General features: G+C 70.8%; 55 protein-coding genes, 1 other RNA gene and 1 riboswitch (2 of these 57 running past the window's edge). Of the genes, 47 read left to right on the top strand and 9 right to left on the bottom strand.

All coding sequences use genetic code 11. The annotated features are described in order from the left end of the window. Window positions 1–709, bottom strand: partial view of a methyl-accepting chemotaxis protein gene (locus tag EV684_RS16560; RefSeq protein ID WP_132648387.1) — the beginning only. Its footprint begins 1046 nt before the window's first position; only the first 709 of its 1755 coding nucleotides appear in the window; its start codon is at window positions 707–709; the stop codon falls past the left edge of the window. Between the two features lie 302 nt (window positions 710–1011). Between EV684_RS16560 and EV684_RS16555 the strand changes: the two genes are divergently transcribed. Beyond that, window positions 1012–1602 carry a CBS domain-containing protein gene (locus EV684_RS16555; RefSeq protein WP_132648386.1) on the top strand — a complete coding sequence of 197 codons (591 nt, stop codon included), beginning with the start codon at window positions 1012–1014 and terminating at the stop codon, window positions 1600–1602. Between the two features lie 20 nt (window positions 1603–1622). Here EV684_RS16555 and EV684_RS16550 read toward each other — a convergent pair whose 3' ends face one another. Both EV684_RS16550 and EV684_RS16545 read right to left on the bottom strand, forming a co-directional pair. Next, window positions 1623–2090, bottom strand: a complete 468-nt coding sequence (locus EV684_RS16550; protein ID WP_132648385.1) for an outer membrane lipoprotein — start codon at window positions 2088–2090, stop codon at window positions 1623–1625. A gap of 135 nt (window positions 2091–2225) precedes the next feature. Beyond that, complete coding sequence (locus tag EV684_RS16545; RefSeq protein WP_132648384.1) at window positions 2226–2783, bottom strand: HNH endonuclease; 558 nt, start codon at window positions 2781–2783, stop codon at window positions 2226–2228. A gap of 171 nt (window positions 2784–2954) precedes the next feature. Between EV684_RS16545 and EV684_RS16540 the strand changes: the two genes are divergently transcribed. The 9 genes from EV684_RS16540 to EV684_RS16500 all read left to right on the top strand — a co-directional run bounded on the left by EV684_RS16540 (window position 2955) and on the right by EV684_RS16500 (window position 12641). Then, entirely contained in the window at window positions 2955–3611 is a 657-nt protein-coding gene (locus tag EV684_RS16540) for a TetR/AcrR family transcriptional regulator (RefSeq protein ID WP_132648383.1), read from the top strand. 37 nt (window positions 3612–3648) lie between these two features. Continuing rightward, window positions 3649–5436, top strand: a complete 1788-nt coding sequence (locus EV684_RS16535) for an acyl-CoA dehydrogenase C-terminal domain-containing protein (protein ID WP_132648382.1) — start codon at window positions 3649–3651, stop codon at window positions 5434–5436. Between the two features lie 45 nt (window positions 5437–5481). Beyond that, a complete protein-coding gene (locus EV684_RS16530) occupies window positions 5482–5916 on the top strand; it encodes a DUF2147 domain-containing protein (RefSeq protein ID WP_132648381.1) in 435 nt (144 codons plus the stop codon). 20 nt (window positions 5917–5936) lie between these two features. Then, window positions 5937–8333 carry a 3-hydroxyacyl-CoA dehydrogenase/enoyl-CoA hydratase family protein gene (locus tag EV684_RS16525; RefSeq protein ID WP_132648380.1) on the top strand — a complete coding sequence of 799 codons (2397 nt, stop codon included), beginning with the start codon at window positions 5937–5939 and terminating at the stop codon, window positions 8331–8333. 13 nt (window positions 8334–8346) lie between these two features. Continuing rightward, window positions 8347–8859, top strand: coding sequence for an endonuclease domain-containing protein (locus EV684_RS16520; protein WP_207184604.1), 513 nt, complete (start codon window positions 8347–8349; stop codon window positions 8857–8859). Then, complete coding sequence (locus tag EV684_RS16515; RefSeq protein WP_132648379.1) at window positions 8856–10055, top strand: acetyl-CoA C-acyltransferase; 1200 nt, start codon at window positions 8856–8858, stop codon at window positions 10053–10055. The genes EV684_RS16520 and EV684_RS16515 overlap by 4 nt, the downstream gene beginning before the upstream one ends. A 55-nt stretch (window positions 10056–10110) precedes the next feature. Beyond that, window positions 10111–10884, top strand: coding sequence for an enoyl-CoA hydratase (locus tag EV684_RS16510; protein WP_132648378.1), 774 nt, complete (start codon window positions 10111–10113; stop codon window positions 10882–10884). A 177-nt stretch (window positions 10885–11061) separates the two neighbouring features. Continuing rightward, the gene (locus tag EV684_RS16505; protein WP_132648377.1) at window positions 11062–11802 is read left to right on the top strand and encodes an SGNH/GDSL hydrolase family protein; all 741 of its coding nucleotides are present in this window, start codon (window positions 11062–11064) and stop codon (window positions 11800–11802) included. Continuing rightward, window positions 11799–12641: an SDR family oxidoreductase gene (locus EV684_RS16500; protein ID WP_132648376.1), complete on the top strand. Its 843-nt coding sequence runs from the start codon at window positions 11799–11801 to the stop codon at window positions 12639–12641. The genes EV684_RS16505 and EV684_RS16500 overlap by 4 nt, the downstream gene beginning before the upstream one ends. 125 nt (window positions 12642–12766) lie before the next feature. Here the strand turns inward: EV684_RS16500 and EV684_RS16495 are convergent, their stop codons facing one another. Then, on the bottom strand, window positions 12767–13336 hold the full coding sequence (locus EV684_RS16495; protein WP_132648375.1) for a TMEM165/GDT1 family protein: 570 nt from the start codon (window positions 13334–13336) through the stop codon (window positions 12767–12769). A gap of 52 nt (window positions 13337–13388) precedes the next feature. Continuing rightward, a riboswitch (yybP-ykoY riboswitch) is annotated at window positions 13389–13523 on the bottom strand. Between the two features lie 77 nt (window positions 13524–13600). Here EV684_RS16495 and EV684_RS16490 point away from each other — a divergent pair. The 5 genes from EV684_RS16490 to EV684_RS16470 are packed head-to-tail and all read left to right on the top strand — an operon-like array spanning window position 13601 to window position 17449. Next, entirely contained in the window at window positions 13601–14032 is a 432-nt protein-coding gene (locus EV684_RS16490) for a DUF1924 domain-containing protein (protein WP_132648374.1), read from the top strand. 7 nt (window positions 14033–14039) lie between these two features. Next, window positions 14040–14582, top strand: coding sequence for a diheme cytochrome c (locus EV684_RS16485; RefSeq protein ID WP_132648373.1), 543 nt, complete (start codon window positions 14040–14042; stop codon window positions 14580–14582). Further along, entirely contained in the window at window positions 14579–15277 is a 699-nt protein-coding gene (locus EV684_RS16480) for a cytochrome b/b6 domain-containing protein (RefSeq protein ID WP_132648372.1), read from the top strand. The genes EV684_RS16485 and EV684_RS16480 overlap by 4 nt, the downstream gene beginning before the upstream one ends. Before the next feature lie 10 nt (window positions 15278–15287). Beyond that, entirely contained in the window at window positions 15288–15944 is a 657-nt protein-coding gene (locus EV684_RS16475) for a winged helix-turn-helix domain-containing protein (protein ID WP_132648371.1), read from the top strand. Further along, complete coding sequence (locus tag EV684_RS16470; RefSeq protein ID WP_132648370.1) at window positions 15944–17449, top strand: ATP-binding protein; 1506 nt, start codon at window positions 15944–15946, stop codon at window positions 17447–17449. The genes EV684_RS16475 and EV684_RS16470 overlap by 1 nt, the downstream gene beginning before the upstream one ends. Before the next feature lie 41 nt (window positions 17450–17490). On the opposite strand, the gene EV684_RS16465 is transcribed toward EV684_RS16470, so the two are convergent. Beyond that, the gene (locus tag EV684_RS16465) at window positions 17491–17913 is read right to left on the bottom strand and encodes an acyl-CoA thioesterase (protein WP_132648369.1); all 423 of its coding nucleotides are present in this window, start codon (window positions 17911–17913) and stop codon (window positions 17491–17493) included. 93 nt (window positions 17914–18006) lie between these two features. Between EV684_RS16465 and EV684_RS16460 the strand changes: the two genes are divergently transcribed. The 12 genes from EV684_RS16460 (at window position 18007) to EV684_RS24050 (ending at window position 30271) form a co-directional block, all read left to right on the top strand. After that, window positions 18007–19848 (top strand): ABCB family ABC transporter ATP-binding protein/permease, encoded by a 1842-nt coding sequence (locus tag EV684_RS16460; RefSeq protein WP_132648368.1) that lies wholly within the window; start codon window positions 18007–18009, stop codon window positions 19846–19848. Between the two features lie 24 nt (window positions 19849–19872). Further along, on the top strand, window positions 19873–20781 hold the full coding sequence (locus EV684_RS16455) for a LysR family transcriptional regulator (protein ID WP_132648367.1): 909 nt from the start codon (window positions 19873–19875) through the stop codon (window positions 20779–20781). Between the two features lie 129 nt (window positions 20782–20910). Then, entirely contained in the window at window positions 20911–21798 is an 888-nt protein-coding gene (locus EV684_RS16450) for a transporter substrate-binding domain-containing protein (RefSeq protein WP_132648366.1), read from the top strand. Between the two features lie 66 nt (window positions 21799–21864). Continuing rightward, on the top strand, window positions 21865–22602 hold the full coding sequence (locus tag EV684_RS16445) for an amino acid ABC transporter permease (RefSeq protein WP_132648365.1): 738 nt from the start codon (window positions 21865–21867) through the stop codon (window positions 22600–22602). A 4-nt stretch (window positions 22603–22606) separates the two neighbouring features. Beyond that, window positions 22607–23272, top strand: a complete 666-nt coding sequence (locus EV684_RS16440) for an amino acid ABC transporter permease (protein ID WP_132648364.1) — start codon at window positions 22607–22609, stop codon at window positions 23270–23272. A gap of 11 nt (window positions 23273–23283) precedes the next feature. Continuing rightward, window positions 23284–24018 (top strand): amino acid ABC transporter ATP-binding protein, encoded by a 735-nt coding sequence (locus EV684_RS16435; RefSeq protein WP_132648363.1) that lies wholly within the window; start codon window positions 23284–23286, stop codon window positions 24016–24018. A 228-nt stretch (window positions 24019–24246) separates the two neighbouring features. Continuing rightward, window positions 24247–25413 (top strand): GGDEF domain-containing protein, encoded by a 1167-nt coding sequence (locus EV684_RS16430; protein ID WP_132648362.1) that lies wholly within the window; start codon window positions 24247–24249, stop codon window positions 25411–25413. 193 nt (window positions 25414–25606) lie between these two features. Then, window positions 25607–26779, top strand: coding sequence for a GGDEF domain-containing protein (locus EV684_RS16425; protein WP_132648361.1), 1173 nt, complete (start codon window positions 25607–25609; stop codon window positions 26777–26779). Beyond that, window positions 26776–27816, top strand: coding sequence for a dihydroorotase (gene pyrC / locus EV684_RS16420; RefSeq protein ID WP_132648360.1), 1041 nt, complete (start codon window positions 26776–26778; stop codon window positions 27814–27816). The genes EV684_RS16425 and pyrC overlap by 4 nt, the downstream gene beginning before the upstream one ends. Further along, window positions 27813–29063, top strand: a complete 1251-nt coding sequence (locus EV684_RS16415; protein WP_243651188.1) for an NYN domain-containing protein — start codon at window positions 27813–27815, stop codon at window positions 29061–29063. Before pyrC ends, EV684_RS16415 begins: the two co-directional genes overlap by 4 nt. A 110-nt stretch (window positions 29064–29173) precedes the next feature. After that, on the top strand, window positions 29174–30052 hold the full coding sequence (htpX, locus tag EV684_RS16410; protein ID WP_132648359.1) for a protease HtpX: 879 nt from the start codon (window positions 29174–29176) through the stop codon (window positions 30050–30052). Window positions 30053–30094: 42 nt separating this feature from the next. Continuing rightward, the gene (locus EV684_RS24050) at window positions 30095–30271 is read left to right on the top strand and encodes a hypothetical protein (RefSeq protein WP_165908510.1); all 177 of its coding nucleotides are present in this window, start codon (window positions 30095–30097) and stop codon (window positions 30269–30271) included. A gap of 51 nt (window positions 30272–30322) precedes the next feature. On the opposite strand, the gene cysK is transcribed toward EV684_RS24050, so the two are convergent. Then, window positions 30323–31240, bottom strand: coding sequence for a cysteine synthase A (cysK, locus tag EV684_RS16405; RefSeq protein ID WP_132648358.1), 918 nt, complete (start codon window positions 31238–31240; stop codon window positions 30323–30325). Between the two features lie 28 nt (window positions 31241–31268). Here cysK and rnpB point away from each other — a divergent pair. The 3 genes from rnpB to EV684_RS16390 all read left to right on the top strand — a co-directional run bounded on the left by rnpB (window position 31269) and on the right by EV684_RS16390 (window position 33988). After that, window positions 31269–31604: RNase P RNA component class A (gene rnpB, locus EV684_RS16400), an RNA gene on the top strand. Window positions 31605–31700: 96 nt separating this feature from the next. Then, window positions 31701–32906, top strand: a complete 1206-nt coding sequence (locus tag EV684_RS16395) for a multidrug effflux MFS transporter (protein ID WP_132648357.1) — start codon at window positions 31701–31703, stop codon at window positions 32904–32906. A 47-nt stretch (window positions 32907–32953) separates the two neighbouring features. Further along, window positions 32954–33988, top strand: coding sequence for a carbonic anhydrase (locus tag EV684_RS16390; protein WP_242478682.1), 1035 nt, complete (start codon window positions 32954–32956; stop codon window positions 33986–33988). Here the strand turns inward: EV684_RS16390 and EV684_RS16385 are convergent. Next, window positions 33972–34301, bottom strand: coding sequence for a hypothetical protein (locus tag EV684_RS16385; RefSeq protein ID WP_132648356.1), 330 nt, complete (start codon window positions 34299–34301; stop codon window positions 33972–33974). The genes EV684_RS16390 and EV684_RS16385 overlap by 17 nt on opposite strands. Window positions 34302–34677: 376 nt before the next feature. On the opposite strand from EV684_RS16385, the gene mraZ reads away from it, so the two are divergent. The 15 genes from mraZ to ftsZ all read left to right on the top strand — a co-directional run bounded on the left by mraZ (window position 34678) and on the right by ftsZ (window position 51679). Then, complete coding sequence (gene mraZ, locus EV684_RS16380) at window positions 34678–35121, top strand: division/cell wall cluster transcriptional repressor MraZ (protein ID WP_014427158.1); 444 nt, start codon at window positions 34678–34680, stop codon at window positions 35119–35121. After that, the gene (rsmH, locus tag EV684_RS16375) at window positions 35118–36059 is read left to right on the top strand and encodes a 16S rRNA (cytosine(1402)-N(4))-methyltransferase RsmH (protein WP_132648355.1); all 942 of its coding nucleotides are present in this window, start codon (window positions 35118–35120) and stop codon (window positions 36057–36059) included. Before mraZ ends, rsmH begins: the two co-directional genes overlap by 4 nt. Continuing rightward, a complete protein-coding gene (gene ftsL, locus EV684_RS16370) occupies window positions 36056–36352 on the top strand; it encodes a cell division protein FtsL (RefSeq protein ID WP_132648354.1) in 297 nt (98 codons plus the stop codon). Before rsmH ends, ftsL begins: the two co-directional genes overlap by 4 nt. Then, a complete protein-coding gene (locus tag EV684_RS16365; protein ID WP_132648353.1) occupies window positions 36349–38115 on the top strand; it encodes a peptidoglycan D,D-transpeptidase FtsI family protein in 1767 nt (588 codons plus the stop codon). The genes ftsL and EV684_RS16365 overlap by 4 nt, the downstream gene beginning before the upstream one ends. A gap of 43 nt (window positions 38116–38158) precedes the next feature. Continuing rightward, window positions 38159–39634, top strand: coding sequence for a UDP-N-acetylmuramoyl-L-alanyl-D-glutamate--2,6-diaminopimelate ligase (locus tag EV684_RS16360; protein ID WP_132648352.1), 1476 nt, complete (start codon window positions 38159–38161; stop codon window positions 39632–39634). Next, complete coding sequence (locus EV684_RS16355; RefSeq protein WP_132648351.1) at window positions 39631–40977, top strand: UDP-N-acetylmuramoyl-tripeptide--D-alanyl-D-alanine ligase; 1347 nt, start codon at window positions 39631–39633, stop codon at window positions 40975–40977. Before EV684_RS16360 ends, EV684_RS16355 begins: the two co-directional genes overlap by 4 nt. Next, window positions 40977–42158, top strand: a complete 1182-nt coding sequence (gene mraY / locus EV684_RS16350; protein ID WP_132648350.1) for a phospho-N-acetylmuramoyl-pentapeptide-transferase — start codon at window positions 40977–40979, stop codon at window positions 42156–42158. Before EV684_RS16355 ends, mraY begins: the two co-directional genes overlap by 1 nt. 5 nt (window positions 42159–42163) lie before the next feature. Further along, window positions 42164–43666, top strand: coding sequence for a UDP-N-acetylmuramoyl-L-alanine--D-glutamate ligase (murD, locus tag EV684_RS16345; protein WP_132648349.1), 1503 nt, complete (start codon window positions 42164–42166; stop codon window positions 43664–43666). Continuing rightward, complete coding sequence (ftsW, locus tag EV684_RS16340; RefSeq protein ID WP_132648348.1) at window positions 43663–44901, top strand: putative lipid II flippase FtsW; 1239 nt, start codon at window positions 43663–43665, stop codon at window positions 44899–44901. The genes murD and ftsW overlap by 4 nt, the downstream gene beginning before the upstream one ends. Then, a complete protein-coding gene (gene murG, locus EV684_RS16335; protein WP_132648347.1) occupies window positions 44898–45977 on the top strand; it encodes an undecaprenyldiphospho-muramoylpentapeptide beta-N-acetylglucosaminyltransferase in 1080 nt (359 codons plus the stop codon). Before ftsW ends, murG begins: the two co-directional genes overlap by 4 nt. Continuing rightward, the gene (murC, locus tag EV684_RS16330; RefSeq protein ID WP_132648346.1) at window positions 45974–47398 is read left to right on the top strand and encodes a UDP-N-acetylmuramate--L-alanine ligase; all 1425 of its coding nucleotides are present in this window, start codon (window positions 45974–45976) and stop codon (window positions 47396–47398) included. The genes murG and murC overlap by 4 nt, the downstream gene beginning before the upstream one ends. Continuing rightward, window positions 47395–48345: a D-alanine--D-alanine ligase gene (locus tag EV684_RS16325; protein ID WP_132648345.1), complete on the top strand. Its 951-nt coding sequence runs from the start codon at window positions 47395–47397 to the stop codon at window positions 48343–48345. The genes murC and EV684_RS16325 overlap by 4 nt, the downstream gene beginning before the upstream one ends. A gap of 1 nt (window position 48346) precedes the next feature. Then, window positions 48347–49129, top strand: a complete 783-nt coding sequence (locus EV684_RS16320) for a cell division protein FtsQ/DivIB (protein WP_132648344.1) — start codon at window positions 48347–48349, stop codon at window positions 49127–49129. Window positions 49130–49137: 8 nt separating this feature from the next. Next, on the top strand, window positions 49138–50370 hold the full coding sequence (gene ftsA, locus EV684_RS16315; protein WP_132648343.1) for a cell division protein FtsA: 1233 nt from the start codon (window positions 49138–49140) through the stop codon (window positions 50368–50370). Window positions 50371–50446: 76 nt separating this feature from the next. Continuing rightward, on the top strand, window positions 50447–51679 hold the full coding sequence (gene ftsZ / locus EV684_RS16310; RefSeq protein WP_132648342.1) for a cell division protein FtsZ: 1233 nt from the start codon (window positions 50447–50449) through the stop codon (window positions 51677–51679). A 91-nt stretch (window positions 51680–51770) separates the two neighbouring features. On the opposite strand, the gene EV684_RS16305 is transcribed toward ftsZ, so the two are convergent. After that, window positions 51771–52661 carry an alpha/beta fold hydrolase gene (locus EV684_RS16305; protein WP_132648341.1) on the bottom strand — a complete coding sequence of 297 codons (891 nt, stop codon included), beginning with the start codon at window positions 52659–52661 and terminating at the stop codon, window positions 51771–51773. A gap of 104 nt (window positions 52662–52765) precedes the next feature. Between EV684_RS16305 and EV684_RS16300 the strand changes: the two genes are divergently transcribed. Next, window positions 52766–53659: a LysR family transcriptional regulator gene (locus EV684_RS16300; RefSeq protein WP_132648340.1), complete on the top strand. Its 894-nt coding sequence runs from the start codon at window positions 52766–52768 to the stop codon at window positions 53657–53659. A gap of 75 nt (window positions 53660–53734) precedes the next feature. On the opposite strand, the gene EV684_RS16295 is transcribed toward EV684_RS16300, so the two are convergent. Then, window positions 53735–54532, bottom strand: coding sequence for a M48 family metalloprotease (locus tag EV684_RS16295; RefSeq protein ID WP_132648339.1), 798 nt, complete (start codon window positions 54530–54532; stop codon window positions 53735–53737). A 351-nt stretch (window positions 54533–54883) separates the two neighbouring features. On the opposite strand from EV684_RS16295, the gene EV684_RS16290 reads away from it, so the two are divergent. Continuing rightward, window positions 54884–55628, top strand: partial view of a ferredoxin reductase family protein gene (locus tag EV684_RS16290; RefSeq protein WP_132648338.1) — the 5' portion only. The gene runs 590 nt beyond the window's last position; only the first 745 of its 1335 coding nucleotides appear in the window; the start codon lies at window positions 54884–54886; its stop codon lies off the right edge, out of view.

Genomic DNA, 55628 nt, shown 5'->3' with positions numbered 1-55628 from the left:
CCTGCGCCACGATCGTGCCCGAGAGGTCGCCGGCGCCGATGGCCTCGGCGGCGCGGACCGCGTCGTCGATCGGCCGCGTGATCGAACGCGTCGCGAAGACCGCGAAGCCCGCGCCCAGCAGCGTGGCCGCCAGCGCGCCGACCGCGGTCAGCCATTGCCCGCGTGTCGTCGCGTCGGCCAGTGCTGCCTGGCTGGAGTCGAGCACCTGCTGCGAGTGCGCGGCCACCGCGTCCAGCGCCTTCTGGTAGTCGTCGGCCACGGGCAGCAGCAGCGCGTCGACGTCGCTGTAGACCGATTCGCCCCGTTGCTGGCGTTCGGAGAGCTGGCGGCGCACGTCGGTGTAGCGCACCCGCACGTCGCCGACCTTGGCGATCAAGGCCTTGCCCTCGGCGTCGTCCACCAGGGCCAGCAGCGCCTTGTGCACTGCCGCGGTGTCCGTGGAGATCTGCTCGACGTCCTGGTGCATCTGTGCCTGCAGCGCCGGATCGTTGCTCTTGAGCGAGGCGGAGACCTTGGTCCAGCTGATGCGCAGGTTGGTCGCCCACTGGCTCGCGAGCTTGCTGCGCTGCTGCTCCTTCTGGACGATGGAGTCGCTCGCCGTCTTCAGGCCGCCGAGCTGCCAGATGGCCGAGGCCGCGATGGCCAGCGTGATCGCCAGCACCAGCGCGAATGCCAGACCGAGGCGTGTGCCGATGCGTAATTGATTCATGGTGTTTCCGACGGCTTGTTTGGAGTGGACGGGAGTCACCGGCGTGCGTCGGGCTCCGTAGGATCGGTATCGGCCGCGCCGAGGGCCACTTCATGCGCCGGACACCAAGATGCGGGCGAACGTGAACGACGCCACGCCCCTAATTCACGCCTCCTTCGTATTTGAAGAAAACGCAATGCCGACGGTCCGCTGGCCCGGGAGAGTGGCTTGAGCAACATCAGGTTCGGCGAGCGGGATTCCATGATGTCGCCTGCAGCGCCGACGGCGTAACTTGCGCGGGTCCGAATCTGCGGAGGTCAGCGATGAGCCTGGAGACCGCCTTGTCCACCCGCAGCCTGGAGGCCGGCGCCGTGCTGGCGCAGGCCCAGCCCTGGCAGACCTTCCCGGTCACGCTCGACTCGGCCGCGGTGTCGGTGATGACCGACCTGACGCAGGTGAAGGCGGCCACCGTGCTGCCGGCCGCGACCTTGCGCCGCGCCGAGCAGGCGATGATCTATCTGGGGGTGCGCATGCTGTTCGTCGTGGGCGAGTGGCCGGCGATCGAAGGCCTGATCACCACCACCGACCTGCGCGGCGAACGCGCGCTGCGCCTGGTGCAGGAGCGTGGCCTGCGCTGGGACGAGATCACGGTCGAGGACGTGATGACACCGCGTTCGCGGCTGGATGCGATCGACCATGCTCGCTTGCAGGGCGCCCGCGTCGGCAATCTGGTCGCCACGCTCAAGCGCCTGGGGCGCAACCACCTGCTGGTGGTCGACGGTGGCGGCCCGGGTGTGCCGCCGCGGCTGCGGGGAATCGTCTCGCGCTCGCAGATCGAGCGCCAGCTGGGCCGCCCGGTCGACATCGTGCCGGTGGCCAACAGCTTCGCCGACCTGCCGCAGATGCTGGCCTGAGCCGGCTGCGGCAGCGAGCGTCAGCGCGCCGTGCTGACTTGCGGCGCCTTGCTCACGCGGACCTTGCCGCCGGTCGTGACGATGATCACCGGGTCGCCGGGCTGCAGGTTCTCGTTGCCCTTGGCCTGCACGATCGCGCGGCGTTCGCCGCTCTTGAGCTGGACCAGGATCTCCACCGCGTCCTCGCGAGTGCCCATGCGCTCGACGGCGTTGCCGACCACCGCGCCGGCCACGGCGCCGATCACGCCGACCGCAACGCTCTCGCGCCGCCCGCCGACGCTCGAGCCGGCGATGCCGCCGATGACGCCGCCGCTGACGCCGCCGATGCCGCTCTGCGAGCCTTCGACGACGACGGGACGGGTCGACAGCACGGTGGCGTCGATCACGGTGCTCATGCGCTGCGCGTCACCGGGACTGATGACGTCGGGGCTGGTGGTGGAACAGGCCGCCAGTGCCAGCACGGCGGCGGCGGCGATCAGGCGCTTCATCGGGGAACCCTCCTCATGACAGTGCAACGCGGCCGGTCGGGCCGCGTTGACACGCCGATGGTGCCGGAAAGCCGGGCCCGGGATGGCGCCCGGCACGGCCGGTGGCGGTAAAGATTCGTTGCGCCCGCTGGCGCGTCAGCCGTGCAGCCGGCTGCTGCGCGGCACCGACGCGAGCAGGAAGTCCATCTGGTCGACGACGATGCGCCGGCCGCGCAGGATCATGTCCTCGTGCAGGCTGGGCACGTAGGGCAGGTACAGCAGCGTCATGTGCGCTTCCTCGGGCAGGCGGTCGGCCTTGTGGCCGTTGCAGCCGCGGCAGGCGGTGATGCAGTTCATCCAGCTGTCCACCCCACCGCGCGAGACCGGCACGATGTGCTCGCGTGTCAGGTCGTCGAAGTCGAAGTGGCCGCCGCAGTAGGCGCAGATGCCGCGGTCGCGCACGAAGAGCTTGTGGTTGGTGATCGCCGGCGTGTGGCGCCAGGCGCGGCTGGGGATCGCGCCGCGCACCGCGATGATGGGGTGCACCTCGATGCGCGACTGCAGCCCGGTGGCGCGCTGGATGCCACCGCGCAGCACCTGGAAGGTCTTGCCCAGCGTCCAGGCGACGCCGTCGCTGGCATAGAGGATCGCGGCCTCGCGAGGCGTGATCCACGCCTGTGGCCGACCCGATACATCGAGTTGCAGCACATCCATGAACAGGCAGCGTAAACAAGATCCGTGCCTGCCGCAACCACGCTTTGATGACAGGCAGCGTGGAGGCCCGTTGCTCTAGGGACTTTCCCGAGGCAATGGCCCCAACAGCTGGCCGGCTCAAGCTCGAGTCGGCAAAATAGAACGATCGTTCGATTTTTTGCCTGCAAAAACTTGGCTTCCTCCACCACCTCCCGTCCGGCGTCCGTGAAGTCGCTGCAAAAGGGCCAGCAGACCCGCGCGGCGATCCTCGATGCGGCGCTGGGCCTGGCCTCGCACATGGGGCTGGAGGGGCTGTCGATCGGCACGCTGGCCGAGATGATGCAGATGAGCAAGTCGGGCGTCTTCGCCCACTTCGGCTCGCGCGAGGAGCTGCAGATCTCGGTCATCCGCGAGTACCACACGCGTTTCGAGGAAGAGGTCTTCTTCCCCTCGATGGCCGAGGCGCGCGGCCTGCCGCGGCTGCGGGCGCTGTTCGAGCGCTGGATCCGCCGCGTCTCGGTCGAGCTGGACTCGGGCTGCATCTACATCAGTGGCGCGGTCGAGTTCGACGACCGGCCCGGCCCGGTGCGCGACGCGCTCGTCTCGATGGTGCGCGCCTGGCACCTGGCGCTGCAGCGTGCGATCGCGATGGCCGTCGAGGAAGGCCATCTGCGCCCCGAAACCGACCCGTCGCAGCTGCTGTTCGAGATGCACGGGCTGATCCTCGCGCTGCACCACGATGCCCGGCTGTTGCGCAACACCGGGGTGCTGGACCGCGCACGGCGCGGCTTCGAGCGCCTCGTCGCCGACTGGCAGCCGCCGGCCGCAGCCCCCGATTCGCGGACCTGAACTCCGTCTCGTCCCTTTCCTCTCCAGGAGCGTTCCCATGTCCTACACCCCGCCGCTTCGCGACCTGCAGTTCGTCATGCACGAAGTGCTCGACGTCGCGTCCACCCTCAAGCAGCTGCCGCGGCACGCCGAGATCGACGCCGACACGATCAACGCCGTCATCGAGGAAGCCGGCAAGTTCGCCGCCGGGGTGGCCGCGCCGATCAACGCCAGCGGCGACGCCGAAGGCTGCACGCTGGACCCGGCCAGCCACGCGGTGCGCACGCCCAAGGGCTTCAAGCAGGCCTACGAGCAGTACGTCGAAGGCGGCTGGCCCAGCCTGAGCTGCGACCCGGCCTTCGGCGGCCAGGGCCTGCCGGTGCTGCTGAACCAGTGCCTGTACGAGATGCTGAACTCGGCCAACCAGGCCTGGACCATGTATCCCGGCCTGTCGCACGGCGCCTACGAGTGCCTCAGCGCGCACGGCACCGAGTGGCAGAAGAACACCTACCTGCCCAAGCTGACCAGCGGCGAGTGGACCGGCACGATGTGCCTGACCGAGCCGCACTGCGGCACCGACCTCGGCATGCTGCGCACCAAGGCCGAGCCGCTGCCCGACGGCACCTACAGCATCACCGGCCAGAAGATCTTCATCTCCGCCGGCGAGCACGACATCACGCCGAACATCGTGCACCTGGTGCTGGCGCGCCTGCCGGACGCGCCGGCCGGCAGCAAGGGCATCTCGCTGTTCGTCGTGCCCAAGTACAAGGTCGCGGCCGACGGCTCGATCGGCGAGCGCAACGGCATCTTCTGCACCGCCGTCGAGCACAAGATGGGCATCCACGGCAACGCCACCTGCCAGCTGTCGCTGGAAGGCGCCGTCGGCACGCTGGTCGGCGAGCCCCACCGCGGCCTGCAGGCGATGTTCGTGATGATGAACGCCGCCCGCCTGGGCGTCGGCTGCCAGGCCCTGGGCCTGACCGAGACCGCCTACCAGATGGCCGTGGCCTACGCCAAGGACCGCATCCAGATGAGGAGCCTCACCGGCCCGAAGGCGCCGGACAAGCCGGCCGACCCGATCATCGTGCACCCCGACGTGCGCAAGATGCTGCTGACGGCGCGCGCCTACGCCGAGGGCGGCCGCGCGCTGGCGCTGTACACCGCGCTGCTGCTGGACCGCGAGATCGCCTCCGACGACGAGGACGAACGCGCCGAGTGCGCCGACCTCGTGGCGCTGCTGACGCCGATCGTCAAGGCCTTCATGACCGACAACGCCTGGGTCGCCACCTCGCACTGCATGCAGGTCTTCGGCGGCAGCGGCTACATCCGCGGCACCGGCATCGAGCAGTTCGTGCGTGACGCGCGCATCAACATGATCTACGAAGGCACGAACACCGTGCAATCGCTGGACCTGCTGGGCCGCAAGGTGCTGGGCGACAACGGCAAGAAGCTGAAGAAGTTCGGCCGGATCGTCGCCGAGTTCATCGAGGAGGAAGGCGTCAACGAATCGATGCAGGAGTTCGTCAACCCGCTGGCCGACCTCGGCGACAAGGTCACCAAGCTGACGACCGAGCTCGGCATGAAGGCGATGCGCAACACCGATGAGGTGGGTGCCGCCGCGGTCGACTACCTGCGCGTCTGCGGCGACCTCGTGTTCGCCTACTTCTGGGCGCGCATGGCCAAGGTGGCGCTGGAGAAGCAGGGTTCCGGCGACCCGTTCTACACCGCCAAGCTGCACACCGCGCGTTTCTACTTCGCCAAGCTGCTGCCCGAGACCGCCGGCCTGATCCGCACGGCGCGTTCCGGTTCCGATGCGCTGATGGCGATGGACGAGTCGCTGTTCTGATCCCCGACGGGCCCGAACGGGCCCGCGACAACGAAGGAGACAAGCATGCACAAGCGCAACTGGATCGCCCTCGTCCTGGCCGCCGCCTCTTCGGTGGCGATGGCCCAGGCCACGCCGCAAGGCCTGTGGCGCACGATCGACGACGAGACCGGCAAGGAGAAGTCGCTGGTGCGCATCGTCGACGAGGCCGGCGTGCTCGGCGGGCGCATCGAGAAGCTGCTCGATCCGTCCAAGCAGGACGCCAGGTGCGACAAGTGCAGCGACGCCCGCAAGGGCCAGCCGGTGCTGGGCATGACCATCCTCGAGAACGTGCGCAAGAACGCCGACGAGCCCTATTGGGACGGCGGCACGATCCTCGACCCGAACAACGGCAAGAGCTACCGCGTGCGCCTGACGCCCAAGGACGGCGGCAAGACGCTCGAAGTGCGCGGCTTCATCGGCCCCTTCTATCGCAACCAGACCTGGCAGCGGGTCGAATGAATACCAACCAGGAGCATTCCGTGAATCGATTCCACGTCCGCAAGGTCGCCGTGCTCGGCGCCGGCGTGATGGGCGCGCAGATCGCCGCCCATCTGGTGAACGTCAACGTTCCCGTCGTCCTGTTCGATCTTCCCGCCAAGGAAGGCCCGAAGAACGGCGTCGTCACCAAGGCCGTCGACAGCCTGAAGAAGTTGAAGCCCGCGCCGCTGGGCGTGCCCGAGGACGGCGCGCGCATCGTGCAGGCCAACTACGAGGAACACCTGCACCTGCTCGCCGAGTGCGACCTCGTCATCGAGGCCATCGCCGAGCGCATGGACTGGAAGCTGGCGCTGTACGAGAAGATCGCCGGCTCGCTGGCGCCGCACGCCATCGTCGCCAGCAACACCTCGGGCCTGTCGATCACCAAGCTGGCCGAGGCGCTGCCGGAATCGATCCGCCCGCGCTTCTGCGGCATCCATTTCTTCAACCCGCCGCGCTACATGTATCTCGTCGAGCTGATCGCCACCCCGGCGACGCAGCCCGAGGTGCTGGACCAGCTCGAAGCCTTCGTCACCACCGCGGTCGGCAAGGGCGTCGTGCGCGCCAAGGACACGCCGAACTTCATCGCCAACCGCGTCGGCATCGCCGGCATGCTGGCGACGATCCACGAAGCGGAGAAGTTCGGGCTTTCGGTCGAGGTCGTCGACGACCTGACCGGCAAGAAGCTCGGCCGCGCCAGCTCGGGCACCTTCCGCACCGCGGACGTGGTCGGCCTGGACACGATGGCGCACGTCATCAAGACGCTGCAGGACAACCTCGCCGACGACCCTTTCTACCCCAGCTACGCGACGCCGCCGGTCCTCAAGGCGCTGATCGACAAGGGCGCGCTGGGGCAGAAGTCGGGCGCCGGCTTCTACCGCAAGGACGGCAAGACCATCCTGCGGCTGGACTTCGCCAGCGGCGAGTACGTGCCGTCCACCGGCAAGGCCGACGAGATCGTCGCGCGCATGCTGAAGAAGGCGCCGGCCGACCGGCTGAAGCTGCTGCGCGAGAGCAGCAACGCGCAGGCGCAGTTCCTGTGGGCCATCCTGCGCGACGCCTTCCACTACGCCGCGGTGCACCTGGAAGCGATCGCCGACAACGCGCGCGACGTCGACTTCGCGATGCGCTGGGGCTTTGGCATGCAGCAGGGCCCGTTCGAGCTCTGGCAGGCCGCCGGCTGGAAGCAGGTCGCCGAATGGGTCAAGGCCGACATCGAAGCCGGCAAGGCGCTGTCGGCCGCGCCGCTGCCGGCCTGGGCCTTCGAGGGCCCGGTCGCCGAGGCCGGCGGCGTGCACACCGCCGCCGGGTCGTGGAGCCCGTCGCGTCAGGCCTTCGTGCCGCGCAGCGCGCTGGCGGTCTATGGCCGTCAGCACTTCCCGGAGAACGTGCTCGGCTCGGGCGCCAAGGCCGCGCTCGAATCCGGCACCGAGGTCTTCCGCAATGAGGACGTGCGCGTCTGGACGCTCGACGGCGAGGTGCTGATCCTCAGCATCACCTGCAAGCTGCACCTGATCAGCCAGGCGGTGACCGAAGGCCTGGTGAAGGCCATCGAACTCGCCGAAGCCGGCTACAAGGCGCTGGTGATCTGGTCGCCCGACGACGTGTTCTCGGCCGGCGCCAACCTGGAGTCGATGCTGCCGGTGTTCATGAAGTCCGGCTCCAAGGGCATCGCGCCCGAGGTCAAGAAGCTGCAGGACGCGGTGCTGCGCATGCGCTACGCGCAGGTGCCGGTGGTCGCGGCGATGCGCGGCCTGGCGCTGGGCGGCGGCTGCGAGCTGTCGGTTTACGCCTCGCGCCGCGTCGCGGCGATGGAAACCTACGTCGGCCTGGTCGAGGTCGGCGTCGGCCTGCTGCCCGCGGGCGGCGGCCTGACCTACATCGCGCGCCGCGCCGCGCAGATGGCCGCGGCCGGCAACGCCAACGCCGACATCCTGAAGTTCCTGACCGACGGCTTCACCAACGCCGCGATGGCCAAGGTCGGCACCAGCGCCATCGAGTCGCGCAAGCTCGGCTACCTGATCGACGGCGACGTCATCGTGCCGAACAAGGACGAGCTGCTGTACGTCGCCACGGCCCAGGCCAAGGCGATGGCCGACAGCGGCTGGCGCGCGCCGGCCAAGGTGGCGTTCCCGGCGGCCGGCCGCAACGCGCTGGCGACGATCAAGGGCCAGCTCGCCAACATGCGCGACGGCGGCTTCATCAGCGCGCACGACTTCCACATCGCGACGCTGATCGCCGAGGTCTGCTGCGGCGGCGACGTCGACGCCGGCTCGATGGTCACCGAGGAGTACCTGATGACGATGGAGCGCGAGCGCTTCTGCTCGCTGCTGGACAACCCCAAGACCCAGGAACGGATCATGGGCATGCTGCAGACCGGCAAGCCCGTCAGGAACTGAAGGGTCCGCGGTGATGCCGGTGCGCGCCTCCTCTTCCTCCCTCTCCCGCTCGCGGGAGAGGGCCGGGGTGAGGGCGCGTGCGCTGCGGCAGAACTCGACCGACGCCGAGTGCCGGATCTGGTCGCAACTGCGTGACCGCCGCCTCGGCGGGTTCAAGTTCCTCCGCCAGCATCCGGTCGGTCCGTTCTACGCCGACTTCGCCTGCCTGGACGCCAGGCTCGTCGTCGAGATCGACGGTGGCCAGCACTTCGAGCCGGACGCCGTGGCGGCTGACGCCCGACGGACCGCGGCGCTGCAGCGAGCCGGCTTCGAGGTGCTGCGTTTCGACAACCGTCAGGTTTTGACGGAGACGGACGCGGTGCTGTCCGTGATCCTCGAGCGGCTGCACGCGAGGAGCCCTCACCCCAACCCTCTCCCGCAAGCGGGAGAGGGAGCAAATCAAGGCCCTCTGCCGCAAGCGGCAGAGGGGGCCCCACAAGATATGCCCGCGTCGGCGGGACAACGCAACACAAGGAGCTCGTCATGAGCAAGCAAGTGCAAGACGCCTACATCGTCGCCGCCACGCGCACCCCGATCGGCAAGTCCGGCCGTGGCTACTTCAAGAACACGCGGCCCGACGACCTGCTGGTCGCTGCGGTGCGCCACGCGCTGTCGCAGGTGCCGTCGTTGGACCCGAAGGCCATCGAGGACGCGGTCATCGGCTGCAGCTTCCCCGAAGGCGAGCAGGGCATGAACATGGCGCGTGCCGCGATGGTGCTCGCCGGGCTGCCGCACTCGGTGGGCGGCGTCACCGTCAACCGCTTCTGCGCCAGCGGCATCACCGCGCTGCAGATGGCCGCCGACCGCATCCGCGTCGGCGAGGCCGACGTGATGATTGCCGGCGGTGCCGAGAGCATGAGCCTGGTGCCGATGGGCGGCAACAAGCCCAGCTTCAACCCCGAGGTCTTCGCCAAGGACGAGAACATCGGCATCGCCTACGGCATGGGCCTGACGGCGGAGAAGGTCGCCCAGCAGTGGAAGGTCGGCCGCGAGGCCCAGGACGCGTTCGCGCTCGAGTCGCACCAGCGTGCGATCCGCGCGATGGACGCCGGCGAGTTCGCCGACGAGATGACCCCGGTCACGGTCTACGACCGCCAGCCCGATCTCGCCACCGGCCAGGTGATCACGAAGACGCGCACCGTCGCTTTGGACGAAGGCGCGCGCCGCGACACCTCGCTCGAAGGCCTGGCCAAGCTGAAGCCGGTGTTCGCCGCCAAGGGCAGCGTCACCGCCGGCAACAGCTCGCAGACCAGCGACGGCGCTGGCGCGCTGATCGTCTGCAGCGAGAAGGCGCTGAAGACCTTCGACCTGAAGCCGCTGGCGCGTTTCGTCAGCTTCGCGGTGCGCGGCGTGCCGCCGGAGATCATGGGCATCGGCCCGATCGAGGCCATCCCGGCGGCGCTGCGCGCGGCCGGCATCAGCCAGGACGAGCTGGACTGGATCGAGCTGAACGAAGCCTTCGCCGCCCAGTCGCTGGCGGTGATCGACTCGCTCAAGCTCGACCGCACCAAGGTCAACCCGATGGGCGGCGCGATCGCGCTCGGCCACCCGCTGGGCGCCACCGGCGCGATCCGCGCCGCCACCGTCGTGCACGCGCTGCGCCGCAAGCAGCTCAAGTACGGCATGGTGACGATGTGCATCGGCATGGGGCAGGGCGCCGCCGGTATCCTCGAACGTTGCTGATCGCCCCGGGTCGCGCCGCGGGCGGTGCGGCGCGACCACCAGACAGGAGACACGCATGAGAATCAAGACCGCCACGCTCGCGGGCGTCGCGACGATCGAGATCGCGCGCCCCGAGAAGAAGAACGCGCTGACGATCGCGATGTACGAGACGATGGCCGCGGCACTCGAAGCCGCGGTCGCGGACCCGGCCGTGCGCGCGGTGCTGATCACCGGCCAGCCCGGGATCTTCACCTCGGGCAACGACATCGAGGACTTCATGGCGCGGCCGCCGGCCGAAGGCCCCGAGGCGATGGACTCGCCGGTCTTCCGCTTCATGCGCGCGCTGCTGAACTGCGACAAGCCGGTTGTCGCCGCCGTCACCGGCGCGGCCATCGGCATCGGCACGACGATGCTGCTGCACTGCGACTTCGTCTACGTCAGCGACGAAGCCCGGTTGGCGATGCCGTTCACCAGCCTGGGGCTGGTGCCCGAGTTCGCGTCCAGCCTGCTGGTGCCGCAGCTGATGGGCCATGCGCGTGCGGCCGAGAAGCTGCTGCTGGGCGAAGCCTTCACGCCCGAGCAGGCGGTGGAGTGCGGCATCGCCAACGCCGTGCTGCCGGCTGGCGAAGTGGTCGCCCACGCGCGCCGGGTCGCCGAACGTTTCAACGCGCTGCCGCCGGGCGCCGTGCGCGAGAGCAAACAGCTGCTGCGCGGCCCGACGCGTGCCGCGGTGCTCGAGGCGATGCGCACCGAAGGCGAACGGTTCACGCGCCGGCTGCGCAGCCCCGAGGCGATGGAGGCTTTCCAGGCCTTCTTCCAGAAGCGCAAGCCCGACTTCAGCAAGTTCTGAACGTCTGAACGGGGGGCGGCGCCACGGCGCCCCCCTCGAACCGATTCCCGGTCTGGCACGCGCTTCGCATTGTGTGACCCGACCGAACCGGCGCCCGCGTGGCGCCCTGCCAGGAGTTTTAGCCCGCCGCGAATCCCCGCGTTGACCCCGTCCACCGTCCTTCGGAAGGAGCCGACCATGTCCCGTGCCGTGACGCTGATGCTGACCCCGCTGCTGCTGGCCCAGGCCGTGCACACCCGCCAGCGAATGCCCAAGCTGCCCGAGGCCGACGGGGAACGACACGGGAGCTGCGGCGAGGGGCCGCGTTTGCGGCTGCTGATCGCCGGCGATTCGTCGGCGGCCGGCGTCGGCGTGCTGCACCAGCGTGCGGCGCTGGCGCACCCGATGGCCGAAATGATCGCCGAGCGTGCCCAGGCGCGTGTCGACTGGCGTCTGGTCGCACGTTCGGGCCTGACGACGGCGCAGACGCTGCACCTGCTGCAGCGCGAAGACCTGCCGAGCTTCGACATCGCCGTCGTCGTCTCCGGCGTCAACGACATCGTCGACCGCGTGCCGATGCACCACGCGATCACCGCGCGTGAACGCCTCGCCGACTGGCTGCGTGGCGCGCTGCATGTGCGCCACGTCGCGTTCGCCGCGCTGCCGCCGGTGCACCAGTTCCCCGGCCTGCCGCAGCCGCTGCGCTGGTGCGCCGGCAGCGAGGCCGTGCGCCACGACCGTGCGCTGGACCGCTGGGCCGCGGCCTACCCGGGTGTGTCGCGGGTCGACATGGGCCTGCAGCTCGAGCCCCAGGTCATGGCCTCCGACGGTTTCCACCCCGGCGAAGCGGCGTACCGCTATTGCGCGGCCGCCATCGCCGAACACGTCGCCGGCCAGGTCTGGCCGGCCATCAGAAAGAAAGAGGAGACGACCGCATGAACCCAACCCGCAGCCTGCAGGGCCGCACGCTGTTCATCACCGGCGCCAGCCGGGGCATCGGCCTGGCGATCGCGCTGCGTGCGGCGCGAGACGGCGCCAACGTCGTGCTCGTCGCCAAGACGAGCGACCCGAACCCCAAGCTGCCCGGCACCGTGCACGAGGCCGCCGAGCAGGTGCGCGCCGCCGGCGGCCAGGCGCTGGCCGTGCCGACCGACATCCGCGACGACGCGGCCGTCGCCGCCGCGGTGGCCGCGGCCGTCGAGCGTTTCGGCGGCATCGACATCCTGGTCAACAACGCCAGCGCGATCAGCCTGACGCCGACCGCGGCGACGCCCATGAAGCGCTTCGACCTGATGTTCGGCGTCAACGTGCGCGGCACCTACGCCTGCACCCAGGCCTGTCTGCCGGCGCTGACCGCCAGCGCACGCGCCGGGCGCAACCCGCACGTGCTGAACATGAGCCCGCCGCTGTCGATGCGCGAGCACTGGTTCAAGGGCCACGTCGCCTACACGATGGCCAAGTACGGCATGAGCGAGTGCACGCTGGGCCACGCCGGCGAGTTCCGCCCGCTGGGCATCGCCGTCAACAGCCTGTGGCCGCGCACCGCGATCGCCACCGCGGCGCTGCAGATGATCCCGGGCGTCGACGTCAGGCTCTGCCGCAAGCCGGAGATCCTGGCCGACGCCGCCTGGTTCATCCTGACCAGCGATGCCAAGGCGACGACCGGCAACTTCTTCATCGACGACGAGCTGCTGGCCGCGAACGGCGTGACCGATCTCGACCCTTACGCCGTCGCCCCGGGGACAAAACAGTTCATCCCCGACTTCTTCATTGATTGAGCCCCCAAGCTCGCATTCGCTCGCTACCCCCCGAGGGGGCCGTCCGCCGACGCCCCGGCAAAGCCGGTCCGTGGCGGGAAGCTTGATGGCCGGCGACTTGGTGCCTGCTCTGGCTCGTTGACCGCTCAAAAGAACCGGCCGACGTTCAGCAGCGTCAGTACGCCCAGCAGCGCGAAGATCGCCGCGCTGATCGCGTGCACGACGCGCATCGGCACCAGGCGGCTGACGCGGTCGCCGAAGAAGACCGCCGGCACGTTGGCCAGCATCATGCCGAAGGTGGTGCCGGCGACCACCGCCCACAGATCGCTGAAACGGGCCGCCAGCGCGACGGTCGCGATCTGCGTCTTGTCGCCCATCTCGGCGAGGAAGAACGCGATCACCGTCGTGCCGAAGACGCCGAAGCGAGCCGTGCCGCCTTCGACCTCGTCGGCTTCGTCGGGGATCAGCATCCACACCGCCATCGCGAGGAAGCTGCCGCCGATCACCCAGCGCAGCAGGTCCGGCCCCATCCAGCGTGCGACGGTGTCGCCGACCACGCCGGCCAGGGCGTGGTTGACCAGCGTGGCGACGAGCACACCGAGGATGATGGGCACCGGGCGCTTGAAACGTGCGGCCAGCAGCATCGCCAGCAGCTGCGTCTTGTCGCCCATTTCGCCGAGCGCGACGAGGCCGGTGGAGATCAGGAAGGCTTCCAAGGGACGAATCCGAAACGGGCCGCAGACCAGGGCGTGACCACGCCGCGACCCGGCCCGATCCGGAGGCGGCGCAGTCAGCGGTCTTGCCAGGCTGGGAGCTGTCCGGACCATGGCCCCGAAGGACCAAGCGTGTTGGCGCGGACCCCTTGCCGCGAGGGCAGGGCGGCTACTCCCCGATGACGATGCGGGCGCGATTCTAGGCGCCCGGAGCTTAAGAGGACCCTAAGACGGCCTGGGCAGCATCCCGTTCCAAGGAGAGCTGCCATGAACCACCCGTCCCGATCCCGCCGATTCCGCCTGCCCTCGCGCGCCGTCGTCGCCACCACCACGGTCGCCGTCGTCGCCGTGCTGTCGGCCTGCCCGGCGCTGGCCGCGCCGCAGGACCTGCTGGCGCGCTACGCCGCCGAAGCCGGCCGCGCGCCCGACGCCGCGCGCGGCCAGCAGTGGTACGCGGCGCGCCACGCCAACGACTGGAGCTGCGCTTCCTGCCACGGCGAGCGCCCCACCGCCGAAGGCCGTCACGCCAGCACCCACCGCACGATCGCGCCGCTGGCGCCGGCGGCCAACGCCAAGCGCTTCAGCGACGAGGCCAAGGTCGAGAAGTGGTTCCGCCGCAACTGCAAGGACGTGCTCGAACGCGCCTGCACCCCGGCCGAGAAGGCCGACGTGCTGGCCTGGCTGCTGACGCTGAAGTGAGGCCTGCATGAAGCGACTCCTCTCCACCCGGGGCATCGCGCTGGCCACCGCCGCGCTGCTCGTCGCCGGCCTGGCCGGCGGTGCGGCGGCGTGGGCGCACCGCCACGGCGACGAAGAACACGAACGCCACGAGCGCCGAGAACACGGCGACCGCGACGGCCGCCGCGCCGCCGTTGCCGCGCTGCCGGCCTACGAGCAGGAATGCGGCGGCTCATGCCACGTCGCCTATCCGCCCGGCATGCTGCCGGCCGAGTCCTGGAAACGCGTGATGGCCGGCCTGGACCAGCACTACGGCAGCGACGCCTCGCTCGACGCCGCGACGCAGAAGACGATCGCCGCCTGGCTGGACACCCACGCCAGCCGCCGCACGCGCAGCACCCCGCCCGAGGACCGCATCACGCGCAGCGCCTGGTTCGAGCGCAAGCACGACGAGCTGCGGGCCTCGGTCTGGCAGCGCAAGGCCGTCGGCAGCCCCGCCAACTGCGCCGCCTGCCACCCGCGCGCCGAACAGGGCGACTTCGAGGAACACGACGTGAAGATCCCGAAATGAACGCTTCCAACGACCGCCAGCGCCGCCTGGTCTGGGACCTGCCGGTGCGCCTGTTCCACGGGCTCATCGTCGTCTGCTTCGCCGGTGCCTGGCTGACGTCCGAAAGCGAGCGCCAGGCGCTGCTGCATGAGACGCTGGGCTACACGCTCGCCGGGCTGATCGTCTGGCGCCTGGTCTGGGGCCTGGTCGGCACGCGCCACGCGCGTTTCGGCGACTTCGTCACCGGGCCGGGCGCGGTGCTGCGCTACCTGAAGAACGTCGCCCGGCGCACGCCCGAGCACCACGTCGGCCACAACCCGGCCAGCGCGCTGGCGATCGTCGTGCTGCTGGTGCTGGGCCTGGTGCTCGGCGCCAGCGGCTGGGCGCTGCAGCAGGACCTCGGCGGCGAATGGGTCGAGGAGCTGCACGAGCTGGCGGCCAACGTCTTCCTGCTGACCGCCATCGCCCACGTCGTCGGCGTGCTGCTGGCCAGCCGCATGACCGGCGAGAACCTGCCGCGCAGCATGGTCGACGGCCTGAAGATCGCGCCGCCGGAGCAGGCCATCCGCTCGTCGTGGCGCAGCGTCGCGGCGCTGATCCTGGCCGCGGTGCTGGGCTTCTGGGTGCTGCAGTGGCGCGACGCCGCCGCCCCAGGCGCCGACGCCGCGCCGGCAAGCGCCGGCCCGATCGCTCGCGGCGACGACGACGAGGACTAGCATCCACACCATGCGCATCCTGCTCGTCGAAGACGATCCGCTGCTCGGCGACGGCCTGCGCGCCGGGCTCACGCAAGCCGGCTTCCAGGTCGACTGGGTGCGCGACGGCGAGGCCGCGTCGCGCGAGCTGCGCTCGGCGGTGCACGCCGCCGCGGTGCTCGACCTGGGCCTGCCGCGCAAGGACGGCCTGGAGGTGCTGGCCGAGACCCGCCGTGCCGGCGTGCGCCTGCCGGTGCTGGTGCTGACCGCGCGCGACGCGGTCAGCGACCGCGTGCTCGGCCTGGACGGCGGCGCCGACGACTACGTCGTCAAGCCGGTGGACCTGGACGAACTCGCCGCCCGGCTGCGCGCGCTGATCCGCCGCGCCCACGGCCAGACGCAGGACCTGCTGGCCGCCGGCGAGGTCGTGCTCGACCCGGCGGCGCGCACCGTCACGCGTGCCGGCGAGCCGGTGGTGCTGTCGCAGCGCGAGTTCGACCTGCTGCACGCGCTGATGCTCAATGCCGGGCGCGTGCTGACGCGCGAGCAGCTCGAGCAGCACCTGTACCGCTGGGGCCGCGAGGTCGAGAGCAACGCCGTCGAGGTGCACGTGCACCACCTGCGGCGCAAGCTCGGCGCCGAGCTCGTGCAGACCGTGCGCGGCGTCGGCTACCTGCTGCCCGGCTGATGAAGCGCCTCGTGCCGCGTTCGCTGCAGGGCCGGCTGCTGCTGCTGGTGCTGGGCCTGGTGATCGTGCTCTGGCTGGCGACGCTGGCCATCAGCTTCCGCGACACGCGCCGCGAGCTGAGCGAGCTGCTTGACGCCCACCTCGCGCAGGCCGCGACGCTGCTCGTCGCCCAGCAGGTGCGCACGATCGAGGACGCGGACGACGACGATGACGACGACGACGACCGCGAGCGCGCCCGCGAGGAGCGCCGGCGCGAGGCGCGTGATGCCGAACACGCGGCGCGCCACGCCGCCAAGCGCGAGGCCCGGCGCCAGCGCCACGACCACGACGACGACGACCGCTTCGCCATCGCCGCGCTGCGCCACTACTCGCCGCGCGTGGCCTTCCAGGTCTGGCACGAAGGTCGGCTGGTGCAGCGCTCGGCCAATGCACCCGAGACCCGGCTCGACGGCCTGGGCCCGGGCGGGCGGCCGCTGCGCGACGAGCGCGACGGCTTCGGCCTGGTGCGCATCGACGGCCAGCTGTGGCGGCTGTTCAGCGCCCGCGGCGCCGAGCGCGACGTGCAGGTCTTCGTCGTCGAGCACCTGGACTCGCGCCGCTCGATCCTCGGCGCGCTGCTGTGGGGCACGCTGTGGCCGCTGGCGCTGGGCCTGCCGCTGCTCGGGCTGGGCGTCTGGTGGGCGGTGCGCGCCGGCACCGCGCCGCTGCGCCGGCTGGGCGCGACGCTGGCCGATCGCGAGCCCCAGGCGCTGGAGCCGGTCGAGGTGGCCGACGCGCCGAGCGAGATGCGGCCGATGATCGACGAGCTCAACGGCCTGTTCGAGCGCATCGCACGCATGCTCGAGACCGAGCGCCGCTTCACCGCCGACGCCGCGCACGAGCTGCGCACGCCGATCGCGGCGATCCGCACCCAGGCCCAGGTGGCGCTGGGCGAAGCCGACGGCGAACGCCGCCGCCACGCGCTGCAGGCCACGATCGAAGGCTGCGACCGCGCCGTGCGCCTGGTCGAGCAGCTGCTGACGCTGGCGCGGCTGGACGCCGGGGCCCAGGCGCCGGCCACCGCGCCGGTGGCGCTGGCCGTGGTCGCGCGCCGCGTCGCGGCGGCGCTGGCGCCGCAGGCGCTGGCGCGCCGCCAGCAGCTCGAGCTGGAGGCCGACGACGAGCTGCGTGTCGACGGCGTCGAGGCGCTCTTGTCGGTGCTGATCCGCAACCTGGTCGAGAACGCGCTGCGCTACAGCCCGGCCGGCGCGACGGTGCGCGCCACGCTCGCGCGCCACGGCAGCACCGTCGTGCTGACCGTCGAGGACAGCGGCCCGGGCATGGCCGAGGCCGACATCGTGCGCCTGGGCGAACGGTTCTTCCGCGTGCTCGGCCAGGACGCCAGCGGCAGCGGCCTGGGCTGGTCCATCGTGCGGCGCATCGTCGCGCTGCACCACGCGCAGTGCGAGGTCACGCGCTCGGCGGCGCTCGGCGGGCTGGCGGTGAGGGTGGTGCTGCCGGCGTGATGGCGTCCCCGGCGGCCGCCAGGCGGCCGGGGGCTCCCGTGTCAGCGGGGGATCTGGCGAGGTTTGCCGTCGTCGGTGATCGCGACGTAGGTCAGGTTGGCCTCGGTCACCTTGACGATCTGCGGGTCGGCCGGGTTGCGTTCGGCCCAGACCTGCACGTGCACGGTGACCGAGGTGTTGCCGATGCGTTCGACGTGGGCGTAGAAGCTCAGCAGGTCGCCGATCGACACCGGCTGCTTGAAGACGAACTGGTTCACGGCCACCGTCGCGATGCGGCCGCGTGCCACGCGCGCCGGCAGCACGGCGCCGGCGAGATCCACCTGCGCCATGATCCAGCCGCCGAAGACGTCGCCGTTGGCGTTGGCGTCGGCGGGCATCGGCATCACGCGCAGCACCAGTTCGGCACCGTCGGGCAGCGTGGCCGGGGGCATGTGCGGGACGGCCGGGGCTGCAGGGGCGTTCATACGGGACGGGCTCCAGGAAAGTCGACGGCCGGCATTGTGGCCTGCCGCGCCGTCGCCAGCGCCGCCGCGGCCGCACGGTGACAATGCCGGCCCATGCGTTCCGCCTCCCGTTCCCTGCGTGTCCCTCCGGCGCCCGCGTCCGAACCGGGCGCGCCGCGCTCGGACTGGAAGACGCTCTCGCGCCTGCTGCCCTTCCTCTGGGTCTACCGCTGGCGGGTGTCGATCGCGCTGGCCTGCCTGGTCGCGGCCAAGGTCGCCAACGTCGGCGTGCCGGTGCTGCTCAAGGAGCTGGTCGACGCGATGTCGATCAAGCCCGGCGACACGATGGCGCTGCTCGTCGTGCCGGTGGGGCTGATCGTCGCCTACGGCGCGCTGCGCCTGTCGACCTCGGTGTTCACCGAGCTGCGCGAGCTGATCTTCGCGCGGGCCACCGAAGGCGCCTCGCGCAGCATCTCGCTGAAGGTGTTCCGCCACCTGCACGCGCTGTCGATGCGTTTCCACCTGGAACGCCAGACCGGCGGCATGACCCGCGACATCGAGCGCGGCACGCGTGCGGTGCAGGCGCTGATCTCGTACTCGCTCTACAGCATCCTGCCGACGCTGATCGAGGTCGGCCTGGTGCTCGGGCTGCTGGCGCTCAAGTTCGACGCCTGGTTCGCCTGGATCACCGCCGGCGCGCTGCTGTTCTACATCGTCTTCACGATCGTCGTCACCGAGTGGCGCACCCAGTTCCGGCGCCAGATGAACGAGCTGGACTCGAGCGCGCACTCGCGTGCGATCGACGCGCTGCTGAACTACGAGACCGTCAAGTACTTCAACAACGAGGACTTCGAGGCCCGGCGCTACGACGAGAGCCTGGAGCGGCTGCAGCGCGCCAAGATCAAGAGCCAGGGCACGCTGAGCCTGCTCAACACCGGGCAGCAGCTGATCATCGCCGCGGCGCTGGTGGGCATCCTGTGGCGCGCCACCGTCGGCGTCGCCGAGGGCCGGCTGACGCTGGGCGACCTGGTGATGATCAACGCCTTCATGATCCAGCTGTACATCCCGCTGAACTTCCTCGGCGTGATCTACCGCGAGATCAAGCAGGCGCTGACCGACCTGGACAAGATGTTCAACCTGCTCGAGCGCGAGCGCGAGGTCGCCGACGCACCCGGTGCCGCCGAGCTGAAGGTCGCCACCGGCACGGTGCGCTTCGAGGGCGTGGACTTCGCCTACGACCCGGCGCGGCCCATCCTGCACGGCGTCAGCTTCGAGATCCCGGCCGGGCGCACGGTGGCCGTGGTCGGTGCCTCGGGCGCCGGCAAGTCGACGCTGGCGCGGCTGCTCTACCGCTTCTACGACGTCACCGGCGGGCGCATCACGGTCGACGGCCAGGACATCCGCGCCGTCACCCAGCAGAGCCTGCGCCGCGCGATCGGCATCGTCCCGCAGGACACGGTGCTGTTCAACGACACCGTCGAGTTCAACATTGCCTACGGCCGCCCCGGCGCCACGCGTGCGGAGGTCGAGGCGGCGGCGAAGTCGGCGCACATCCACGACTTCATCGCCGCCACGCCCCAGGGCTACGAGACGATGGTCGGCGAACGCGGGCTGAAGCTCTCCGGCGGCGAGAAGCAGCGCGTGGCGATCGCGCGCACGCTGCTGAAGAACCCGCCGATCCTGATCTTCGACGAGGCGACCTCGGCGCTGGACTCGGCCAACGAACGCGCGATCCAGGCCGAGCTGAAGAGCGCGGCGCAGGGCAAGACCGCGCTGGTCATCGCCCACCGGCTGTCGACGGTGGTCGACGCGCACGAGATCGTCGTGCTCGACCACGGCCGCGTCGTCGAGCGCGGGGCCCACGCCGAGCTGCTGGCGCGCGACGGCCGCTACGCCGAGATGTGGCGGCTGCAGCAGGCCGCGCGCGACGACGCCGAAGCACCGGCCGGCGCCTGACGCCGCACTGCATACACTGGCCCGATGGAAACCAAGTGGCTCGAGGACTTCGTGAGCCTCGCCGAGACCCGCAGCTTCTCGCGTTCGGCGCAGCTGCGCCACGTCACGCAGCCGGCGTTCTCGCGCCGCATCCAGGCGCTGGAGGCCTGGGCCGGCATCGACCTCGTCGACCGTTCGTCGTACCCGACACGGCTCACGCCCGCCGGCGAGACCTTCCACGCCCAGTCGCTGGAGATCCTGGGCTCGCTGGCCTCGGCGCGCAACATGATGCGGTCGTACCAGGCCGCGGGCCTGGACATGATCGAGTTCGCGGCGCCGCACACGCTGGCCTTCACCTTCTTCCCGCACTGGCTGATGGACCTGCGCCAGCGCTTCGGCAACATCAAGAGCCGGCTCACCGGCCTGAACGTGCACGACGCGGTGCTGCGCCTGACCGAAGGCGGCTGCGACCTGCTGATCGCCTACCACCACCCGTCGCAGCCGCTGCAGCTGTCCACCGACCGCTACGAGATGCTGAGCCTGGGCACCGAGACGCTGGCCGCCTACGCCAAGCCCGACGCCGACGGCCAGCCGCTGTTCCGCCTGCCCGGCCACGAGCGCGTGCCCTGGCTCAACTACGCCTCGGGGGCCTACATGGCGCGCCTCGTCGAGCTGATCCTGAAGCAGGCGCCGGTGCCGGCGCAGCTCGAGCCGATCTACGTCACCGACATGGCCGAGGGCCTGAAGGCGATGGCGCTCGAAGGCCACGGCCTGGCCTTCCTGCCGGCGAGTTCGGTGCGCAAGGAACTCGAGGCGCGGCGCCTGGTGGCGGCCGCGCCGCCGGGGGCCTTCGAGCTGACGATGGACGTGCGCATCTACCGCGAGCGGCCCGAGTTCGTGCGCCATCCGAAACCCGGCGTGCAGGCGCTGTGGGACTTCCTGCGGCGTGGCTGACGCATCACGATCGAGCCCTCGATGGCCCGTTTCCTGCATTCCCAGGGGGCGGGCGCTTCGGCGCCCGTTTGTCATCCCTAAAATGAGCAGTTCCGCCTTTCCCCTGCTTCCCACTGCGAAGGAGAGTTCATGAAGAAGACGTTGCTGGCTGCAGCCACGCTGCTGGCCGTCGGTGCAGTCCAGGCCGATACGCTGTCCAAGATCAAGGAGACCGGCACGGTCACGATGGGCGTGCGCGAGTCCTCCGGGCTGTCGTACACGCTGGGCGACGGCAAGTTCGTCGGCTATCACATCGACGTGTGCCAGAAGGTTCTCTCGGACGTCCGCAAGAAGCTGGGCCTGTCCAGCCTGACGATCAAGTACCAGCCGGTCACCTCGCAGAACCGCATCCCGCTGGTGCAGAACGGCACCGTCGACATCGAGTGCGGCTCGACGACGAACAACGTCGCGCGCCAGAAGGACGTGGCCTTCGCCGTCACGACCTACGTCGAGGAGGTGCGCATCGCCGTCAAGGCCGACTCGGGCATCAGCACGATCGGCCAGCTGACCGGCAAGACCGTCGCCACGACCACCGGCACGACCTCGGTGCAGACGCTGCGCAAGCACGAGCGCGCCAACGGCGTCGACTTCAAGGAGGTCTACGGCAAGGACCACGCCGACAGCTTCCTGCTGCTCGAGTCGGGCCGCGCCGACGCCTTCGTGATGGACGGCTCGATCCTGGCCAAGAACATCGCCACTTCGAAGAACCCGGCCGGCTTCAAGATCGTCGGCGAGGTGCTGTCGGTCGAGCCGATCGCGATCATGCTGCGCAAGGACGACCCGGCCTTCAAGGCCGCCGTCGACGAGAGCATCAAGGCGCAGATCAAGAGCGGCGAACTGGCCAAGACCTACGACAAGTGGTTCCTGCAGCCGATCCCGCCGACCAACGCCAAGATCGGCATGCCGCTCAACGACGCCACCAAGGCCGCGTGGGCGACCCCCAACGACAAGCCGATGGAAGAGTACGCGAAGCGCTGAACGCGCTGAGCGCCGGGCCCGCTCCCGTCTCGGGGCGGGCCCTCGTTTCGTCTTCGAGGAGAGCGCGTGACCTGGGACTGGCAGATCTTCTGCACCGAGACCGTCACCGGCGAAGTGCTGCCCGGCTGCTTCGGCCGCGGCGGCGACATCACCTACCTGAACTGGCTCATGTCGGCCTGGGGCTGGACGCTGTCGGTGTCGGCGCTGGCGCTGGTGGTGGCGCTGGTCTTCGGCTCGCTGATGGGCATCCTGCGCACGACGCCCGACCGTCGGCTCGTGTGGTTCGGCAACGCCTGGACCGAGCTGTTCCGCAACATTCCGCTGCTGGTGCAGATCTTCCTCTGGTACCACGTGCTGCCGTCGCTGTTCAAGCCGCTGCAGGCCTTCCCGAGCTTCGTGCTGGTGGTCTTCGCGCTCGGTTTCTTCACCTCGGCGCGTATTTCCGAGCAGGTGAGGGCGGGCATCCAGAGCCTGCCGCGCGGCCAGCGCTACGCGGGCCTCGCGATGGGGCTGACGCTGCCGCAGACCTACCGCTACGTGCTGCTGCCGATGGCCTTCCGGATCATCGTGCCGCCGCTGACCAGCGAGGCGATGAACATCATCAAGAACTCGTCGGTGGCCTTCGCGGTCAGCATCGCCGAGCTGACGATGTTCGCGCTGCAGGCCGGCGAGGAGACCTCGCGCAACATCGAGATGTACCTCGCGGTGACGGTGCTGTACTTTTTCTCGGCGTTCGCGATCAACCGCGTGGCGCTGTTCATCGAGAACCGTGTCCGCGTGCCGGGCATGATCGGCGGGAAGTGAAGCGATGAATCTCGACTTCAGCTTCTTCAGTGCCGACGTCATCTCGGGCTTCATCGTCAAGGGGCTGCTGTTCTCGCTGCAGCTGACGGTGGTGGCGATGATCGGCGGCATCGTGCTGGGCACGCTGCTGGCGCTGATGCGCCTGTCGGGCAAGCCCTGGCTGGTGACGCCGGCGGCGGCCTACGTCAACACCATGCGCAGCATCCCGCTGGTCATGGTGATCCTGTGGTTCTTCCTGCTGATCCCGCTGCTGCTGGGCCGGCCGATGGGCGCCGAGCTCTCGGCCTTCGTGACCTTCACGCTGTTCGAGGCCGCGTACTACTCGGAGATCATGCGCGCGGGCATCCAGAGCGTGCCCAAGGGCCAGGTCTACGCCGGCTACGCGATGGGCATGAGCTATCGCCAGACGATGCAGCTCGTGGTGCTGCCGCAGGCCTTCCGCAACATGCTGCCGGTGCTGCTGACGCAGACCATCATCCTCTTCCAGGACACCTCGCTGGTCTACGCGATCGGCGCCTACGACCTGCTCAAGGGCTTCGAGATCGCCGGCAAGAACTTCAACCGGCCGGTCGAGACCTATCTCGTCGCCGCCGTCGTCTACTTCGTGATCTGCTTCGGCCTGTCGATGCTCGTGCGGCGGCTGCAGGCGCGGATCGCCATCATCCGCTGAGGATCTCCCGAATGATTCAGATCGATAACGTCAGCAAGTGGTACGGCAGCTTCCAGGTGCTGACCGACTGCACCACGGCCATCAAGAAGGGCGAGGTCGTCGTCGTCTGCGGGCCGTCGGGCTCGGGCAAGAGCACGCTGATCAAGACCGTCAACGCGCTCGAGCCCTTCCAGAAGGGCGACATCGTCGTCGACGGCATCAGCCTGAGCGACCCCAAGACCAACCTGCCCAAGCTGCGTGCACGCGTGGGCATGGTGTTCCAGCACTTCGAGCTCTTCCCGCACCTGTCGGTGACCGAGAACCTGACGCTGGCGCAGATCAAGGTGCTCGGCCGCTCGGTCGACGAAGCCAAGGCGCGTGGGCTGAAGATGCTCGAGCGGGTCGGGCTGACGGTGCACAAGGACAAGTACCCCGGCCAGCTGTCCGGCGGCCAGCAGCAGCGTGTGGCGATCGCGCGCGCGCTGTCGATGGACCCGATCGTGATGCTCTTCGACGAGCCGACCTCGGCGCTCGACCCGGAAATGGTCGGCGAGGTGCTCGACGTCATGGTGCAGCTGGCCAACGAGGGCATGACGATGATGTGCGTGACCCACGAGATGGGCTTCGCCAAGAAGGTCAGCCACCGCGTGATCTTCATGGACCACGGCAAGATCGTGGAGGACTGCACGAAGGCCGACTTCTTCGGCGACCCCGACGCACGTTCTGCGCGCGCCAAGGACTTCCTATCGAAGATCCTCTCGCACTGAGCCGGGACGTGCAGGGCCGCAAGGCCGTGCGCGCCAGGCTCAGGCCCGAGCGCGATTTCACGCGCGAGGGCTGAGCCGGGACATGCAAGGCCGGAAGGCCGTGCACGCCAGGCTCAGGCCCGAGCGCGATTTCACGCGCGAGGGCTGAGCCGCCACGGCACGCCGGCGGCCGCCGTCCGCGGCGTGCCCTCCTGACCCTTCCCGCCCGGGTGCGCGGGCCCCCGTCACATGACGCTGCACCCGCCGACCATCCTCGTCCTGCTGCTGCTGGGCTACGCCATGCTGGGCCTGCAGCTGGCGATGGTGCGCCGTCGGCTGCTCGAGGAGCAGGCGCTGCGGCGCTGGAGCTGGGGCAACACGCTGCTGCTGCTCGGGCACCTGATGCTGCTCGCTCGCATCGTGGTGCCGCTGCCGGTCTCGGTGATCGCCGGCAACGGCCTGATCCTGCTCGGCGAGTGCGCCTACGTCGCGGCGCTGCAGCAGTTCATCGACGACCGGCCGCTGCCGCGCGGGGTGCGCTGGGTGTGCGCCTTCTGCGTCGCCGCGATGCTGCCGATGGCTCTGTTCGACACGCCCACGCGCGTGTTCATCGCCTCGGTCCTGACGCCGCTGCCGGCGCTGTGGGGCGCCTGGCTGGTCTGGCGTGCGCGCCACCGCGTCGAGCGCTCGTTGTGGCCGGTCGGCGCCGGCCTGGCGATGATCGCGCTCGCGCTGCTGGCGCGCGGCGTGCACGCGGCGCTGCATCCGGCCTACTACGTCGACCTGACGCTGCCGAACACCGTGCAGTCGCTGATGTTGCTGACGAGTTTCATCGCACTGCTCGGCTCGGGCTTCGGCTTCGTGCTCGCCTGCACCGAACGCGCCACGCGTTCGCTCGAGCGCCTGGCGTCGCACGACCACCTCACCGGGGCGCTGAACCGCCAGCCCGCCGAACTGCTGCTGGCCAACGCGTTGCAGCGGGCGCGCCGCGAGCGCACGACCGTTGCCTACGTGCTGCTGGACCTGGACCGCTTCAAGTCGGTCAACGACCGCCACGGCCACGTCTTCGGCGACGAGGTGCTGCGCCGTTTCGCGCACACCGTCGCCGCACGCCTGCGGTCGTCCGACGTGTTCTCGCGTTGCGGCGGCGAGGAGTTCGCGCTCGTGCTGCCCGACAGCGACGCCGCCGGTGCGCTGGGTGTGCTCGACGAGCTGCGCCGGGCCTGCAGGGCGATGGGGCTGGTGACCGACGACGGCAGTCCCTTCGCCGTCACGTTCTCGGCCGGGATCTCGCTCAGCCCCTGCGGACGTGTCGGTGCCGACGCGCTGTACCGCGAGGCCGACCGCGCGCTCTACGAGGCCAAACACGGCGGCCGCGACCGCGCGGTGCTCGCGCAGCCCGTGCTGCAGACCTGAGCCGCCGCGCCCGGCCTCGAGAGCGGCCGGGCCGTGCGGCAGTCCACGCGGCGCGGCGCGCCCATCGAAGGCGGTTTGCGCTCGGCGAAGGTGTTTCTGGCGATTTCTGGGATCCTGTCGAACTTGTGACATCCGTCCCCCCGGCAGCTGATGCCGCGTGGTGTCGGCCCGGCCCGTGGATGCGGGTGCCGCGATGACCCTGCACGAGCCGACCATCTTCGTCCTGCTGCTGATCGGCTACGCCATGCTCGGCCTGCTGCTGGTGACGGCCGGCCGCCGCCTGGTGTCCGGCGAGTCGCTGCGCCGCTGGGGCTGGGGCAACGGCCTGATGCTGGCCGGCTACCTGTTCCTGCTGGTGGACGTGGCCGCGCCGTGGCCGGGCTGGATTGCCGCCAGCAACGCGCTCATCGTCTACGGCGAGTTCGTCTTCGTCACCGCGCTGCAGCGTTTCATCGACGAGCGCCTGCCGTCCGGGCCGCTGCGCTGGGGAGGTGTCGCCGCAGCGCTGTCGATGCTGCCGCTGATGCTGCTGCCCACGCCCACGAGGATGCCGATCCAGTCGCTGATCGCCGCGCTGCCGCTGCTCTGGGCGGGCTGGCTGGTCTGGCGCAGCCGCGCCCGGGCCGAACGTGCGCTGCGCCCGGTGGGCCTGATGCTGGTGCTTGTCGCCGTGGCGCTGCTGATCCGTACCGTGCACGCGCTGCTGCAGCCCGCGGCCTACGTCGACCTGTCGCAGCCCAACCCGGTGCAGACCCTGCTCGCGCTGGCCGCCTACGCGGCGCTGCTGGGCTCGGGTTTCGGCTTCGTGCTCGCCTGCACCGAGCGCGCGACACGCTCGCTCGAGCGGCAGGCATCGCACGACGGCCTGACCGGCGCGCTGAACCGGCAGGCCGGCGGGCCGCTGCTGCAGCGCACGCTGCTGCGCGCGCGGCGCGAGCGTCAAGGCGTCGCCTACGTGCTGCTCGACCTGGACCGCTTCAAGCAGGTCAACGACGAACACGGCCACGCCTTCGGCGACGAGGTGCTGCGCCGCTTCGCCCGGACGGTGCGTACGCGCATGCGGGCGTCCGACCTGTTCGTGCGCCTGGGCGGCGAGGAGTTCGCGCTGGTGCTGCCCGACAGCGACGCCGCCGGGGCGCTGGTCGTGCTGGAGCATCTGCGCCGCGACTGTCTGGAGATGGGCCTGTGCACCGAGTCCGGCTGCGCCTGCCGGGTCAGCTTCTCGGCCGGCATCGCGCTCAGTCCGCAGGGCCGGGTCGACGGCGACGCGCTCTACCGTGCGGCCGACACCGCGCTGTATCGCGCCAAGCGGGCCGGCCGCGACCAGGTCGCCCTCGCAGGGGCCGATGAGACAATTCATCCATGAGCGATGCGCCGACCACCCTGACGATCACCCGCCCCGACGACTGGCACCTGCACCTGCGCGACGGCGTGGCGCTGGCGGCCGTGCTGCCGTACACGGCGCGCGAGTTCGCGCGGGCGATCGTCATGCCCAACCTGCGCCCGCCGGTGACCACCGCGGCGCTGGCCACGGCCTACCGCGAGCGCATCCTCGCCGCGCGGCCCGAGGGCTGCGCCTTCGAGCCGCTGATGACGCTGTACCTGACCGACAACACGCCGCCCGACGAGATCGTGCGCGCCAAGGCGGCCGGCGTCGTCGCGCTCAAGCTCTACCCGGCCGGGGCGACGACCAACAGCGACGCCGGCGTCACCGACCTGCGCCGCTGCTACCCGACGCTGGAGGCCATGCAGCGTGCCGGCCTGCCGCTGCTGGTGCACGGCGAGGTCACCGACCCCGAGGTCGACGTCTTCGACCGCGAGGCGGTGTTCATCGAGCGCGTGATGCGCCCGCTGCGCGCCGACTTCCCCGCGCTGAAGGTCGTCTTCGAGCACATCACGACGAAGGAGGCGGCCGACTACGTGGCCGCCGCCGACGAGTTCACCGCCGCGACCGTCACCGCCCATCACCTGCTGTACGACCGCAACGCGCTGTTCGTCGGCGGCCTGCGTCCGCACTACTACTGTCTGCCGGTGCTCAAGCGCGCCATGCACCGCCACGCGCTGCTGGCCGCGGTGGCCTCGGGCAGCCGCAAGTTCTTCCTCGGCACCGACAGCGCGCCGCACGCCGCGGCGCTGAAGGAGCAGTCGGTCTGCGGCGCCGGCTGCTTCACCGCGCCGGCGGCGCTGGCGCTGTACGCCGAGGCCTTCGAGCTGGCCGGCGCGCTGGACAGGCTCGAAGCCTTCGCCGCCTTCAACGGCCCCGACTTCTACGGCCTGCCGCGCAACACCGGTACCGTGACGCTGCGCCGCGAGCCTTTCGCGCTGCCCGAGGCGCTGCCCTTCGGCGACGCCTCCATCAAGCCGCTGCGTGCCGGCGAAACCCTGCCCTGGAGCCTGCAATGAACGCTGGCGTGATGCTGCTGATCGACGCCGACAACGTCTCGCTGGACGTGATGGAACAGGCCGTCGAGCTGATGATCGAACGCCACGGCGCGCTGCACGTGCGCCGTGCCTACTGCACCGCCGAGAGCGCGCTCAAGCATCAGTCGGCGTTCAAGCGCCTGGGCATCAAGCCGATGGTCAACCTGGCCGCCGGCAAGAACTCCACCGACATCGCGATGGCCGTCGACGCCATCGACCTGGTGCTCGCGCTGCGGCCGGCGGTCGTCGCGATCGCCTCGTCGGACTCCGACTTCGCGCCGCTGGTGCAGCGCTTGCGCGAGAAGGGCTGCCGCGTCGTCGGCATCGGCCAGGACGGCAAGACCGGCGACGAGACGATCTCGGTCTACGACGAGTTCACCGTGCTGTCGCACCGCCGCGGCGGCGTGGCCACGACGCCTTCGCGCGCGCGCGGCGGCCGGGCCTCCGCCGGCGCCCCCGCCCGCGGTGCCGCCCGCACGGCAGCCCGCGGCAGCTCGCGCCGCGAGCCGCCGGCCCCGCCTCGCCCTGCGCCGACTGCGCTGGCCGCACCTGCTCCGCTGGCCGAGCCCACCCCGGCCGGGGAGGCCGTGGTGGCGGTGGCCGAGGCCGCGCCCGCCGTCGAGGTGCCGACGCCCGAACGGGCGCCACGGCGGCGCCGCGGGCGCCGCGACGCCGCGGTACCGGCCGAGACCGCGCCCGCCGCCGCGGCAGACGCTCCCGAGGCGCCGGCAGCCGAGCCCGTGCCTCTGCCCGAGCCGGTGCCCGCACCGGCCGAGCCGGCGTCGCCGCCGGCCACCGAGCCTGCGGCCGAGGCCGCTGCCGCCGAGGCGCCGGCCCCGCGCCGCGCGCCGCGCCGGCGCAAGGCCGCAGAGCCCGCGCCCGAACCTGCGGCTGAGCCTGCGGCCGAACCCGCAGCCGCAGCCGCTGCTGCTCCGGCCTCCGCGCCCGAGCCGGCGCCGAAGCCGGCGCCCCGTCCCGCACGGGCCGCGCCCGCGTCGGCGCCGGCTGCGGCCTATCCCGACGAGATCCGCCAGATCCTGGCCGCGCTGCCCGAACTGCTGCGCGGCGATGCGGTGGAGCTGCGCCTGGCCGCCGAGCGCCTGCGCGATGCCGATCTGCTGGGCCCGCGCGCCTCGTCGACACGCTTCTTCGCGCCGCACGCCGAACGTTTCGAGCTGCTGCCAGCCGGCCAGCCGAACAAGGTGCGGCTGCGTCCGATCGAAGGCTGATCGTGGCCATGCCCCCGGTCCACCGAGGGCAAGTCTTGATTCCGCGGGCCGCGCCCTAACATGCCGCCCTGTTTAGGCAACCCCTGCGCTGGCAGAAAGACGCAAACCAAATGAAACGAGTGCTGCTGTTCGTCCTGACCAACCTGGCGGTCATGCTGGTGCTGGGCATCACGGCCAGCCTGCTGGGTGTCAACCGCTTCCTGACGGCCAACGGCCTGAACCTGGGCTCGCTGCTCGCGTTCGCGGCCATCTTCGGCTTCGGCGGCGCGATCATCTCGCTGCTGATGAGCAAGCCGATGGCCAAGATGAGCACCGGCGCCCAGGTCATCAACGGCTCGCAGGACCCGACGCACCGCTGGATCGTCGGCACCGTCGAGCGTTTCGCCCAGAAGGCCGGCATCGGCATGCCCGAGGTCGCGATCTACCAGGGTGAACCCAACGCCTTCGCCACCGGCGCGTTCAAGAACTCGGCGCTGGTCGCGGTGTCCACCGGGCTGCTGCAGAGCATGACGCGCGAGGAGGCCGAGGCCGTCATCGGCCACGAGGTCGCGCACATCGCCAACGGCGACATGGTCACGATGACGCTGATCCAGGGCGTGATGAACACCTTCGTCGTGTTCCTGTCGCGCGTGATCGGCTACTTCGTCGACAAGGTGATCCTGAAGAACGACCGCGAAGGCCCGGGCATCGGCTACTACGTGACGACCATCGTGCTCGACATCGCGCTGGGTGTGCTGGCGGCGATCATCGTGGCCTGGTTCTCTCGTGCCCGCGAGTTCCGCGCCGACGCCGGTGCCGCCCAGTTGATGGGCCGCAAGCAGCCGATGATCAATGCGCTGGCGCGCCTGGGCGGGCTCGAGCCGGGCCAACTGCCGCAGCAGGTGCAGGCCATGGGCATCAACGGCAAGCCGGGCGGCTTCATGGCGCTGTTCTCCAGCCACCCGCCGATCGAGGAGCGCATCCGCGCGCTGCAGCAGGGCCAGCAGTGACGCTGCCTTGCCCGGCCGCCACGCGCCGCCCATACTGCCGCCATGAAGATGCGCTGGTGGGTGCTGGGCTGGATCGTGGCGGTGGCCGCCGGCGTCGGCCTCGCGCACTGGTGGGTACCCAAGGTCGTGCTGGTGCCCGCCGCTGGCCAGCCGCCTGACGCCGAGCCGCTGCCGGTGCCGCCGGTCCAGGCCGCCGCGGCGCCTTCCACCGAGGTCTAGAAATGCAGAAGCCCCCGCACGCGGGGGCTTCGTCGTTCAGGCGCGCCGGTTTCAGGTCGGCAGGAAGCCGTCGATCGACAGGTAGCGCTCGCCGGTGTCGTAGTTGAAGCCCAGCACACGCGCGCCGGCCGGCAGCTCGGGCAGCTTCTGCGCGATCGCGGCCAGCGTCGCGCCGCTGGAGATGCCGACCAGCAGGCCTTCTTCGCGCGCGCTGCGGCGCGCCATCTCGCGTGCGGCCTCGGCCTCGACCTGGATCACGCCGTCGAGCAGCTCGGTCAACAGGTTCTTCGGCACGAAGCCGGCGCCGATGCCCTGGATCGGGTGCGGCGAGGGCTGGCCGCCGCTGATCACCGGGCTGGCGGTGGGCTCGACGGCGAAGACCTTGAGTTGCGGCCAGCGCGCCTTCAGCACCTGGGCGCAGCCGCTGAGGTGGCCGCCGGTGCCGACGCCGGTGATCAGCGCGTCCAGGCCTTCGGGGAAGTCGCGTGCGATCTCCTCGGCCGTGGTGCGCACGTGCACGTCGATGTTGGCCGGGTTCTCGAACTGCTGCGGCATCCAGGCGCCGGGGATCTCGGCGACGAGCTCCTGGGCGCGCGCGATCGAGCCCTTCATGCCCTTCTCGCGCGGCGTCAGCTCGAAGGTCGCGCCGTAGGCCAGCATCAGGCGGCGGCGCTCGACGCTCATGCTGTCGGGCATCACCAGGATCAGCCTGTAGCCCTTGACCGCGGCGACCATCGCCAGGCCGATGCCGGTGTTGCCCGAGGTCGGCTCGACGATCGTGCCGCCGGCCTTCAGTGCGCCCGAGCGCTCGGCGTCCTCGATCATCGCCAGCGCGATGCGGTCCTTGACCGAGCCGCCGGGGTTGGCGCGCTCGCACTTGACCCACACCTCGTGCGTGCCGCCGAACAGGCGGTTGATGCGCACGTGCGGCGTGTTGCCGATGGTGGCCAGGACGTTGTCGGCTCTCATTCTTGCTCTCCGGAGATAATGGGGCGGTGAAGCGGGCCAGACCGCCGCCGGTGCATCAGCGGAAACGCCGCACGGGAGGAAGGTCCGGACTGCACAAGGCAGCGTAGCAGCTAACGGCTGTCCACCGCGAGGTGAGGATTAGAGCAACAGAGACGAGTCGGTGCCGGCTTCGGCCGGTACCGGGTGAAACGGGCAATCTCTACGCGCAGCAACACCGAATAGGCCGGCGATGATGTCGCCTGCGGAGCCGGCGGGTAGGTGGCACCGAGCCGTGGAGCGATCCACGGCCCAGAGGAATGGCGGTCACGCCGCGCCCTGAAAGGGGCGTGGTGCACAGAATCCGGCCTATCGGCGCGCTTCACACTTTTTCTTCGCCCGGCGACTGCCGGGTGCCGGGCTTGCCCCTGCGCGGGCAGGCCGCCATGGCCGTCGATAGACTCGCCGGCTTTTCGCCCGCCCGATGAATCCCGACGCGCCCCGACTCTGGCGCGGCCCGCGCTGGGCGCTGGCCGTGCTGCTGGCCTGCCTGGGCATGCTGGGGCCGTTCTCGATCGACACCTACCTGCCGGCCTTCGCCGGCATCGCGCGTTCGCTCGACGCGACGCCGCTGCAGATGCAGCAGACGCTGTCGGCCTACCTCGCCGGCTTCGCGCTGATGAACCTGTTCCACGGCGCGCTGGCCGACAGCTTCGGCCGCCGCCCGGTGGTGCTGGCCGGCCTGGGCCTGTTCACGCTGGCCTCGCTGGGCTGCGCGCTGTCGCCGTCGATCGGCTGGCTGGTCTTCTTCCGCGCGATCCAGGGCATGTCCGCCGGCGCCGGTGTCGTCGTCTCGCGCGCCATCATCCGCGACATGTACCCGCCGGCCGACGCGCAGCGGGTGATGTCGCAGGTGACGATCTACTTCGGCGTCGCGCCGGCCATCGCGCCGATGATCGGCGGCTTCCTCTTCGTGCACGCCGACTGGCACTCGATCTTCTGGCTGCTGGTGCTGATCGGCGCGGCGCTGTGGGCGGCCAACTGGCGCTGGCTGCCCGAGACGCTGCACGCCGACGCGCGCCAGTCCTTCCACCCGGCGCCACTGCTGCGCGGCTACTGGGACATGGTGCGCAGCGCGCGTTTCATGGCCCTGGTGTTCGCCAGCGGCGTGCCGTTCAACGGCATGTTCCTGTACGTGCTGTCGGCGCCGGTCTTCGTCGGCGAGCACCTGGGGCTGCCGCCGCAGCAGTTCTTCTGGTTCTTCCTGTTCACGATCGGCGGCATCATGGGCGGCGCCTGGGCGTCCGGGCGCGCCGCGGGCAAGCTCAGGCCGCATCGCCAGATCCGCTTCGGCTTCACGATCATGGCCGCGGTGTCGGTGCTCAACGTCGGCCTGAACCTGGTGTTCAAGGCCGAGGCCTGGTGGGCGATGCCGCTGATCGGCATCTTCTCGTTCGGCTGGGCGCTGATGGTGCCGGTGGTCACGCTGATGGTGCTGGACCTGGTGCCCGAGCGCCGCGGCATGGCGTCCTCGGTGCAGGCCTGCGTCGGCAGCGCGGCCAACGCGCTGGTCGCCGGGCTCATCGCGCCGCTGGTCATGCATTCGACGGCGGCGCTGGCGCTGACCTCGTTCGCGCTGATGTCGGTGGGCATCGTCGCCTGGCATTGGGTGCGCCCGCGCCTGGCCTGACTCAAGCGCACCCGGCGGCGGCCGATATCCGGGGGGGAGACCCCGCGATGAAACGTTCCCGATCCGCCACCGGCCCGCAAGCCGGTTCCGTGCAACGCTGCGCCTGGGCGGCGCTGCCTCTGGCCGCGGCACTGCTGTTCGTGCCACCGCTGCATGCCGCCGGCGAGCCCGGCGCGCCAGCCGGGAAGGCCGCCGCGCCGGCGTCCGCGGCGTCGCCGGCCGAGCCGGCCCAGGATCCCCTGGACCGCGTCCGTGATCGTCTGGCAGAGAAACTCGGTGCGCTGAAGGCGACCGACACCCCGGGCAACGTGCTGCGCGTGTCCGCGCGTGCGGCGGGCGAGGCGCCCGCGGCGCGCAAGCCGGCGCCGCGCCCACGCGCCGAGCCGGCGCACGATCCGGCGGCGCACGAGATCCACTGGAGCTACACCGGCGAAGGCGGCCCGGCGCGCTGGGGCGCGATCAGACCCGAGTTCGGCCTGTGTGCCCGCGGCCAGCGCCAGAGCCCGATCGACATCCGCGGCGGTATCGCGGTCGACCTGGAGCCGGTCGAGTTCGACTACCGGCCGGTGGGTTTCGCGGTGCTGGACAACGGCCACACGGTGCAGGTCAACGTCGGCCCGGGCAACGTCATCGCCGTCGGCGGGCGGCGCTACGAGCTGGTGCAGTTCCATTTCCACCGCCCGTCGGAGGAACGCATCGACGGCCGCCAGACCGACATGGTCGCGCACCTGGTGCACAAGGATCCCGAAGGGCGGCTGGCCGTCGTCGCGGTGCTGCTGCAGCGCGGCGCCGAGCAGCCGGTGATCCAGTCGGTCTGGAACAACCTGCCGCTGGAGAAGAACGACGAGGCACGCGCCTCCGGCGCGATCGATCTCGCCCAGCTGCTGCCCACGGAGCGCGGTTATTACACCTACATGGGGTCGCTGACGACGCCGCCGTGCACCGAGGGCGTTCTGTGGATCGTGATGCGACAGCCGGTGGCGGTGTCGCAGGAGCAGATCGACATCTTCTCGCGCCTGTACCCGATGAACGCGCGGCCGGTGCAGTCGGCCGCCGGCCGGCTGATCAAGCAGTCCCGTTGACGTCGCCGCGGCGCAGCACCAGCAGCGCCGGCCACAGCCACAGGCTGGCGAACCACAGCGCCACCCGGGCGGCCGACACCGGCCGCGTCTCGTGGCGTGCGACCTTCATGAACAGCACCACCGCGCCGGCGACGACATAGGCCAGCAACGCGGCGTAGATGCCGGCGCGCCAGGCATAGTCGTCGGCGACCAGGTCGCCGAGCCAGCGTCCCGCCAGCGCCGCGGCGGGCACCGACAGCAGCAGCGCCAGCAGCAGCCCCAGCAGCGCGTGGCGCAGGCGGTACAAGGGGTCGTTCTCGTAGGGCGAGTTCATCGGGCGGCGAGTATGCCGCGCCCCGGCGCCGGCTCCGAGGGCCCGGCCGCGCCGGGGCTTCCCGCCATGCGGTATCGCGGCGTCCCACCGCGTCGCCCGCGTGACGCGCCCGTCACCCCGGGTCGCGGTGTGAAATCGTGGGGGATCCACGTTTCCCCACTGCGCCCCCACCGCGGCCTCTCAGACGGCCCATCGCTCACAAACCACTTTCAGTGAGCCGTCCAAGTCCTTCATTTTCAAGAACTTTCCGGCTGCAAAAGTGCTTGCGAGACCGCTGGTAAGTCCTTGATTCCACTGAATTTTTACGCTTCCGCTCCATTGACCCGGGCTTGGTGGCTCAGGTAGAGTGCAGAAAAGTAGATTTCTGTGGGGTTTCGTGCCTTCATTTGCCTTCCGTGGTGGTCCGGTGCTGACGCTGGACGCGAAGGGGCGGATTACCGTCCCGGCGCGTTGGCGTGACGTGCTGATGTCCACCGTCCAGGGGCAGATGGTCGTCGCGAAGAACTCCGCCGGCTGCCTGACGCTGTACCCGCGTCCCGTCTGGGACGCGTTCGAAGCCGAACTCGTCCGCCTGCCGATGAAGTACGAAGGGTGGCGACGCATGTACATCGGTTCGGCCACGGAAGTCGAGATCGACGCCGCCTCGCGCGTGCTGGTGCCGCCGGAACTCCGGAGCTGGGCCGGCCTGGAGCGCGAGGTCGTCTTCATGGGCGTCGGAGACAAGTTCGAATTGTGGGACAAGGCCCGCTACGAGGCAGCCGAGGCGCTGACGATCGCCGGCGGCATGCCCGAAGAGCTGCAGAACCAGGTCGCAGGATGACCGCCGTGACGCAGACGGGTCGCCCCCACACGACCGTCTTGCTCGCCGAGGCTGTCGAGGCCCTCGTGACGCAGGCGGACGGCCTCTACGTCGACGGCACCTTCGGCCGCGGCGGCCACACGCGCGCGCTGCTGGCGGCGCTGTCGCCGCAGGCGCGCGTCGTCGCCTTCGACCGCGACCCCGAGGCCATCGCCGCCGCCGCGGCGCTCGACGACCCCCGTTTCAGCATCTGCCACGCCAGCTTCGGCGCGATGCGCGACGAGCTCGCCGCACGCGGCGTCGGCCAGGTGCAGGGCGTGCTGCTCGACCTGGGCGTCAGCTCGCCGCAGATCGACACGCCCGAGCGCGGGTTCAGCTTCCGCTTCGACGCGCCGCTGGACATGCGCATGGACACGACCCGCGGCGAGACCGCCGCGGACTTCCTGGCCCGCGCCGACGAGCGCCTCATTGCACAGGTGATCCGCGACTATGGGGAAGAACGGTTTGCTCTACAGATTGCAAAGGCGGTTGTTGCTCGCCGGCAGGGCGGGGATCAGCTTCGAACCACCGGCGAGCTTTCCGCGCTCGTGGCTCGTGCAGTCAAGACCCGCGAGCCGGGCCAGGACCCTGCAACGCGCACATTTCAGGCTCTTCGGATTTTCGTCAACGCCGAGCTTGAGGCGCTCGAACAGGGACTGAACGCCGCGCTGCAGCTGCTCGCGCCGGGCGGCCGCCTGGTCGTCATCAGCTTCCATTCGCTCGAAGACCGCATCGTCAAGAACTTCATCACGCGCGAGAGCCGCGATGAGTTCGACCGCCGGGCGCCGATGGCGCCGCCGCGCCCGCTCAAGCTGAAGGCCGTCGCCCGCGTCAAGCCGGGCGAAGGCGAAGTGCGCGCCAACCCGCGCGCGCGCTCGGCGGTGATGCGCGTGGCCGAGCGCACCGAGGTGCCGGCGTGACCAAGCTGCTCAACGCCGTGCTGCTGGTGCTGCTGCTGGGCAGTGCGTTCGCGCTGGTGCGCAACGCCTACGAGAGCCGGCGCCTGTTCGCGGCGCTGGACCGGGCGAAGAACGAGCAGTACCAGCTCGAAGCCGACTACAAGCGCCTGGACGCCGAGCGCCAGGCGCAGGCGACCAACCTGCGCGTCGAGCGCGTCGCGCGCGAGAAGCTGGCGATGCGCCCGGCCACGCCCGCGGTGACGCAGTACGTCGGCGCCGGCGCGGCGCCGGCGGCCTCCGGAGGCACGCCGTGATCGGCCGTCGCAAGTCCGGCGGCGCCAGCGTGCGCAGCGTCAACTACGCCACCAGCCCGCTGCTGGCGAGCAAGACGCCGCCGTGGCGTTCGCGTTTCGTCGTCGCGATGGTCGCCGCCTCGTTCGCGCTGCTGCTCGGACGTGCGGTCTGGGTGCAGGTGCTCGGCAACGACTTCTATCAGAAGCAGGGCGAGAAGCGCTACGCGCACACGCTGTCGCTGCAGGCCAGCCGCGGCCGCGTGCTCGACCGCAACGGCCTGGTGCTGGCCTCGAGCGTGCCCTCGCCGTCGATCTGGGCCATCCCCAAGGATTTCCAGGCCGACGGCGGCGAACGCCGTGCGCTCGCACGCGCGCTGGGCATGACGCCGACCGAACTCGACACCCGGCTGGCCGGCAACCCGAACTTCGTCTGGCTGCGCCGCCAGGCCGACGACGCCACCTGGGACAAGGTCAAGGCCATGGGCCTGAAGGGCGTCTACCAGGTGCGCGAGTACAAGCGCAGCTACCCCGAGGGCGAGTCGGCGGCGCATGTCGTCGGCTTCACCAACGTCGAGGAGCGCGGCCAGGAAGGCATCGAGCTGCGTTTCGACAAGGAGCTGCAGGGCCGCGACGGCCTGCGCGCCGTCGTGCGCGACCGCCTGGGCCGCGTCGTCGAGGACATCGGCGACCAGACCGCCGCGCTCGACGGCCGCGACGTGCAGCTGGCGCTGGACTCCAAGGTCCAGTTCTACGCCTACCAGCGCGTGCGCGACGCCGTCGCCCAGCACGGCGCCAAGGCCGGCAGCGTCGTCGTGCTGGACGCGCTGACCGGCGAGGTGCTGGCGCTGGCCAACTACCCGAGCTACGACCCCGGGCAGCGGCGCAACCTCAGCGGCGCGCAGCTGCGCAACCGCGCGCTGACCGACACCTTCGAGCCCGGCTCGACGATGAAACCCTTCGTCGCCAGCCTGGCGATGGAGACCGGCCGCGTGTCGCCGTCCACCGTCATCGACACCGCGCCCGGCACGATCACGATCACCGGCTCGACGATCCGCGACTCGCACCCGCACGGCGCGCTCACCGTCGCCCAGGTGATCCAGAAGTCGAGCAACGTCGGCACCGTCAAGATGGCGATGCAGATGCAGCCGCGCGAGATGTGGGAGGTGTTCTCGGCGATCGGCCTGGGGCAGAAGCCGCAGATCGACTTCCCCGGCGCCGTCACCGGCCGGCTGCGCCCGTACAAGACCTGGCGCCCGATCGAGCAGGCGACGATGAGCTACGGCTACGGCCAGTCGGCGAGCCTGCTGCAGATCGCGCGGGCCTACACCGTCTACGCCCGCGACGGCGACATCGTGCCGGTGTCGATGCTGCGCCAGGACGGCCCGGTCGCCGGCGTCAAGGTCTTCGAGCCCGAGACCGCGCGCACGATGCGCGCCATGCTGGGCCTGGTGACCCAGCCCGGCGGCACCGCCACCGCTGCGGCGGCGATCGGCTACTCCACGGGGGGCAAGTCCGGCACCGCGCGCAAGCAGGAAGGCAAGGGCTACACCAACAAGTACCGCTCCTGGTTCGTCGGCATCGCGCCGATCTCCTCGCCGCGCATCGTCGTCGCGGTGATGGTCGACGAACCGAGCAAGGGCGTGTTCTACGGCGGCGCCGTCGCCGGACCGGTCTTCAGCCAGGTCGTGCAGAACACGCTGCGCATGATGGGCGTGCCGCCGGACATCCCGGTGCAGGCGCAGATCGTCGCCGATCCGGCCGCCGCCGAGCAGGAAAGCTTCTGATGCAGATCCCGTCCCAGCCCTTCGTCGCCACCGGGGAGGCCGCATGCCGCTGACGCGCCTGAAATCCCCGGAGGCCGCCGCCCGCTGGCTCTCGTCCTGGGTCACCGGCACGCTGCGCACCGACAGCCGCCTGGTGCAGCCCGGCGACGCCTTCATCGCCTGGCCGGGTTACGCCAACGACGGCCGCCGCTTCGTCCAGCAGGCGCTGGACGCCGGCGCCTCGACCTGCCTCGTCGAGCTCGACGGCGTCGAGGCCTTCGGCTTCGAGGACGCGCGCGTGGCCACGCTGCCCGACCTCAAGGCCGTCACCGGCGACATCGCCCACGCCTATTTCGAGCACCCCAGCCAGCGGCTGAAGCTCGTCGCCACGACCGGCACCAACGGCAAGACCTCGACCGCCTGGTGGACCGCCCAGGCGCTGACCCGCCTGGGCCAGCGCTGCGGCGTGATGGGCACGCTGGGCGTCGGCGAGCCCGGCGCGGTGCGCGCCACGGGCCTGACGACGCCCGACCCGGTGACGCTGCACGCCGCCTTCCGCGGCTTCGTCGACCAGGGTTTTGCCGCCTGCGCGCTGGAGGCCTCGTCGATCGGCATCGTCGAGCACCGGCTGGACGCCGCCGAGATCGACGTCGCGCTGTTCACCAACTTCACCCGCGACCACCTGGACTACCACGGCTCGATGGAGTCCTACTGGGAGGCCAAGCGCCGCCTGTTCGCCTGGCCGGGGCTGAAGGCCGCGGTGATCAACGTCGACGACGAACAGGGCGCGCTGCTGGCCGCCGAGCCGCTGGCGCTGGACGTCTGGACTTATGCCGTCGACGGCGACGCGCGCCTCGTCGCGCGCGACGTGCGCTACGTCGACGGCGGCCTGGCCTTCACGCTGCACGAAGGCGACGCCGCCGTCGAGGTGCGCAGCACGCTGATCGGCGAGTACAACGTGCACAACCTGCTGGCCGTGATCGGTGGCCTGCGCGCGCTGGGCGTGGCGCTAGCCGACGCCGCGGCCGTCGTGCCGGCGCTGACGCCGGTGCCCGGGCGCATGCAGCGTGTGCCCGGCGAGCACGTCGAGGTCGTCGTCGACTACGCGCACACGCCCGACGCGCTGGAGAAGGTGCTGCAGGCGCTGCGCCCGCTGACCGCCGCACGCGGCGGCCAGCTGTGGTGCGTGTTCGGCTGCGGCGGCAACCGCGACGCCACCAAGCGCCCGCTGATGGGCGCCATCGCCGCGCGCCTGGCCGACCGCGTCGTCGCCACCAGCGACAACCCGCGCGACGAGGCGCCGTGCTTCATCCTGTCGCAGATCCTGGCCGGCGTCACCGGCCACGACGAGGTCGACGTCATCGAGGACCGCCACGAGGCCATCGCCTATGCCGTCGCCAACGCCGCGCCGGGCGACGTCGTGCTGCTGGCCGGCAAGGGCCACGAGGACTACCAGGAGATCAAGGGCGTGCGCCGCCCGTTCTCCGACGAGACCGAGGCACGCGCCGCGCTGGCGCGCCGCACGGAGGCCCGCGCATGAGGCTCACGCTGGCCCAGGCGCTGCCCTTCGTGCCCGGCGCAAAGCTGGTCGGCGACGGCACGACCGCGTTCGCGCGCGTGCACAGCGACACGCGCACGCTGCGCCCCGGTGACCTGTTCGTCGCGCTGCGTGGCGAACGTTTCGACGGCCACGAGTTCCTCGCGTCCGCGCGCGAAGCGGGCGCCGTCGCGGCGATCGCCGAACACGGGCTGTCCGACTCGATGCCCGGTCTGCAGGTGAGCGACTCGCTCGCCGCGCTGCAGCAGCTGGCCGCCGGCTGGCGCGCGCGTTTCCTGCTGCCGCTGGTGGCCGTCACCGGCAGCAACGGCAAGACCACCGTCACGCAGATGGTCGCCGCGATCCTGCGCGCCGCGCACGGTGACGCCGCGTTCGCCACGCGCGGCAACCTGAACAACCACATCGGCGTGCCGCTGACGCTGCTCGGGCTGCAACCCTCGCACGCCGCCGGCGTCGTCGAGCTGGGCATGAACCACCCCGGCGAGATCGCCGAGCTGGCGGCCATCGCCCGGCCGACGATCGTGCTGGTCAACAACGCCCAGCGTGAGCACCAGGAGTTCATGGCCACGGTCGAGGCCGTGGCGCGCGAGAACGGCCAGGCGATCGCGATGCTGCCGCCCGCCGGCATCGCCATCTTCCCGGCCGACGACGACTACACGCCGCTGTGGCGCGAACTGGCCGGCGCGCGCCGCACGATCACGTTCGCGCTCGACGGTGCCGCCGACCTGACGGCGCGTGCCCAATGGCAGGGCGAGCGCTGGCGCGTCGAGATGTCGACGCCGGCCGGCCCGCTGGTCACGACGCTGGCCGTCGCCGGCCTGCACAACGTGAAGAACGCGCTGGCCGCCGCGGCCTGCGCACTGGCCGCGGGCGTCAAGCCGGCGGCGATCGCCGCCGGCCTGGCGGCCTTCCAGCCGGTGTCCGGGCGCTCGCAGGCCGCACGCGTGGCCACGGCGCACGGCGAGATCACGCTCGTCGACGACAGCTACAACGCCAACCCCGACTCGGTGCTCGCCGCCGTCGCCGTGCTGGCGGCGCTGCCCGGCCCGCGCTGGCTGGTGCTGGGCGACATGGGCGAGGTCGGCGAACGTGGCCCCGAGTTCCACGCCGAGGTCGGCGCCGCGGCGCGGGCCGCCGGCATCGAGACGGTCTGGACGGCCGGCGGGCTGTCGCGCCACGTCGGCGCGCAGCGCCATTTCAACGACGCCGCGGCGATGGTCGCCGCGCTCGCCGACGCGCCGCAGGCCGCGTCGGTGCTGGTCAAGGGTTCCCGGTTCATGCGGATGGAGCAGGTCGTGCGCGCGTTCAAGGAAGGGGTGCGCTGATGCTGCTCACGCTCAGCCAGTGGCTGCTGTCGCTGTTCCCGGACGAACTCGGTTTCCTCCGCGTCTTCCAGTACCTGACCTTCCGCGCCGTGCTGGCGGCGATGACGGCGCTCTTGATCGGCCTGGCGCTGGGCCCCTGGGTCATCCGCCGGCTCACCGAGATGAAGATCGGCCAGCCGATCCGCGAGTACGGCGTGCAGACCCACCTGGGCAAACGCGGCACGCCGACGATGGGCGGCGTGCTGGTGCTGCTGGGCATCGCGGTGTCGACGCTGCTGTGGTTCGACTGGAGCAACCGCTTCGTCTGGGTGGTGATGATCGTGACCTTCGGCTTCGGCGCCATCGGCTGGGCCGACGACTACCGCAAGGTCGTGCGCAAGGACCCGGAAGGCATGCGCTCGCGCGAGAAGTTCTTCTGGCAGACGCTGATCGGCCTGTTCGCCGCGGTCTACCTTGCCTTCAGCGTCTCCGAGACCTCCAACCTGCGTGTCGTCGAGCTGTTCCTGCGCTGGGTGACGAGCGGCTTCTCCACCGACCTGCCGCCCAAGGCCGACCTGATCGTGCCGTTCTTCAAGACCGTCAGCTACCCGCTGGGCGTCTTCGGCTTCATGGCGCTGACCTGGTTCGTCATCGTCGGCGCCAGCAACGCTGTCAACTTCACCGACGGCCTGGACGGGCTGGCGATCATGCCGGTGGTGCTGGTGGGTTCGGCGCTGGGCGTCTTCGCCTACGTCACCGGCAACTCGGTGTTCTCGCGCTACCTGCTGCTGCCCTACATCCCGGGCGCCGGCGAGCTGCTGGTGTTCTGCGCCGCGCTGGCCGGCGCGGGGCTGGCCTTCCTCTGGTTCAACGCCAACCCGGCGCAGGTCTTCATGGGCGACGTCGGCGCGCTGGCGCTGGGCGGCGCGCTGGGCACGATCGCCGTCATCACGCGCCAGGAGATCGTGCTCGGGATCATGGGCGGCGTCTTCGTCGCCGAGGCGCTGTCGGTGATGGCCCAGGTGGCCTGGTTCAAGTACACGAAGAAGCGCTACGGCGAAGGCCGGCGCATCTTCCTGATGGCGCCGCTGCACCATCACTATGAGAAGAAGGGCTGGACCGAGAGCCAGGTCGTGGTGCGCTTCTGGATCATCACGATGCTGCTGTGCCTGGTCGGCCTGGCGAGCCTGAAGCTGCGGTGAACACGATGAACGCCTTCGCGGAAAAGACGGTGCTGGTGCTGGGCCTGGGCGACTCCGGCCTGGCGATGGCGCGCTGGGCCTGGACCCACGGCGCCTTCGTGCGCGTCTGGGACTCGCGCGAGGACCCGCCGCAGGCCGTCGGCCTGCACGAGCACTGCCCGGGCGCCGAGCTGTTCGGCGGCCCGCTGGACGCCCATGCCTTCGAGGGCGTGGACCGCGTGCTCAAGAGCCCCGGCCTGTCGCCGCACGACCCGCGCATCGCCTCGGTGCTGGCCGCCGCGCGTGCCGACGGCGTGCCGGTGCAGGGCGAGCTCGACGTCTTCGCCGAGGCGCTGGCGGCGCTGAAGGCCGAACGGGGCTACGCGCCGCAGGTCATCGCGATCACCGGCACCAACGGCAAGACGACGACGACCACGCTGACCGGGCTGCTGGTCGAACGCGCCGGGCGCAGCGTCGTGCTGGCCGGCAACATCGGCCCGACGATGCTCGACACGCTGGCCGCGCGGCTGGAGGACCTGCCCGAGGTCTGGGTGCTCGAGCTTTCCAGCTTCCAGCTCGACGGCGTCACCGGCTTCGAGCCGGCTGCCGCCGCGGTGCTCAACGTCACCCAGGACCACCTCGACTGGCACGGCACGATGGACGCCTACGCCGCGGCCAAGGCGCGTGTCTTCGGCCGCGACGCGGTGATGGTCATCAACCGCGACGACCCGCTGGTCGAGGCCATGGTGCCGCCGCCGGCGCCGGCCAAGGGCCGCAACAAGCCGGTCGGCCGCAGCGTGCAGCGTTTCGGCCTGGACGCGCCGCGCCGCCCGGGCGACTGGGGTCTGGTCGTCGAGAACGGCATGGCCTGGCTGGTGCGGGCGCTGCCGGCCGACGAGACCGTCAAGCTGCGCCGCGACGAGGAACACGAGATCCACCTGCAGCGCCTGATGCCGGCCGACGCGCTGCGCATCCGCGGCCGCCACAACGCCGCCAACGCGCTCGCCGCGCTGGCGCTGGCCACGGCCATCGGCTGCCCGCTGAGCGCCTTGCTGCACGGCCTGCGCGACTACGCCGGCGAGCCGCACCGCGTGCAGTGGATCGCCACCGTCGGCGAGGTCGAGGCCTTCGACGACAGCAAGGGCACCAACGTCGGCGCCACCGTCGCCGCGCTCGACGGCCTGGGCGCCGACAAGGCGCCGGCGAAACTGGTCGTGATCCTCGGCGGCGACGGCAAGGGCCAGGACTTCGCGCCGCTGGCCGCGCCGCTGGCGCGCTGGGCGCGTGCGGTGGCCACCATCGGCCGCGACGCGCCGGCGATCGAGCCGCACGTGCGCGGCCCGCTGCTCGCGCGCCACGAGACGCTGCAGGCCGCCGTCGCCTGGTGCTTCGAGCAGGCTGAACCCGGCGACGCCGTGCTGCTGAGCCCGGCCTGCGCCAGCATGGACATGTTCCGCAACTACGCCCACCGCGCCGAGGTCTTCGCCGCTGCGGTGCAGGCGCTGGCCGCGGAGAAGGGCCAGGCATGAAGGCCATCGGCGCGATCCGCAACTGGTGGGCGGCCCGGCGCGAGAGCGTCGGCACGCTGCCGGTGCGCGACCGCGTCGCCGCCGGCGGCCGGCCCGCGGCGCTGCGTGCCTTCGACCAGACCTTCGTCGCCGTCGTCGCGACGCTGCTGCTGCTGGGCCTGGTGATGGTCTATTCGGCCTCGATCGCGCTGCCCGACAACCCGAAGTTCGCCAACTACTCGTCCTCGTACTTCCTGACGCGCCACGTGTTCGCGCTGGCGCTGGGCGCGGTGGTCGCGTTCGCCGTCGTGCAGGTGCCGGTGTCGTTCTGGGAGAAACACGCCGAGAAGATCTTCGTCGTCTCGCTGCTGCTGCTGGTGCTGGTGCTGCTGCCCTTCGTCGGCAAGGTGGTCAACAACTCGCGCCGCTGGATCCCGCTGGGCATCATGAACTTCCAGCCCTCGGAGCTGGCGAAGATCACGATCGCGATGTACGCCGCCAGCTACATGGTGCGCAAGATGGACGTGAAGGAGAACTTCTTCCGCGCCGTCTGGCCGATGGTCGTCGCGGTGGCCTTCATCGGCGCGCTGCTGCTGCGCCAGCCCGACATGGGCGCCTTCATCGTCATCGCGACGGTGGCGATGGGCATCCTGTTCCTGGGCGGCGTCAACGGCCGCATGTTCTTCCTGATCGCCGCGGTGCTGGTCGGCACCTTCGCGACCATCATCGCCTTCGACGACCTGCGCCGCGAGCGCATCCTGGCCTACCTCAACCCCTGGGACCCGGCCTACGCGCAGGGCAAGGCCTACCAGCTGACGCACTCGCTGATCGCCTTCGGCCGCGGCGAGCTCTTCGGCCAGGGCCTGGGCGCCAGCGTCGAGAAGCTGCACTACCTGCCCGAGGCGCACACCGACTTCCTGCTCGCCGTCATCGGCGAGGAGCTGGGTTTCGTCGGCGTCGCCGCGGTCATCGCGCTGTTCTTCTGGCTCACGCGGCGCATCTTCGTCATCGGCCGCCAGGCGATCGCGCTGGACCGCGTCTTCGCCGGGCTGATGGTGCAGGGCGTGGGCATCTGGATGGGCGGCCAGGCCTTCATCAACATGGGCGTGAACCTGGGCGTGCTGCCGACCAAGGGCCTGACGCTGCCGCTGATGAGCTACGGCGGCTCGGCGATCCTGATGAACCTCGTCGCGCTGGCCATCGTGGTGCGGGTCGACGTCGAAAACCGCAGCCTGATGCGTGGAGGCCGCGTATGAGCGGGCGCCACCTCGTCGTGATGGCCGCCGGCACCGGCGGCCACGTCATTCCCGGCATCGCCGTGGCGCGCGAGATGCAGCGCCGCGGCTGGACCGTGAGCTGGCTGGGCACCCGGACCGGCATGGAGAACAAGCTGGTGCCGCCGACCGGCCTGCCGCTGGACACGATCGGCTTCGCCGGTCTGCGCGGCAAGGGCGCGATGGGCGCACTGACCGGCGGCATGCGCCTGTTGAAGGCCTTCGGCGACTGCCTGGGCATCCTGCGCCGGCGCCGTGCCGACGCCGTGCTCGGCATGGGCGGCTACGTCTGCTTCCCCGGCGGGCTGATGGCCTCGCTGCTGTCCAAGCCGCTGGTGCTGGTCAACGCCGACGCCGCGATGCTGCTGTCCAACCGCTCGCTGCTGCCGGTGGCCGACCGCGTCGCCTTCGGCTTCGACGGTGCCGCCGCGCAAGCGACGAAGAACGCCGCCGTCACCGGCAACCCGGTGCGTGCCGAGATCGAGGCGCTGCCGGCTCCGGCCGAACGTTATGCCGGCCGCAGCGGGCCGCTGAAGCTGCTCGTCGTCGGCGGCAGCCTGGGCGCCAAGGTGCTCAACGAGACCGTGCCGCAGGCGCTGGCCCGGCTGGCGCCGCACGAGCGTCCGCTCGTCACGCACCAGACCGGCGCCACGCAGCTCGAGGCCGTGAAGGCCGCCTATGCGGCCGCCGGTGTCGACGCCGAGGTGCTGCCCTTCATCGACGACATGCCGCGCCGCCTGGCCGAGAGCGACCTGATGCTGTGCCGCGCCGGTGCGATCACGGTCAGCGAACTGTGCGCCGCCGGCGTTGCATCCATCCTGGTGCCGCTGATCGTCAGCACCACCTCGCACCAGCGCGACAACGCCGAGATGATGGCCTCGCAGGGGGCCGCCAAGCACCTGCCGCAATCCGAACTGAACCCCGAACGCCTCGCCGACGAACTGCGCGCGCTGGACCGCGCCGCGCTCGCCGCGATGGCCGACCGCGCCCGCGCCCAGGCCCGCCCGCAGGCCGCCGCGCGAGTGGCGGACCTCATAGAAGAACTGACCCCGCGATGAAACACGCCGTCAAGCAGATCCACTTCGTCGGCGTCGGCGGCGCCGGCATGAGCGGCATCGCCGAGATCCTGCACAACCTGGGCTACCGCGTCACCGGCAGCGACCAGGCCGCCAGCGCGACCACCGAGCGCCTGGCCGGTCTCGGCCTGCGCATCGCCATCGGCCACGACGCCGCCAACATCGAGGGCGCCGAAGCCGTCGTCATCTCGACCGCGGTGAAGGGCGACAACCCCGAGGTCATCACCGCCCGTGCGCGCCGCATCCCGGTCGTGCCGCGTGCGGTGATGCTGGCCGAGCTGATGCGCCTGCGCCGCGGCATCGCCATCGCCGGCACGCACGGCAAGACGACGACGACCTCGCTGGTGGCCAGCGTGCTCGCCGAAGCCGGCCGCGACCCGACCTTCGTCATCGGCGGCAAGCTGCTGAGCGCCGGCGCCAACTCGCGCCTGGGTTCAGGCGAGTACATCGTCGTCGAGGCCGACGAGAGCGACGCCTCGTTCCTGAACCTGATGCCGATCATGGCCGTCGTCACCAACATCGACGCCGACCACATGGAGACCTACGGCCACGACCTGTCGCGGCTGCGGTCGGCCTTCGTCGACTTCATCCACCGCATGCCGTTCTACGGCGCGGCCATCGTCTGCGGCGACGACCCCGGCGTGCGCGCGATCCTGCCGATGCTCTCGCGCCCGGTCGTCAGCTACGGCCTGGGCGAGGACGTGCAGGTGCGCGCCGTCGACGTCGAGGCGCTGCCCGGCGGGCGCATGAAGTTCACCGCCCAGCGCCGCAACGGCGTCGAGATGCCCGACCTGGCGATCACGCTGAACCTGCCCGGCGTGCACAACGTGCGCAACGCGCTGGCGGCGATCGCCGTGGCGATGGAACTGGAGCTGCCCGACGAGCCGACGGTGCGGGCGCTGGCCGGCTTCACCGGCGTCGGCCGGCGCTTCCAGCGCTGGGGCGAGCTCGCGGTGTCGGCGGCGCACGGCGGCGGCACGTTCACGCTGATCGACGACTACGGCCACCACCCGGCCGAGATGGCGGCGGTGGTCGCCGCGGCGCGCGGCGCCTTTCCGGGACGCCGCCTCGTGCTGGCCTTCCAGCCGCACCGCTACACCCGCACGCGCGACTGCTTCGAGGACTTCGTCAAGGTCATGGGCAGCGCCGACGCGGTGCTGCTGACCGAGGTCTACGCCGCCGGCGAGGCCCCGATCGTCGCCGCCGACGGCCGCGCGCTGGCGCGCGCGCTGCGCGTGGCCGGCAAGGTCGACCCGGTGTTCGTCGACGCCATCGCCGAGCTGCCGGCGGCGATCGCCGACTTCGCGCAGGACGGCGACGTCGTCATCGCGATGGGCGCGGGTTCGATGGGCGGGGTGCCGCAGAAGGTGGTCGAGATGACGCAACAAGGAGCCGTGGCATGAACCCCCTGGGCAAGGTCGCCGTCCTGATGGGCGGATCCAGCGCCGAGCGGCAGGTGTCGCTGATGTCGGGCAATGGCGTTCTGGAGGCGCTGCGCCGCGCCGGCGTCGACGCGCACCCCTTCGACCCGGCCGAACGCGAGCTGGCCGAACTCAAGCACGCCGGCTTCGAGCGCGCCTTCATCGCGCTGCATGGCCGCCACGGCGAGGACGGGACGGTGCAGGGTGCGCTGGAGCTGCTGCGCATCCCCTACACCGGCTCGGGCGTGATGGCCAGCGCGATCGCGATGGACAAGGTGATGACCAAGCGCATCTGGGCCGCCGAAGGCCTGCCGACGCCGCGCTGGGCCTGGCTGTCGCCCGAGCGCCAGGCGCGCGAGGACGTCATCGCCGTGCCCGACCAGCTCGGCCTGCCGCTGATCGTCAAGCCGCCGCGCGAAGGCTCGTCGATCGGCATCACGAAGGTGAGCGGCTACTCCGAGATGCAGGACGCGGTGAAGCTCGCCTGCGAGTACGACGCCGACGTGCTCTGCGAGGAGTTCATCGAAGGCGAGGAAGTCACCTGCGCCGTGCTGGGCGACGGCCCCGCGGCGCGTGCGCTGCCGGTGATCCGCATCGTCGCGCCGGGCGGCAACTACGACTTCGAGCACAAGTACTTCTCCGAGGAGACCGGCTACCACTGCCCGAGCGGCCTGCCGCCGGCCGAGGAGGCCGAGATCCAGCGCCTGACGCTGGCCGCCTACCGCCTGCTGGGCTGCCGCGGCTGGGGCCGCGCCGACCTGATGATCCGCGCCAGCGACCGCAAGCCCTTCCTGCTGGAGATGAACACCAGCCCGGGCATGACCAGCCACTCGCTGGTGCCGCTGGCCGCGCGTGTGGCCGGCCTCGGCTACGAGCAGCTGTGTCTGCACGTGCTCGAGTGCGCCGCGCTGGACCACCCGGGAACCTGACATGAACCGCGCCGCCGCCCTGCCGCTGGCCGAACAGCCGACCGATGTCCGCCTGATGAACGGCGTGGCCAGCGGCGTGTTCGTGCTCGCCGGTGCAGCGCTGGCCGCCGCGGCGCTGATGTGGCTGGTGCGTGCGCCGCTGTTCACGATCCGCGCCGTCGAGATCGACGGCGACCTGGGCCGCAACAGCGTCAACACGATCCGCGCCAACGCGGTGCCGCGCCTGCGCGGCAACTTCTTCAGCCTGGACCTGGACCAGGGGCGCGAGGCCTTCGAGTCCGTGCCCTGGGTGCGCAACGCGGTCGTGCGCCGCGTCTGGCCCGACCGGCTGGCGGTGCGCCTGGAGGAGCACCGCCCGGCCGCCGTCTGGCAGGGCGAGGACGGCAACGACCGCCTCGTCAACACGCACGGAGAACTCTTCGACGCCAACGTCGGCGACGTCGAGGACGACGGCCTGCCCGTGTTCTCGGGCCCCGACGAGGAGGCCGCCGCGGTGCTGGCGATGTACGGCAAGCTGCGCCCGCTGCTCGAGCCGCTGGACGCGGAGATCACCGAGCTGCGCCTGTCGCACCGCGGTTCCTGGGGCGTCGAGCTCGACAGCGGCGCGACGCTGGAGCTGGGACGCGGCAGCGAGGACGAGGTGCTGGCCCGTGCGGCGCGATTCGTGCGCACGCTGCCCGAGGTGACGGCGCGCTGGCGCGCGCCGCTGCAATACGCCGACCTGCGCCACACCGACGGCTATGCGGTGCGACTGCGCGGCGTGACGACGAAGACGATCAACTGAAGGACAACATGGCCAAGGAATACAAGGATCTCGTCTTCGGCCTGGACATCGGCACCGCCAAGGTCATGGTGGTGGCCGCCGAAGTGCTGCCCGACGGCGAGCTGCGTGTCGCCGGCCTCGGCGTGGCGACGACGCATGGCCTGAAGCGCGGGGTCGTCGTGAACATCGACGCCACCGTGCAGAGCATCCAGCAGGCGCTGAAGGAGGCCGAGATGATGGCCGCCTGCAAGATCGACCGCGTCTACACCGGCATCACCGGCAGCCACATCCGCGGCCAGAACTCCACCGGCATGGTCATCGTGCGCGACAACCGCGAGGTGACGACGGTGGACGTGGCGCGTGTCGTCGAGACCGCCAAGGCGATCAACATCCCCAACGACCAGCGCCTGCTGCTCGTCGAGCCGCAGGAGTTCGTGATCGACGGCCACGAGGTCAAGGAGCCGATCGGCATGAGCGGCTCGCGGCTGGAGGTCAAGGTCCACATCGTGACCGGCGCTCAAAGTGCCGCCGAGAACATCCTGAAGTGCGTGCGCCGCTGCGGCCTGGAGGTCGAGCGCCTGGTGCTCAACCCCAGCGCCAGCGCCGCCGCGGTGCTGACCGACGACGAGAAGTCGCTGGGCGTGGCCGTCGTCGACATCGGCGCCGGCACCACCGACGTGCAGATCTACACCGACGGCAGCGTGCGCCACACCGCGGTGATCCCGATCGCCGGCGACCTGATCACCAGCGACATCGCGATGGCGCTGCGCACGCCGACCAAGGACGCCGAGGAGATCAAGGTCGAGCACGGCGTGGCCAAGCAGCTGCTGGCCGACCCGGCCGACCAGGTCGAGGTGCCGGGGCTGGGCGACCGCGCGCCGCGCATGCTCAGCCGCCAGGCGCTGGCCGGCGTCATCGAGCCGCGTGTCGAGGAGATCTTCACCCTCGTGCACCAGGTCATCCGCGAGAGCGGCTACGAGGAGCTGCTGTCCTCGGGGATCGTCATCACCGGCGGCTCGTCGGTGATGCCCGGGATGATCGAGCTCGGCGAGGACATCTTTTTGAAGCCGGTGCGGCGTGGCCTGCCCACGTACCACGCTGCACTCGGCGACATGGTCGCGAATCCGCGTTCAGCCACCGTCATGGGGCTGCTCGAGGAGGCGCGTCTGGCACGGCAACGCGGTCACAAGGCCGCGGCCCAGGCGGGGTCGGTGACGACGCTGCTGGGCCGCGCCAAGGACTGGTTCCTGGGCAACTTCTGAAGAGGACCCGTGACGAGGTCCCGTTTCATTCCGTCAAGTCAACCGTCTGGCAACTGCATTCACTAGGAGGCTCCACATGCCCATCGAGATGATCGAGGAATTCGACCAAGGCACGCAGATCAAGGTGATCGGCGTCGGCGGCGGCGGCGGCAATGCCGTCGAGCACATGATTTCCCAGGGCGTGCAGGGCGTGGACTTCATCTGCGCCAACACCGACTCGCAGGCCCTGCACCGCAGCGGCGCGGCCACGCTGGTGCAACTGGGCACCAGCGGCCTGGGCGCCGGCGCCAAGCCCGAGGTCGGCCGCTCGGCCGCCGAGGAGGCCGTCGACCGCATCCGCGAGTCGATCGCCGGCGCGCACATGCTGTTCATCACCGCCGGCATGGGCGGCGGCACCGGCACCGGCGCGGCGCCGGTCATCGCCCGCGTCGCCAAGGAGATGGGCATCCTGACGGTGGGTGTCGTCACCAAGCCCTTCGAGTTCGAAGGCAAGCGCCGCGGCAAGCAGGCCGATGACGGCGTCAGCGAGCTCGAGGCCAACGTCGACAGCCTGATCGTCGTGCTCAACGAGAAGCTGCTGGACGTGATGGGCGAGGACGTGACGCAGGACCAGGCCTTCGCGCACGCCAACGACGTGCTGAAGAACGCCGTCGGCGGCATCAGCGACATCATCCACATCCCCGGTCTCGTCAACGTCGACTTCGAGGACGTGAAGACGGTGATGAGCGAGCCGGGCAAGGCGATGATGGGCACGGCGACGGCCGGCGGGCCGGACCGCGCGACCAAGGCGGCCGACGCCGCGGTGGCCTGCCCGCTGCTCGAAGGCATCGACCTGTCGGGCGCGCGCGGCGTGCTGGTGCTGATCGCCGCGAGCAAGGCGACCTTCAAGCTCGCCGAAAGCCGCAACGCGATGAACACCATCCGCCGCTACGCCGCCGACGACGCCCACGTCATCTACGGCACGGCCTACGACGAGAGCCTGGGCGATCAGCTGCGTGTGACCGTCATCGCCACCGGCCTGAACTCGGCGCGCCGCCAGGAGACCCGCCCGGCGCCGCCGCTGGCCGTGGTGCAGCAGGCGCCGGCCGCGCAGCCGGTGCTGCGCACCGGCACCGACAACCTGCCGATCCTGACCCAGCCGGCCCTCGGCGCGGCGGCCCCGGCGCCGGCGCACGACTACGCCGGGCTGAACACGCCCAGCGTCTGGCGCAGCGGCCGCAGCCAGGCCGCGGCCAAGGTCGACGCGCTGGCCAGCAACGGCATGGACGAGATCGAGATCCCGGCCTTCCTGCGCAAGCAGGCGGACTGACCGGCAGACGCCGCAGAGCTGACCGGACGGATTGGGGCGGCCTGCGGGCCGCCCCTTTTTGTTGCCCGTAGCGCCGCCGCGTGCCGGCGGCTCAGGGCTCGCTGCAGAAGCGCAGGATGGCGTCGCCGACCTGCTGCGCCGCTTCGCGCTGCGGGAAGTGGCCGACACCCTCCAGCACGCGGCGCTCGTAGCGGCCGTCGAAGAAAGGCTCGCGGCCGAGCGAGCTGTCGGGGTGGTTGCAGCCGTCGGCAGCGCCATGCAGCACGAGCGTCGGAACCGCCAGTACCGGCGCCGGGTCCAGTCGCGATTCGTCCGCAGCACAAGCCGGATCACCGGCCTCGAAGCCCCAGCGGTGGCGATAGGAATGCAGCACGACATCGGCCCAGTCTTCTCCCTGGAAGGCCTGGAGTGCGGCGTCGAAGTCTTCCGGCGCGTACCAGCCCGACGGCGACCAGGTGTCCCACATCAGGCGCGTGAAGGCTTCGCGCTCATGGCGCAGCGCCTGTTCGCCGCGTGCCGTCGCCAGGTACCAGTGGTACCAGTAGTTGCGCGCCTGCTGCAGCGAGATCGTCTGCTGTGCGCTGTTGGTGCCGTAGCCGACCGAGAGCATCACCAGATGCGATGCCGCGCCGGCACGCAGGCCGCAGGCATTGGACGCCGCACGTGCGCCCCAGTCGTGCCCCACCAGCACCGGCTGCGCGAGGCCCAGCACGTCGATGAACTCCAGCAGGTCGCGGCCCAGAGCCGAGAGCTGGCCGCTGCGCGGCGTGGCCGCGTCGCGAAAGCGGGTGGGCGCGAATCCGCGCAGCGCCGGGGCGAGCACGTGCCAGCCGGCGGCGGCCAGCTGCGCTGCCACCGGCCGCCAGCCCTCGGGGCTGTCGGGCCAGCCGTGCAGCAGCACGGCGCTGCGCGTGGCGCCGCGGTTCCATTCGAGATAGGCGATGTCCAGGGTCGAGGTCGAGGCGACGAAGTGCGTGTGCATGGGCTCTCAGAGGCAGTGGCGACAACAGCAAGCGTGCGCGCGATACCGCTTGGCCTCGGTGAATAATCACGGCAGATTGATGAAGGTTCTCGTTGAATGACGCCATGACCGACGCCGGCGGTGCGCCGCTGGACATCGTGCTGCTGCGCAGCTTTCTCGAAGTCGTCGACGGCGGCAGCTTCGCCGTGGCCGCCGAGCGGCTGGCGCTGACGCCCTCGGCCATCAGCGGCCACATCAAGCGCCTGGAGCAGGCGGCAGGTGCGACGCTGCTGGCGCGCACCACGCGGCGTCTGGACCTGACTTCGGCGGGCGAGACCTTGTACGCCTACGGCCGCAGCATCCTGGACCTGGAGCGCGAGGCGCGCGCCAAGCTGCGCGGCGCACCGGTTCGGGGGCGGTTGCGGGTGGGCGCGTCGGAAGACTTCGCCGGCACCTGGCTGCCGCAGGTGCTGCAGCGTTTTCGCAGCGCGCACCCGCAGGCGTCTGTCGACCTGAAGGTCGGCATCACCGCCGACCTGCTGCGCCAGCAGGAACGCGGCCGGCTGGACATCGTGTTCGGCAAGCAATGCAGCCGCGTCGACGGCAGCGGTGAACTGCTCTGGGAAGAGCCGCTGGTCTGGGCTTACGCCACGGGTCAGGCGCCGGAGCTCGCGCCGCAGCTGCCGCTGGCGGTGTTTCCCGAGCCTTGTGTCTACCGCGAGTCGGCGATCTCGGCGCTGGGCCGGGCCGGACTGCCCTGGCGCATCGTGTTCGAGAGCAGCAGCATGGCGGCCTGCGTGTCGGCCGCCTTGTCCGGCTTCGCCGTCACGGTGGTGGCGCGCAGCCAGCTGCGCGACGGGCTGAGCGAGCTGGGTGCCGGGCAGCGCATGCCCGAACTGCCTGCGGCCCGGTTCTGCGCATTCGCCCGCGCCGGCAACTCAGCGAGCGACGCGCTCGTCGACGCGGCGCGCCGGATCGGGATGTACGAGCGCTTCGGCCCTGGGCCGCGTCGCGGCTGATCGGCGGCACGCGCCGGCTGAAAACGAAAAAGCCGCCCGGTTTCCCGGGCGGCTTTCGTTCTCTGCGCCAGAAGCTCAGAGCGCCTGCACGGCCTGGGTGCGCGCGAAGGTACCGGCGGTGGCGTTGTGCGCGTCCATGCAGCGGCCTTCGGCGGCCGGCGAGGCGCGCAGCACGCCCAGCGCGACCTGCTGCGCCTGCGGCTTGGCCGCGCCCAGCGCCTGCAGCGAACGCACGCCGAAGGCGTCGGCCTGCAGCTCGAAGCGCTTGTTCAGGCCGGCCACCAGGCAGGTGCCGAAGCCCAGGCCGGCGTCGGCCGCGGCGCCGCTGGCGACGACCGAGGCGCTCAGCGTCGGCAGCATGCCGAAGCCCAGCACGCTGGTGGCGTAGAAGCCGGTGGACAGCAGGCGCAGCGCCGCGGTGCGCGTGCCGTGGCGGTAGACGCCGTGGCCGAGTTCGCGCGACAGCGAGTAGGTCAGCGCGTCGGGCGAAGCCTTGTCGGCCAGCGCGGTGCTGACGGTGACGACGTAGTGCGGGGCACGCAGACGGCTTTGCTGCAGGTCGGTGGCCGGCTTGCCGGCGGCGGGGTCGACCGCCGAGACGATCACGTCGCCGAGCCAGTCGCGGTCCATCCAGCCGTCGTCGTCCACGCGCTGGGCGGCGTAGATGCTGCGGCAGGCCGGGGCGCGCAGGCGTTCCAGGCGCGCGGCCGCGGGGTTGGCCGATTCATCGACGAGCAGCACCGACAGTTCACCCGGGGCCAGCGTCAGGCCGGGCGTTCCGGCGCAGTCGACGCGTTGGGCGAGGTACTTGGGGGTGCTCGCGGGGACGGCAGGCGTGGTAGCGAGCAGGGCCGGGGCGGCCAGGGCCGTCACGGCCGCTGCTCGGATTGCGTTTTTCATGAGGTCCTTCCTTACTGCTGCGGGTGTGGCTGCCTGCGGGCCACGGGGGGCTTGTCTGTAGATGAAAATTTCTGTCAAGCTGCCGTTACAGTCTATCGACTGTTCTTCATCAATTATCTGGGCCCATATCAAAGTACTTATCCCAACGCAGGATTGACGCGTGATATTGGCCTGCGGCGCGTGGTCATGGCGCCACGAAAGCCGGTCGCGACGCAAGAGGGCGCGTTCGCCGGGCGTCGGCGCCACGGCTGTGGCACGTGAGCCTTAAGACCGCCTTCACCTCGCACGCGCAGCATGACGGCATCGAGTGTTCGAGAGACCGTCATGAAAACGATCCGCAGCACCTACATCGCGCTCGTCGCCGGGCTGAGCGCGCTGTGGCTGGCGGCCGAAGCCGGCTCGCTGCCGGCGGCACAGGGCTTCTTCGCCTGGCGCAACCTGCTGGTGCAGTACAGCGGCGTGCTCGGCATCGGGCTGATGAGCGCGGGCATGCTGCTGGCGCTGCGCCCGGCCTGGCTGGACGATCGCCTGCACGGCCTGGACAAGGGCTACCGCCTGCACAAGTGGTTGGGCGTCGGCGGCCTGGTGCTGTCGGTGGCGCACTGGCTGTTCGCCCAGGGCCCGAAGTGGCTGGTGCAGGCCGGGCTGCTGGAGCGCCCGCAGCGCGGCCCGCGGCCGCAGGTCGAGGCCGACAGCCTGCTGGCCTGGGTGCAGGGCCTGCGCCACCCGGCCGAGGAGATCGGCGAGTACGCCTTCTACCTGATGCTGGCGCTGATCGCGATCGCGCTGATCAAGCGCTTCCCGTACCGCCGCTTCTTCCAGACGCACCGCGCGATGGCGCTCGTGTACCTGGTGCTCGTCTTCCACTCGGTGGTGCTGACCAAGCCCGGGTACTGGCTGCAGCCGGTCGGTCTGGTGCTGGCCGCGCTGATGACGGTGGGCACGGTCTCGGCCTTCATGAGCCTGGCGCGCCGCATCGGCCGTGCGCGCCGTGTCGAAGGCCGGGTCGAGAGCGTCGAGTTCCTGCCGGGCACGCAGGTCACCGCGGTGACGGTGAAGCTGGCCGACG

Origin of the sequence: Rubrivivax gelatinosus, from assembly GCF_004340905.1 — a bacterium.
Lineage (GTDB): Bacteria > Pseudomonadota > Gammaproteobacteria > Burkholderiales > Burkholderiaceae_C > Rubrivivax > Rubrivivax gelatinosus.
The sequence above is the reverse complement of the archived record's forward strand: the minus strand, read 5'-3'. Positions and strand labels throughout refer to the sequence as shown.

Coding starts and splice junctions, on each gene's coding strand:
- EV684_RS16555 (WP_132648386.1), top strand. CDS start 1,012: ATGAGCCTGGAGACCGCCTTGTCCACCCGCAGCCTGGAGGCCGGCGCC.
- EV684_RS16550 (WP_132648385.1), bottom strand. CDS start 2,090: ATGAAGCGCCTGATCGCCGCCGCCGCCGTGCTGGCACTGGCGGCCTGT.
- EV684_RS16545 (WP_132648384.1), bottom strand. CDS start 2,783: ATGGATGTGCTGCAACTCGATGTATCGGGTCGGCCACAGGCGTGGATC.
- EV684_RS16535 (WP_132648382.1), top strand. CDS start 3,649: ATGTCCTACACCCCGCCGCTTCGCGACCTGCAGTTCGTCATGCACGAA.
- EV684_RS16530 (WP_132648381.1), top strand. CDS start 5,482: ATGCACAAGCGCAACTGGATCGCCCTCGTCCTGGCCGCCGCCTCTTCG.
- EV684_RS16520 (WP_207184604.1), top strand. CDS start 8,347: ATGCCGGTGCGCGCCTCCTCTTCCTCCCTCTCCCGCTCGCGGGAGAGG.
- EV684_RS16515 (WP_132648379.1), top strand. CDS start 8,856: ATGAGCAAGCAAGTGCAAGACGCCTACATCGTCGCCGCCACGCGCACC.
- EV684_RS16510 (WP_132648378.1), top strand. CDS start 10,111: ATGAGAATCAAGACCGCCACGCTCGCGGGCGTCGCGACGATCGAGATC.
- EV684_RS16505 (WP_132648377.1), top strand. CDS start 11,062: ATGTCCCGTGCCGTGACGCTGATGCTGACCCCGCTGCTGCTGGCCCAG.
- EV684_RS16500 (WP_132648376.1), top strand. CDS start 11,799: ATGAACCCAACCCGCAGCCTGCAGGGCCGCACGCTGTTCATCACCGGC.
- EV684_RS16490 (WP_132648374.1), top strand. CDS start 13,601: ATGAACCACCCGTCCCGATCCCGCCGATTCCGCCTGCCCTCGCGCGCC.
- EV684_RS16485 (WP_132648373.1), top strand. CDS start 14,040: ATGAAGCGACTCCTCTCCACCCGGGGCATCGCGCTGGCCACCGCCGCG.
- EV684_RS16480 (WP_132648372.1), top strand. CDS start 14,579: ATGAACGCTTCCAACGACCGCCAGCGCCGCCTGGTCTGGGACCTGCCG.
- EV684_RS16475 (WP_132648371.1), top strand. CDS start 15,288: ATGCGCATCCTGCTCGTCGAAGACGATCCGCTGCTCGGCGACGGCCTG.
- EV684_RS16470 (WP_132648370.1), top strand. CDS start 15,944: ATGAAGCGCCTCGTGCCGCGTTCGCTGCAGGGCCGGCTGCTGCTGCTG.
- EV684_RS16465 (WP_132648369.1), bottom strand. CDS start 17,913: ATGAACGCCCCTGCAGCCCCGGCCGTCCCGCACATGCCCCCGGCCACG.
- EV684_RS16460 (WP_132648368.1), top strand. CDS start 18,007: ATGCGTTCCGCCTCCCGTTCCCTGCGTGTCCCTCCGGCGCCCGCGTCC.
- EV684_RS16455 (WP_132648367.1), top strand. CDS start 19,873: ATGGAAACCAAGTGGCTCGAGGACTTCGTGAGCCTCGCCGAGACCCGC.
- EV684_RS16450 (WP_132648366.1), top strand. CDS start 20,911: ATGAAGAAGACGTTGCTGGCTGCAGCCACGCTGCTGGCCGTCGGTGCA.
- EV684_RS16440 (WP_132648364.1), top strand. CDS start 22,607: ATGAATCTCGACTTCAGCTTCTTCAGTGCCGACGTCATCTCGGGCTTC.
- EV684_RS16435 (WP_132648363.1), top strand. CDS start 23,284: ATGATTCAGATCGATAACGTCAGCAAGTGGTACGGCAGCTTCCAGGTG.
- EV684_RS16430 (WP_132648362.1), top strand. CDS start 24,247: ATGACGCTGCACCCGCCGACCATCCTCGTCCTGCTGCTGCTGGGCTAC.
- EV684_RS16425 (WP_132648361.1), top strand. CDS start 25,607: ATGACCCTGCACGAGCCGACCATCTTCGTCCTGCTGCTGATCGGCTAC.
- pyrC (WP_132648360.1), top strand. CDS start 26,776: ATGAGCGATGCGCCGACCACCCTGACGATCACCCGCCCCGACGACTGG.
- EV684_RS16415 (WP_243651188.1), top strand. CDS start 27,813: ATGAACGCTGGCGTGATGCTGCTGATCGACGCCGACAACGTCTCGCTG.
- htpX (WP_132648359.1), top strand. CDS start 29,174: ATGAAACGAGTGCTGCTGTTCGTCCTGACCAACCTGGCGGTCATGCTG.
- EV684_RS24050 (WP_165908510.1), top strand. CDS start 30,095: ATGAAGATGCGCTGGTGGGTGCTGGGCTGGATCGTGGCGGTGGCCGCC.
- cysK (WP_132648358.1), bottom strand. CDS start 31,240: ATGAGAGCCGACAACGTCCTGGCCACCATCGGCAACACGCCGCACGTG.
- EV684_RS16395 (WP_132648357.1), top strand. CDS start 31,701: ATGAATCCCGACGCGCCCCGACTCTGGCGCGGCCCGCGCTGGGCGCTG.
- EV684_RS16390 (WP_242478682.1), top strand. CDS start 32,954: ATGAAACGTTCCCGATCCGCCACCGGCCCGCAAGCCGGTTCCGTGCAA.
- EV684_RS16385 (WP_132648356.1), bottom strand. CDS start 34,301: ATGAACTCGCCCTACGAGAACGACCCCTTGTACCGCCTGCGCCACGCG.
- rsmH (WP_132648355.1), top strand. CDS start 35,118: ATGACCGCCGTGACGCAGACGGGTCGCCCCCACACGACCGTCTTGCTC.
- EV684_RS16360 (WP_132648352.1), top strand. CDS start 38,159: ATGCCGCTGACGCGCCTGAAATCCCCGGAGGCCGCCGCCCGCTGGCTC.
- EV684_RS16355 (WP_132648351.1), top strand. CDS start 39,631: ATGAGGCTCACGCTGGCCCAGGCGCTGCCCTTCGTGCCCGGCGCAAAG.
- mraY (WP_132648350.1), top strand. CDS start 40,977: ATGCTGCTCACGCTCAGCCAGTGGCTGCTGTCGCTGTTCCCGGACGAA.
- murD (WP_132648349.1), top strand. CDS start 42,164: ATGAACGCCTTCGCGGAAAAGACGGTGCTGGTGCTGGGCCTGGGCGAC.
- ftsW (WP_132648348.1), top strand. CDS start 43,663: ATGAAGGCCATCGGCGCGATCCGCAACTGGTGGGCGGCCCGGCGCGAG.
- murG (WP_132648347.1), top strand. CDS start 44,898: ATGAGCGGGCGCCACCTCGTCGTGATGGCCGCCGGCACCGGCGGCCAC.
- murC (WP_132648346.1), top strand. CDS start 45,974: ATGAAACACGCCGTCAAGCAGATCCACTTCGTCGGCGTCGGCGGCGCC.
- EV684_RS16325 (WP_132648345.1), top strand. CDS start 47,395: ATGAACCCCCTGGGCAAGGTCGCCGTCCTGATGGGCGGATCCAGCGCC.
- EV684_RS16320 (WP_132648344.1), top strand. CDS start 48,347: ATGAACCGCGCCGCCGCCCTGCCGCTGGCCGAACAGCCGACCGATGTC.
- ftsA (WP_132648343.1), top strand. CDS start 49,138: ATGGCCAAGGAATACAAGGATCTCGTCTTCGGCCTGGACATCGGCACC.
- ftsZ (WP_132648342.1), top strand. CDS start 50,447: ATGCCCATCGAGATGATCGAGGAATTCGACCAAGGCACGCAGATCAAG.
- EV684_RS16305 (WP_132648341.1), bottom strand. CDS start 52,661: ATGCACACGCACTTCGTCGCCTCGACCTCGACCCTGGACATCGCCTAT.
- EV684_RS16300 (WP_132648340.1), top strand. CDS start 52,766: ATGACCGACGCCGGCGGTGCGCCGCTGGACATCGTGCTGCTGCGCAGC.